52 protein-coding genes and 1 riboswitch (1 of these 53 cut by a window edge) are annotated in these 56,785 nt (G+C 68.5%); of the genes, 22 read left to right on the top strand and 30 right to left on the bottom strand.

Annotated elements, in window-relative coordinates; genetic code table 11:
* Positions 1-217 carry the 3' end of a molybdenum cofactor biosynthesis protein B gene (gene moaB / locus GC203_RS08890; RefSeq protein WP_293453439.1) on the top strand. Its footprint begins 347 nt before the window's first position, so 217 of the gene's 564 nt are visible here — the last part of the coding sequence; its start codon lies beyond the left edge, outside the window; the stop codon is at positions 215-217.
* 112 nt (positions 218-329) lie between these two features.
* Here moaB and GC203_RS08885 read toward each other — a convergent pair whose 3' ends face one another.
* The gene (locus GC203_RS08885) at positions 330-878 is read right to left on the bottom strand and encodes a hemerythrin domain-containing protein (protein ID WP_293453437.1); all 549 of its coding nucleotides are present in this window, start codon (positions 876-878) and stop codon (positions 330-332) included.
* A 74-nt stretch (positions 879-952) separates the two neighbouring features.
* Here GC203_RS08885 and GC203_RS08880 point away from each other — a divergent pair, with 74 nt between their 5' ends.
* The 3 genes from GC203_RS08880 (at position 953) to moaA (ending at position 5,644) form a co-directional block, all read left to right on the top strand.
* The gene (locus GC203_RS08880; protein WP_293453435.1) at positions 953-3,256 is read left to right on the top strand and encodes an adenosylcobalamin-dependent ribonucleoside-diphosphate reductase; all 2,304 of its coding nucleotides are present in this window, start codon (positions 953-955) and stop codon (positions 3,254-3,256) included.
* A 55-nt stretch (positions 3,257-3,311) separates the two neighbouring features.
* Positions 3,312-4,481 carry an NnrS family protein gene (locus tag GC203_RS08875; protein ID WP_293453433.1) on the top strand — a complete coding sequence of 390 codons (1,170 nt, stop codon included), beginning with the start codon at positions 3,312-3,314 and terminating at the stop codon, positions 4,479-4,481.
* Between the two features lie 58 nt (positions 4,482-4,539).
* A riboswitch (molybdenum cofactor riboswitch) is annotated at positions 4,540-4,677 on the top strand.
* The gene (moaA, locus tag GC203_RS08870; protein WP_293453431.1) at positions 4,667-5,644 is read left to right on the top strand and encodes a GTP 3',8-cyclase MoaA; all 978 of its coding nucleotides are present in this window, start codon (positions 4,667-4,669) and stop codon (positions 5,642-5,644) included. It overlaps the preceding riboswitch by 11 nt.
* 10 nt (positions 5,645-5,654) lie before the next feature.
* On the opposite strand, the gene GC203_RS08865 is transcribed toward moaA, so the two are convergent.
* Positions 5,655-6,425 (bottom strand): cyclic nucleotide-binding domain-containing protein, encoded by a 771-nt coding sequence (locus GC203_RS08865; RefSeq protein ID WP_293453429.1) that lies wholly within the window; start codon positions 6,423-6,425, stop codon positions 5,655-5,657.
* 313 nt (positions 6,426-6,738) lie between these two features.
* Here GC203_RS08865 and GC203_RS08860 point away from each other — a divergent pair, with 313 nt between their 5' ends.
* The 9 genes from GC203_RS08860 (at position 6,739) to GC203_RS08820 (ending at position 18,401) form a co-directional block, all read left to right on the top strand.
* Positions 6,739-8,088 (top strand): nitrate/nitrite transporter, encoded by a 1,350-nt coding sequence (locus GC203_RS08860; RefSeq protein WP_293453427.1) that lies wholly within the window; start codon positions 6,739-6,741, stop codon positions 8,086-8,088.
* Between the two features lie 96 nt (positions 8,089-8,184).
* Positions 8,185-11,916 carry a nitrate reductase subunit alpha gene (locus GC203_RS08855; protein WP_293453425.1) on the top strand — a complete coding sequence of 1,244 codons (3,732 nt, stop codon included), beginning with the start codon at positions 8,185-8,187 and terminating at the stop codon, positions 11,914-11,916.
* On the top strand, positions 11,913-13,439 hold the full coding sequence (gene narH / locus GC203_RS08850; RefSeq protein ID WP_293453423.1) for a nitrate reductase subunit beta: 1,527 nt from the start codon (positions 11,913-11,915) through the stop codon (positions 13,437-13,439). The genes GC203_RS08855 and narH overlap by 4 nt, the downstream gene beginning before the upstream one ends.
* The gene (gene narJ / locus GC203_RS08845; protein ID WP_293453421.1) at positions 13,440-14,141 is read left to right on the top strand and encodes a nitrate reductase molybdenum cofactor assembly chaperone; all 702 of its coding nucleotides are present in this window, start codon (positions 13,440-13,442) and stop codon (positions 14,139-14,141) included.
* Between the two features lie 10 nt (positions 14,142-14,151).
* Positions 14,152-14,925: a respiratory nitrate reductase subunit gamma gene (gene narI, locus GC203_RS08840; RefSeq protein WP_293453419.1), complete on the top strand. Its 774-nt coding sequence runs from the start codon at positions 14,152-14,154 to the stop codon at positions 14,923-14,925.
* Positions 14,922-16,040: a peptidylprolyl isomerase gene (locus GC203_RS08835; RefSeq protein WP_293453417.1), complete on the top strand. Its 1,119-nt coding sequence runs from the start codon at positions 14,922-14,924 to the stop codon at positions 16,038-16,040. Before narI ends, GC203_RS08835 begins: the two co-directional genes overlap by 4 nt.
* Positions 16,037-17,239 carry a hypothetical protein gene (locus tag GC203_RS08830; protein WP_293453415.1) on the top strand — a complete coding sequence of 401 codons (1,203 nt, stop codon included), beginning with the start codon at positions 16,037-16,039 and terminating at the stop codon, positions 17,237-17,239. Before GC203_RS08835 ends, GC203_RS08830 begins: the two co-directional genes overlap by 4 nt.
* 23 nt (positions 17,240-17,262) lie before the next feature.
* Positions 17,263-17,817, top strand: coding sequence for a hemerythrin domain-containing protein (locus tag GC203_RS08825; RefSeq protein ID WP_293453413.1), 555 nt, complete (start codon positions 17,263-17,265; stop codon positions 17,815-17,817).
* The gene (locus GC203_RS08820) at positions 17,817-18,401 is read left to right on the top strand and encodes a molybdenum cofactor guanylyltransferase (RefSeq protein ID WP_293453411.1); all 585 of its coding nucleotides are present in this window, start codon (positions 17,817-17,819) and stop codon (positions 18,399-18,401) included. Before GC203_RS08825 ends, GC203_RS08820 begins: the two co-directional genes overlap by 1 nt.
* A gap of 102 nt (positions 18,402-18,503) precedes the next feature.
* Here the strand turns inward: GC203_RS08820 and GC203_RS08815 are convergent, their stop codons facing one another.
* On the bottom strand, positions 18,504-19,775 hold the full coding sequence (locus GC203_RS08815) for an acyl-CoA dehydrogenase family protein (RefSeq protein WP_293453409.1): 1,272 nt from the start codon (positions 19,773-19,775) through the stop codon (positions 18,504-18,506).
* A gap of 160 nt (positions 19,776-19,935) precedes the next feature.
* Positions 19,936-20,196: a DUF465 domain-containing protein gene (locus GC203_RS08810; protein WP_293453407.1), complete on the bottom strand. Its 261-nt coding sequence runs from the start codon at positions 20,194-20,196 to the stop codon at positions 19,936-19,938.
* A 108-nt stretch (positions 20,197-20,304) separates the two neighbouring features.
* Here GC203_RS08810 and GC203_RS08805 point away from each other — a divergent pair, with 108 nt between their 5' ends.
* Entirely contained in the window at positions 20,305-21,489 is a 1,185-nt protein-coding gene (locus GC203_RS08805; protein WP_293453405.1) for a molybdopterin molybdotransferase MoeA, read from the top strand.
* Positions 21,490-21,594: 105 nt separating this feature from the next.
* Here the strand turns inward: GC203_RS08805 and GC203_RS08800 are convergent, their stop codons facing one another.
* The 5 genes from GC203_RS08800 to GC203_RS08785 all read right to left on the bottom strand — a co-directional run bounded on the left by GC203_RS08800 (position 21,595) and on the right by GC203_RS08785 (position 29,208).
* Positions 21,595-23,529: an ATP-binding protein gene (locus GC203_RS08800; RefSeq protein WP_293453605.1), complete on the bottom strand. Its 1,935-nt coding sequence runs from the start codon at positions 23,527-23,529 to the stop codon at positions 21,595-21,597.
* A gap of 590 nt (positions 23,530-24,119) precedes the next feature.
* Complete coding sequence (locus GC203_RS08795; protein ID WP_293453403.1) at positions 24,120-25,427, bottom strand: DcaP family trimeric outer membrane transporter; 1,308 nt, start codon at positions 25,425-25,427, stop codon at positions 24,120-24,122.
* A 25-nt stretch (positions 25,428-25,452) separates the two neighbouring features.
* The gene (locus GC203_RS08790) at positions 25,453-27,267 is read right to left on the bottom strand and encodes a methyl-accepting chemotaxis protein (protein WP_293453401.1); all 1,815 of its coding nucleotides are present in this window, start codon (positions 27,265-27,267) and stop codon (positions 25,453-25,455) included.
* Between the two features lie 1,147 nt (positions 27,268-28,414).
* Positions 28,415-28,813 carry an AlpA family phage regulatory protein gene (locus GC203_RS23930; protein ID WP_366501607.1) on the bottom strand — a complete coding sequence of 133 codons (399 nt, stop codon included), beginning with the start codon at positions 28,811-28,813 and terminating at the stop codon, positions 28,415-28,417.
* Positions 28,810-29,208 carry a TrbC/VirB2 family protein gene (locus tag GC203_RS08785; RefSeq protein WP_366501605.1) on the bottom strand — a complete coding sequence of 133 codons (399 nt, stop codon included), beginning with the start codon at positions 29,206-29,208 and terminating at the stop codon, positions 28,810-28,812. Before GC203_RS08785 ends, GC203_RS23930 begins: the two co-directional genes overlap by 4 nt.
* Before the next feature lie 647 nt (positions 29,209-29,855).
* Here GC203_RS08785 and GC203_RS08780 point away from each other — a divergent pair.
* Positions 29,856-31,460: a Fic family protein gene (locus tag GC203_RS08780; RefSeq protein WP_293453399.1), complete on the top strand. Its 1,605-nt coding sequence runs from the start codon at positions 29,856-29,858 to the stop codon at positions 31,458-31,460.
* Positions 31,461-31,665: 205 nt separating this feature from the next.
* Here GC203_RS08780 and trbB read toward each other — a convergent pair whose 3' ends face one another.
* From trbB to GC203_RS08750, 6 genes are all read right to left on the bottom strand, one after another.
* A complete protein-coding gene (gene trbB / locus GC203_RS08775) occupies positions 31,666-32,619 on the bottom strand; it encodes a P-type conjugative transfer ATPase TrbB (RefSeq protein WP_293453397.1) in 954 nt (317 codons plus the stop codon).
* Positions 32,616-33,101: a hypothetical protein gene (locus tag GC203_RS08770; RefSeq protein WP_293453395.1), complete on the bottom strand. Its 486-nt coding sequence runs from the start codon at positions 33,099-33,101 to the stop codon at positions 32,616-32,618. Before GC203_RS08770 ends, trbB begins: the two co-directional genes overlap by 4 nt.
* Positions 33,085-34,482 (bottom strand): TonB-dependent receptor plug domain-containing protein, encoded by a 1,398-nt coding sequence (locus GC203_RS08765; RefSeq protein WP_293453393.1) that lies wholly within the window; start codon positions 34,480-34,482, stop codon positions 33,085-33,087. The genes GC203_RS08770 and GC203_RS08765 overlap by 17 nt, the downstream gene beginning before the upstream one ends.
* A 119-nt stretch (positions 34,483-34,601) precedes the next feature.
* The gene (locus GC203_RS08760; RefSeq protein ID WP_293453391.1) at positions 34,602-35,603 is read right to left on the bottom strand and encodes a FecR family protein; all 1,002 of its coding nucleotides are present in this window, start codon (positions 35,601-35,603) and stop codon (positions 34,602-34,604) included.
* Positions 35,600-36,145, bottom strand: a complete 546-nt coding sequence (locus GC203_RS08755) for a sigma-70 family RNA polymerase sigma factor (RefSeq protein WP_293453390.1) — start codon at positions 36,143-36,145, stop codon at positions 35,600-35,602. Before GC203_RS08755 ends, GC203_RS08760 begins: the two co-directional genes overlap by 4 nt.
* Before the next feature lie 388 nt (positions 36,146-36,533).
* Positions 36,534-37,442, bottom strand: coding sequence for a HEPN domain-containing protein (locus GC203_RS08750; protein ID WP_293453388.1), 909 nt, complete (start codon positions 37,440-37,442; stop codon positions 36,534-36,536).
* Between the two features lie 555 nt (positions 37,443-37,997).
* On the opposite strand from GC203_RS08750, the gene GC203_RS08745 reads away from it, so the two are divergent.
* A complete protein-coding gene (locus tag GC203_RS08745; RefSeq protein WP_293453386.1) occupies positions 37,998-38,417 on the top strand; it encodes a nuclease in 420 nt (139 codons plus the stop codon).
* A 234-nt stretch (positions 38,418-38,651) separates the two neighbouring features.
* The gene (locus tag GC203_RS08740; protein ID WP_293453384.1) at positions 38,652-38,930 is read left to right on the top strand and encodes a hypothetical protein; all 279 of its coding nucleotides are present in this window, start codon (positions 38,652-38,654) and stop codon (positions 38,928-38,930) included.
* A gap of 707 nt (positions 38,931-39,637) precedes the next feature.
* Here the strand turns inward: GC203_RS08740 and GC203_RS23925 are convergent.
* The 5 genes from GC203_RS23925 to GC203_RS08715 form a co-directional block, all read right to left on the bottom strand.
* Positions 39,638-40,216, bottom strand: a complete 579-nt coding sequence (locus tag GC203_RS23925; protein ID WP_366501602.1) for a GreA/GreB family elongation factor — start codon at positions 40,214-40,216, stop codon at positions 39,638-39,640.
* Positions 40,213-40,413 carry a hypothetical protein gene (locus tag GC203_RS08730; protein WP_293453382.1) on the bottom strand — a complete coding sequence of 67 codons (201 nt, stop codon included), beginning with the start codon at positions 40,411-40,413 and terminating at the stop codon, positions 40,213-40,215. Before GC203_RS08730 ends, GC203_RS23925 begins: the two co-directional genes overlap by 4 nt.
* A gap of 842 nt (positions 40,414-41,255) precedes the next feature.
* Positions 41,256-41,660 carry a hypothetical protein gene (locus tag GC203_RS08725; protein ID WP_293453380.1) on the bottom strand — a complete coding sequence of 135 codons (405 nt, stop codon included), beginning with the start codon at positions 41,658-41,660 and terminating at the stop codon, positions 41,256-41,258.
* Positions 41,661-41,663: 3 nt separating this feature from the next.
* Positions 41,664-42,356 carry a hypothetical protein gene (locus tag GC203_RS08720; protein WP_293453379.1) on the bottom strand — a complete coding sequence of 231 codons (693 nt, stop codon included), beginning with the start codon at positions 42,354-42,356 and terminating at the stop codon, positions 41,664-41,666.
* Entirely contained in the window at positions 42,343-42,729 is a 387-nt protein-coding gene (locus GC203_RS08715) for a GreA/GreB family elongation factor (protein WP_293453378.1), read from the bottom strand. Before GC203_RS08715 ends, GC203_RS08720 begins: the two co-directional genes overlap by 14 nt.
* Before the next feature lie 861 nt (positions 42,730-43,590).
* Here GC203_RS08715 and GC203_RS08710 point away from each other — a divergent pair.
* Positions 43,591-43,797: a hypothetical protein gene (locus GC203_RS08710; RefSeq protein ID WP_293453376.1), complete on the top strand. Its 207-nt coding sequence runs from the start codon at positions 43,591-43,593 to the stop codon at positions 43,795-43,797.
* A gap of 225 nt (positions 43,798-44,022) precedes the next feature.
* Complete coding sequence (locus GC203_RS08705; protein WP_293453375.1) at positions 44,023-44,697, top strand: NifU family protein; 675 nt, start codon at positions 44,023-44,025, stop codon at positions 44,695-44,697.
* Positions 44,698-45,703: 1,006 nt separating this feature from the next.
* Here GC203_RS08705 and GC203_RS08700 read toward each other — a convergent pair.
* The 5 genes from GC203_RS08700 to GC203_RS08680 are packed head-to-tail and all read right to left on the bottom strand — an operon-like array spanning position 45,704 to position 49,466.
* Positions 45,704-46,453 carry a Bax inhibitor-1 family protein gene (locus GC203_RS08700; RefSeq protein ID WP_293453373.1) on the bottom strand — a complete coding sequence of 250 codons (750 nt, stop codon included), beginning with the start codon at positions 46,451-46,453 and terminating at the stop codon, positions 45,704-45,706.
* Complete coding sequence (locus tag GC203_RS08695) at positions 46,450-46,992, bottom strand: DUF6306 domain-containing protein (protein ID WP_293453372.1); 543 nt, start codon at positions 46,990-46,992, stop codon at positions 46,450-46,452. Before GC203_RS08695 ends, GC203_RS08700 begins: the two co-directional genes overlap by 4 nt.
* Positions 46,989-47,621, bottom strand: a complete 633-nt coding sequence (locus tag GC203_RS08690; RefSeq protein ID WP_293453371.1) for a superoxide dismutase — start codon at positions 47,619-47,621, stop codon at positions 46,989-46,991. The genes GC203_RS08695 and GC203_RS08690 overlap by 4 nt, the downstream gene beginning before the upstream one ends.
* A gap of 13 nt (positions 47,622-47,634) precedes the next feature.
* Entirely contained in the window at positions 47,635-48,840 is a 1,206-nt protein-coding gene (gene metB, locus GC203_RS08685; RefSeq protein WP_293453370.1) for a cystathionine gamma-synthase, read from the bottom strand.
* Positions 48,837-49,466, bottom strand: a complete 630-nt coding sequence (locus GC203_RS08680; protein ID WP_293453368.1) for a peroxiredoxin — start codon at positions 49,464-49,466, stop codon at positions 48,837-48,839. The genes metB and GC203_RS08680 overlap by 4 nt, the downstream gene beginning before the upstream one ends.
* Positions 49,467-49,866: 400 nt before the next feature.
* Here GC203_RS08680 and GC203_RS08675 point away from each other — a divergent pair, with 400 nt between their 5' ends.
* Complete coding sequence (locus tag GC203_RS08675) at positions 49,867-50,721, top strand: LysR family transcriptional regulator (protein WP_293453367.1); 855 nt, start codon at positions 49,867-49,869, stop codon at positions 50,719-50,721.
* A gap of 88 nt (positions 50,722-50,809) precedes the next feature.
* Here GC203_RS08675 and GC203_RS08670 read toward each other — a convergent pair whose 3' ends face one another.
* Positions 50,810-51,616, bottom strand: a complete 807-nt coding sequence (locus GC203_RS08670) for a universal stress protein (RefSeq protein ID WP_293453365.1) — start codon at positions 51,614-51,616, stop codon at positions 50,810-50,812.
* Positions 51,613-52,986 carry a preprotein translocase subunit SecY gene (secY, locus tag GC203_RS08665; RefSeq protein WP_293453363.1) on the bottom strand — a complete coding sequence of 458 codons (1,374 nt, stop codon included), beginning with the start codon at positions 52,984-52,986 and terminating at the stop codon, positions 51,613-51,615. The genes GC203_RS08670 and secY overlap by 4 nt, the downstream gene beginning before the upstream one ends.
* A 516-nt stretch (positions 52,987-53,502) precedes the next feature.
* On the opposite strand from secY, the gene GC203_RS08660 reads away from it, so the two are divergent.
* On the top strand, positions 53,503-54,033 hold the full coding sequence (locus GC203_RS08660) for a DUF4142 domain-containing protein (RefSeq protein ID WP_293453362.1): 531 nt from the start codon (positions 53,503-53,505) through the stop codon (positions 54,031-54,033).
* 10 nt (positions 54,034-54,043) lie between these two features.
* The gene (locus tag GC203_RS08655) at positions 54,044-54,370 is read left to right on the top strand and encodes a plasmid stabilization protein (RefSeq protein WP_293453360.1); all 327 of its coding nucleotides are present in this window, start codon (positions 54,044-54,046) and stop codon (positions 54,368-54,370) included.
* Here GC203_RS08655 and GC203_RS08650 read toward each other — a convergent pair.
* From GC203_RS08650 to GC203_RS08640, 3 genes are all read right to left on the bottom strand, one after another.
* Complete coding sequence (locus GC203_RS08650; protein ID WP_293453603.1) at positions 54,367-55,098, bottom strand: RNA polymerase sigma factor; 732 nt, start codon at positions 55,096-55,098, stop codon at positions 54,367-54,369. The two genes, GC203_RS08655 and GC203_RS08650, sit on opposite strands and share 4 nt — an antisense overlap.
* Positions 55,099-55,100: 2 nt before the next feature.
* Entirely contained in the window at positions 55,101-55,715 is a 615-nt protein-coding gene (gene folE / locus GC203_RS08645; RefSeq protein ID WP_293453358.1) for a GTP cyclohydrolase I, read from the bottom strand.
* A 416-nt stretch (positions 55,716-56,131) separates the two neighbouring features.
* Positions 56,132-56,620, bottom strand: coding sequence for a YcnI family protein (locus GC203_RS08640; RefSeq protein ID WP_293453356.1), 489 nt, complete (start codon positions 56,618-56,620; stop codon positions 56,132-56,134).
* Positions 56,621-56,785: the final 165 nt, after the last annotated feature.

Genomic DNA, 56,785 nt, shown 5'->3' with positions numbered 1-56,785 from the left:
CTTCCATCAGGCCAGCTACGGAACCGTGGGAGTCTCGACCCTGCAGTCGCGCGCGCTCGCCGGCCAAATCGACGACACCTTCGTGTTCTGCGTGCCCGGATCCACCGGCGCGTGCCGCGACGCCTGGGACCTGGTGCTGGCGCAGGAATTCGACAGCCGCTTCAAGCCCTGCTCGCTGGTGGGCCAGGTTCCACGTTACCGCGGCGTCTGCGCCTGAACGCGAAACGGCGGCGGGCCGGAGACGCCCGCCGCCGCCCGCGACGTCCGCGCTGTTCGCTGTGTGGCCGTCGGCGAGGTGAGTGTGCGCCTGCGGCCGACTCCCCCGGACGTCAGGTCAGGAACGGCTCGAAGAGCACCTCGTTCTCGAGCCGCATGTGTTCCCGCAAGTCGAAGTCCAGCTTGCGGCAGGCGATCACCAGGGCCCGCCAGGTCGCGCAGGCGCCGGGCGGCGCGCTATGGTCGTGCGTCAGCGCGCGCAGACGCACCAGCTGTTCCTCGACGTCAGCGTGCTCGGCCATCATCCGGCCGATCGGAAAGCGGATCATCGGGCTGCCGCCGCCCAGGATCATCGGGAATAACACCTGCTCTTCCCGTTGCTGATGGCTCTCCAGGTCATCGGCCATGAAGGCGAGATGATCGGCCAGGCCGCGCGGGCATTCGGCGTCGCCGGCGTGCACCGCCTCGACCTTGCGCGCCATTGCGATGGCCTGCGGCAACTCGCGCCGATGCGTGTCGTGGTAGCGCGTCAGGATGAGGTCAATCAGCCCCTTCACGTCCGCCGGGGCGTCGTTGGCGGGGGGCGGCGGGAAGAACGCACAGCGGATCGCCGCGCCACCCACGGCGGGATTCGGAATGGGAGCAGACGTCTCTTCGTACATGTGTGAACTCCTCCGGGCTCTCTGATAGCGCGGGCCGAAGCCCCGCGCCTTGAAGCGTGGCGATCTCGCGCTTGATGTCCGGCAAGCCCCGAGCCGACTGCGGCCAAGGCGTCCGACCGACCGAATCGCCGAGCCTGTTCCGCCTGTTCGAGGAGGCGATGATGGCGTTCGACAGCCCGCTGGCCGGAGATATCTGGAGCAGCAAGTACCGGTTCGTTCCGCCCGATGGCGAAGGCGATGGATCGATCGAAGCCACCTGGGATCGCGTCGCGGCCGCGCTCGCCCATGCCGAATCCTCAGAGTTGCGTCGCGCCGTCCAGGCCCGGTTCCGTGCAGCGCTGGAGGATTTCCGCTTCCTCCCCGCGGGCCGGATCCTGGCCGGAGCCGGCACGGCCCGCGCGGTGACGCTGTTCAACTGCTTCGTCATGGGCGCGATCCCCGACGACCTCGGCGCGATCTTCGATCACCTGCGGCAAGCGGCGGTCACCATGCAGCAGGGCGGCGGAGTCGGCATGGACTTCTCCTCCATCCGCCCCGCCGGGGCCCCCGTCCGAGGTGTCGGCGCCGACGCCTCCGGGCCCTTGAGCTTCATGGAAGTGTGGGACGCCATGTGCCGCACCATCCTGTCGGCCGGCCAGCGGCGCGGGGCGATGATGGGCTGCCTGCGCGTCGATCATCCCGACATCGAAGCGTTCATCGACGCCAAGCGCGACCCGATCCGCTTTCGCAATTTCAACCTGTCGGTGCTCGTGAGCGACGCGTTCATGGCCGCGCTCGAAGCTGACGCCGAGTGGCCGCTGACATTCAGCGGCGAAACCCACCGAACCGTGCGCGCGAGCGACCTTTGGAGCCGGCTGATGCAGGCGACCTACGATGCCGCCGAGCCGGGCGTCATCTTCATCGACCGTGTCAACGCGCAGAACAACCTGGGCTACTGCGAGACGATCCTGGCCAGCAACCCGTGCGGCGAGCAGATGCTGCCGCCCTACGGCGCCTGCCTCCTCGGTTCGATCAACCTCGCCCGGCTCGTTCGCGCCCCCTTCGCGGCCGACGCCGACGTCGATGAAACCCAACTCGCCGAGCTGACCCGCACCGCCGTGCGGATGCTGGACGACGTCATCGACGTGTCGCGCTTCCCGCTCGAAGCCCAGGCGGCGGAGGCCATTTCCAAGCGGCGGATCGGCCTGGGCGTCACCGGGCTGGCGGACACGCTGGTGTTCTGCGGCGCCGCCTACGGATCGGATCAGGCGGTCGCCCTCACGCGGCGTTGGCTGGGCGCGATCAAGCGCGAAGCCTATCGGGCCTCGGCGGAGCTGGCGGCGGAGAAGGGCCCCTTCCCGCTCTACGATGCCGCGATCCTGGACCGCCCCAACCTGCTCGCACTCGACGCCGAAACCCGCGCCCTCATCGCGCGGCACGGCCTGCGCAATGGTTGCCTCACCTCGATCGCACCGACCGGCACCACCTCGCTGCTGGCCGGCAACGTCTCGTCGGGCATCGAGCCGGTGTTCGCCTACGCCTATACGCGCAAGGTGCGCCAGCCGGACGGACAGATCCGCGAGGAGTGCGTCGAGGACTACGCGCTCGCCGTCTGGAAGCGCCTGAACGGCGACGCGCCGCCGCCGGCCGAGGTGTTCGTGAGCGCCCAGACGCTCGCGCCGGATGCGCATGTGCGCATGCAGGCGGCCGCCCAGGCCGAGATCGACAGCTCGATCTCGAAGACGGTGAACTGCCCGACCGACATCGGCTTCGAAGCCTTCGCCGACATCTACCGCCTCGGCTACCGAACGGGCTGCAAGGGCCTGACCACCTACCGGCCGAACGCCATCACGGGATCTGTGCTGTCGGCAGAGCCCACCGTGGTTGAGGCGGCGCCGGTCCAGAAGGCGCCGACGCTCACCCCGCGGCCGGAAGCCTTGTTGGGCGCGACCTACAAGCTCTCGTGGCCGGAGAGCGCGCATGCGGTCTACGTGACCCTGAACGACATCGTGGACGTCGAGGGTCGCAGGCCCTTCGAGATCTTCATCAACTCCAAGAATATGGAGCACTACGCCTGGACGCTGGGCCTGACGCGGATGATCTCGGCCGTCTTCCGGCGCGGCGGCGACGTCGGCTTCGTGGCCGAGGAACTGAAGGCGGTGTTCGATCCGCGCGGCGGCGCCTGGGTCGGGGGACGCTATGTGCCCTCGCTGCTCGCCGCGATCGGCGGGGTTATCGAGCGGCATCTTGGCGCATCGGCCGAAGACACGGCGATCGCCGATCCGCCGCCCGCCTGGCCCTTCGCGGCGGCCGCGTGCCCGCGCTGCGGCGGCTTCGGACTCGTCCGAAAGGAAGGCTGCGACACCTGCCTCGGCTGCGGCTACTCGAAATGCGGCTAGCGAACGCTTGACCCCCATCAAGGCGCATCTGCCGTCCCGGTGGTAGGGGAATGCCATGTCCACCGCCGCCGCGCGCCGCGCCTACACGGGCCCGACCGTTTTCAGCTTCGGCTTCCGCCCCTTCTTCCTGATGGGCGCGGCGTGGGCCGCCCTGGCCGTGCCGCTGTGGATCTGGAGCCTACAGTCGAGCCTCGCGGCGGGCGTGCACCGCGACTGGCACGTGCACGAGATGCTGTTCGGCTTCCTGGCGGCGGTCGTGGCGGGCTTTCTCACCACCGCGATCCCGAACTGGACCGGCCGAATGCCGGTGATCGGGGGACCACTGGCCGGGCTCGCCGGCCTCTGGCTCGCCGGACGCCTCGCCATGCTGTTCGCCTATCTGATCGGACCGATCGCGGCTGTGATCGACGCGGCGTTCCTGGTCGTCTTCGCCGGCGTGGTCTGGCGCGAGGTGCTGGCCGGCCGCAACTGGCGCAACCTGCCGGTTGCGGGGCTCGTCTCGCTGATGGCGTTGGGCAACATCGCCTTCCACATCGACAGCCGTCTGTGGAGCTCGGGCCTGGGCGAGCGGCTCGCCCTCGGCGCAGCGGCGGTCCTGATCGCGCTCATCGGCGGGCGCATCACGCCCAGCTTCACCCGCAACTGGATGCGCGCCCGCCGGCTGACGCCGGAACCGGCAACCGCGGGACGGCTGGACCAGGCCGCGCTCGGCCTCACAGGGCTCGCCGCCCTGCTCTGGGCGATGACGCCGGAAGTCCCGGCGACGGGCGCCGCGCTCCTCCTGGCGGGTTTGGCCAATGTCGCCCGTCTGGCGTCCTGGCGCGGCTGGGCGGCCCGGTCGGAGCCGCTCGTGTGGGTGCTTCACCTGGGCTACGCTTGGCTCGCCGTCGGCCTTGGGTTGCTCGGCGCGTCACGCCTCTGGTCCGAGATTCCGCGAACCGCGGGCGTGCACGCGCTGACGGCCGGCGCGGTCGGCGTGATGACGCTCGCGGTCATGACCCGCGCAACGCGCGGCCACACCGGACGCGTGCTGGCGGCGGGGGTCGGGACCACAGCCATCTACGTTCTGATCAACCTGGCGGCGCTCGTCCGCGTCGCCGCGCCGTTCGCCGGGACCTTCCAACCGGGCCTGCTGATCGTCTCCGCCGTCCTATGGTCGTCGGCCTTCGGCGGCTTCGTGATCGCCTATGCCCCGATGCTGACCCGGCCGCGCGCAACCGCTTGATCGCCGTCAAGGCCGGACCGCCGTCGTTGGTCTAGAAGCGCAAATGTGCGGACGTCTGGGCCGCACGTCGCTCCGAGCGTCAGGGCCTACCGCGCATCCGCGCCACGGCCGGGACGCCGCGCCGGACATCCGGCAAGGGCGCCGGGGGAAACGCCGCCGCCTCCCGTGCTTGGAAAGGAGCCAGCTTGGGCGTTCTCGTCGACGGCTTCGGCCGCCGTTTCCGCTATTTGCGCCTCTCGATCACCGAGGTGTGCAATTTCCGTTGCACCTATTGCCTGCCCGACGGCTATCGCAAGACCGGCGCGGAGAGCTTCCTGCCCCCGGACCAATGCGAACGGGTCGTGCGGGCCTTCGCCAGCCTCGGTGTCGGCAAGGTGCGTCTGACCGGCGGCGAGCCGAGCGTGCGTCGCGATCTTCCCGAGATCATCGCCCGGACCGCGGGCGTCCCAGGGGTCGAGAAGATCTGTCTGACGACCAACGGCTGGAACCTGGAGCGGCAGGCGGCTGCGTGGCGCGCAGCCGGGCTGACAAACCTCAACGTCAGCATCGACTCCCTCGACCCGGAGGGCTTCCGCCGGATCACCGGTCACGACCGGCTGGCGTCGATCGTCCGCGGGCTCGACGCGGCCGTCGCGCTGGGCGTGCCGAGCGTCAAGGTGAACGGCGTCCTCTTGCGCGGTGGCGTGGGCCGAGGCTTCGACGCCTTCGCCGAGTTCGTCCGCGATCGCCCGGTGGCGGTGCGCTTCATCGAACTGATGCGCACCAACGACACCACCGCCTTTTTCGCCGATCAGCACGTGCCGGGCTCGGTGCTCACGGCGTGGTTCGCGGAGCGGGGGTGGACGGCCCGGCCACGCGGCCTGGACGACGGGCCGGCCCAGGAGTTTAGCCATCCGGACTACGTGGGACGGATCGGCCTCATCGCCCCCTACGCGCCGGGCTTCTGCGATGGCTGCAATCGCCTGCGCGTCACCGCGCGCGGCCAGCTGCGGCTCTGCCTGTTCGGGGAGTTGGGCGTCGATCTACGCGACCTCCTGGAGGCGGACGAACCGGACGCCCTGCAGGCGCGCATCGTTCGGGCGCTCATCGGAAAGCCGGCCGGCCACCGTCTGCATGAGGCCAACAGCGGCGACACGCGGCAGCTGGCGCAGTTCGGCGGCTAGACAGAGCTGGTCAGGCCGCCTGCGTCCGGTCGCCGGCGACAGGCCAGCGCTCGCGCTGCGCCTTGCCCGTGGGGCCGCCCTTCACCGGCTGGTGATTGTCGATCATGGGCGTTGGTTTCGCGAGCCGCTCCAGCACCGCAGGACGACCGATTGTGACCTCCGCGCCTTTGGTCTCGACGCCATAGTCGGTAAGGGTCGCGAAGGCCCGCGACAGGTTCTCAGGCGTCATGCCGAGCAGCGAGGCCAGCACGCGCTTCTCGTGCGGGAGGGTGAAGGTGGGCTCGCCGCCCAACCGGACCTTCTGGGTGATCAGGTAGTTCGCGAGGCGCTCGATGCCGCCGCGCAGCTTCTGGTTCTTCAGCGTGCGGACCAGACCCCGGTAACAGCCGGACAACTCCTCGGCGACCGCGCAGGCGAAGCCCGCGTCGGCCTTCATGGCCCGCCGGATCGCTTCGCCCGACAGCATCAGGATGTCGGATCGCTCGAGCGTTCGCGCGGTCATCAGGCCGTCGGCGTCCAGGACGACGGCCGCCAGGATGAACGTGGAGACCGGCTTCAGGATCGACAGGGTGGTCTCCTTGTCGTTCCACGTCCCTTCAAGTTCGACGATGCCGTCGAGCAGAACGTAGAGGAAGTCGACCTGGTCGCCTTCGAGCAGCAGGGTGGTGCCGGGAGGAAAGCGCTGAAGGAAGGCGCCGGCAGTGACGTCTCGGAAGGTCGCGTCAGAACAATCCGAGAAGAGCGGCAGGGCTCTTACGCGGTCCAGATCCGCCGGTCGCATCGGCACGGTCGCAGGCCCTCCCACAGAATGTCCCGTGCAACAGGCGCCAAGTGACGGTCAGCTGCCTTGATCTTCGTCAATCCCGCCGCCACCGCGAGGGTTCGACGCTTGATGAACATCAAGCCATCAGTTGATGTAGGTTTAGATTTCAGTATTTCGCGTCCGCTGCGCTGGTTCGTCGCGCCAAAATCAGAAGCAGATCTAGCGAGTTCGCTTTTGCTTGATGTTGGTCAAGGCCAACTCAGCGCTGTTGCGGCACATCTTCGGGCCAATAGGGAGGCAAGCGGCCTCCCGCAATCGCTCGAGGGGCGCTGTGACCGACACCACCGTATCAGGCCAGCCTGGCGCCCGGGTGGCGCTCGGCATGAGCACGCTGCACTTCACAGCCTGCTTTGCCGTTTGGACGATATTTTCGATCATCGGCCTCCGCATCAAGACCGACCTCGGACTCACGGACGCCGAATTCGGCCTGCTGGCCGGCACCCCCATATTGACCGGCTCGCTCGCGCGCCTGCCGCTGGGAGTCTGGGCTGACCAGTTCGGCGGGCGCCGGGTCAATCTCGCGGCGACTCTCGTCGCCGCCGGTTCGGCCTTCCTGCTCTCGTACGGCCACAGCTATCTGCAGTTCCTTCTGGCGGCTTTGGGTCTCGGGCTGGCGGGCGCGACCTTCTCGGTCGGGGTCGGCTATGTCTCGAAGTTCTATCCGCCGAAACAACAGGGCACGGCGCTCGGCGTCTTCGGCGCCGGCAACCTCGGCGCTGCGCTGACCAACCTCGCGGCGCCGCTCGTCTTGCTGGCGATGGGATGGCAGGCCGTCGCCCAGATCTGGGCGGCGACGCTCGCCATCGTGGCCGTGCTAGTCTTTTTCGTCACCAGGGACGAGCCGGAACTGGCGCGCCGCCGAGCGCTCAAGCAGAAGCCGCGCTCGATGCTGGAACAGCTCGCGCCCCTGCGCAGGCTGCAGGTCTGGCGCTTCGCCCTCTATTACTTCTTCGTCTTTGGCGCGTCGGTGGCGCTGGCCCTGTGGCTGCCGCGCTACCTGATCGGCGTCTACAAACTGGACATCCGGACCGCCGGCATGATGGCGGCCGCCTTTTCGACGCCGGCTGCCCTCTTCCGGATTTTCGGCGGCTGGCTGTCCGACCGCATCGGGGCGCGCACGGTCATGTACCTGACCTTCGGCGTGAGCTTGGCCGCCGCCTTCGTGCTCTCCTATCCGGCCACGACCTATGTCGTCGACGGCATCGACGGTCCAATCCAGTTTCGTGTCGCGACAGCCCTGCCCGTGTTCACGGTCCTCATCTTCACGCTCGGCTTCTTCATGGCGCTGGGCATGGCGGCGGTGTTCAAGCACATCCCGGTCTACTACCCCGAACACATCGGCGCCGTCGGCGGAGTGGTCGGCATGATCGGCGGCCTGGGCGGTTTCGTCCTGCCGATCGCGTTCGGCGCGCTCAACGACCTAACCCACGTGTGGACCAGCTGTTTCATGCTGCTGTTCATCCTGGTGGGAACGGCGCTCGCCTGGATGCATGTTGCGGTCCTGCGCATGGAACGCGAGCACGCCCCCACGCTCGCCGAATTGCCCCAGCTTCCGGAAATGGCGCAGCTCCACTTCGAGGATCCGCACCGCCCCGCCGGAGTGAAGGCGGCCGCCGAATGAGAGGCGGCGCCCACAAGACAACCAGCCGAGGCGCTTTCGTTGGCGACACCCGGCTCGCGCGCGCCCCGGCGCGCCTTTGATCAAGGTTCCCGCAGAATGAGCAACACCCTCGACCGCCTGGCGTTCTTCACGCGCAAGACTGAGCTTTTCTCCGACGGCCACGGCGTCATGAACGACGAGGACCGGGCCTGGGAGGAGGCGTACCGGTCGCGCTGGCGCCACGACAAGATCGTCCGTTCCACCCACGGCGTGAACTGCACGGGCTCGTGCTCCTGGAAGATCTACGTCAAGGGCGGGATCGTCACCTGGGAGACTCAGCAGACCGACTATCCGCGGACGCGTCCGGAGCTGCCCAATCACGAGCCGCGCGGCTGCGCGCGGGGCGCCAGCTACAGCTGGTATCTCTACTCGGCCAATCGGGTGAAGTATCCGCTGGTGCGCTCGCGGCTGCTCAAGCTGTGGCGCGAGGCGCGGGCGACGATGGCGCCGGTCGCCGCCTGGGCCTCGATCCAGAACAACTCCGCGAAGCGCAAGAGCTACACGTCCATGCGCGGATCCGGCGGCTTCGTGCGCGCCACCTGGGACGAGGTCACCGAGATCGTGGCCGCCGCCAACGCCCACACGGTCAAGCAGTGGGGCCCGGACCGGGTGTTCGGCTTCTCGCCGATCCCGGCCATGTCGATGGTCTCCTACGCGGCCGGGGCGCGCTATCTGCAGCTCCTGGGCGGCGTCTGCGGCTCGTTCTACGACTGGTATTGCGACCTGCCGCCGTCGTCCCCGCAGACCTGGGGCGAGCAGACCGACGTCGCCGAAAGCGCCGACTGGTACAACTCCGGCTTCCTGATGCTGTGGGGCTCGAACGTCCCGCAGACGCGGACGCCCGACGCGCACTTCTACACCGAGGCCCGCTACCGCGGCGCCAAGTCGGTGGTGATCTGCCCCGACTATTCCGAGGCCTCGAAGTTCTCCGACCTGTGGCTGCCGGTGAAGCAGGGCACGGACGCGGCGCTGGCCATGGCGTTCGGCCACGTGATCCTCAAGGAGTTCCACGTCGACCGGCAGGTCCCGTATTTCCGCGACTACATCCGCAGGTACTCCGACCTGCCCATGCTCGTGCGCCTGGTTCCCCAGGACGGCGGCTATGTGTCCGAGCGTCTGCTGCGCGCCGCCGACTTCGACGGCGCCCTCGACCAGACCAACAACCCGGAATGGAAGACCGTCGCCATCGACGAGGTCACTGGGCAGGTGGTGGTCCCCAACGGCTCGATCGGCTTCCGCTGGGGCGAGGATGGCAAGTGGAACCTCGAGGAGAAGGACGCCGGCGGCGCCGACACCGTGCTGCGGCTGGGCCTGAAAGGCGCTCATGACGAGGTGGTGGGCGTCCGCTTCCCCTACTTCGCCAACACGGCCTCCAACGGCTTCGCCTCCACCGAGCACCCCGACATCCTGGTTCGCAACGTGCCGGTGAAGCGGATGCAGCTGAAGGACGGCGAGGCGCTGGTCGCCAGCGTCTACGACCTGTTCCTCGCCAACTACGGGGTCGACCAGGGCTTCGGCGGCGAGCACATGCCGACGAGCTACGAAAGCCTGGAGCCCTACTCGCCCGGCTGGGCCGAGGCGATCACGACCGTCCCGGCCGAGCAGATCATCGCCGTGGCCCGCGGCTTCGCCACCAACGCCGAGAAGACCAACGGCAGGTCGATGGTGATCATCGGCGCGGCGATGAACCACTGGTTCCATATGGACATGAACTACCGCGGCGTCATCAACATGCTGGTGATGTGCGGTTGCGTGGGCCAGTCGGGCGGCGGCTGGAGCCACTACGTCGGCCAGGAGAAGCTGCGGCCGCAGACCGGCTGGGCGCCCCTGGCCTTCGCGACCGACTGGATCCGCCCGCCGCGGCAGCAGAATTCCACGTCGTTCTTCTACGCCCACACCGACCAGTACCGGTATGAGACCGTCAGCGCGTCCGAGATCCTGTCTCCGACGGCGCCGGACGGCCCCTGGAACGCCTCGCTGATCGACTTCAACGTCCGCGCCGAACGGATGGGCTGGCTGCCGTCGGCTCCCTCGCTCAAGACCAATCCGCTGGAGGTCGCCCGCGCCGCCGACGCGGCCGGGGTCGATCCCAAGGTCTACGCGGTGCGCGAGCTGAAGGCCCGCAACATCGAGCTTTCATGCCACGACCCCGACGACCCAGCCAACTGGCCGCGCAACATGTTCGTCTGGCGCTCGAACCTGCTGGGCTCGTCCGGCAAGGGCCATGAGTATTTCCTGAAGCACCTCCTGGGCGCAGCCCACGGCGTCCAGGGTAAGGACCTGGGCCAGACCGGCCGGCAGAAGCCGATGGACGTCGCCTGGCATGACGAGGCCCCCGAAGGGAAGCTCGACCTTCTGGTCACCCTCGACTTCCGGATGTCCACCACGGCCGTCTACTCGGACATCGTGCTTCCGACCGCCACCTGGTACGAGAAGAACGACCTCAACACCTCCGACATGCACCCCTTCATCCACCCGCTGAGCGCGGCCGTGGACCCGGCGTGGGAGTCGAAGTCGGACTGGGAGATCTTCAAGGCGATCGCCCGGAAGTTCTCCGAGGTCGCGCCCGAAGTCCTGGGCGTCGAGAAGGACGTCGTCCTCACCCCGATCCAGCACGACAGCGCCGCGGAGATGGCCCAGCCCTTCGACGTCAAGGACTGGTACCTCGGCGAATGCGAACCGATCCCCGGCAAGACCATGCCGCAGATCACCGTGGTCGAGCGCGACTACCCCAACCTCTACAAGCAGTTCACCTCTCTGGGCCCGCTGATGTCCAAGGCCGGCAACGGCGGCAAGGGCATGACGTGGAACACCGAGCATGAGGTCGGCCTGCTGGGCGAGCTCAACGGCCATGTCATGGAGGCCGGCGTCAGCGAGGGCCTGCCGCGCATCGAAAGCGACATCGACGCCTGCGAGACGATCCTCATGCTGGCGCCGGAGACCAACGGGGAGGTCGCCGTCAAGGCGTGGGAGGCGCTTGGCAAGCAGACCGGCCGCGAGCACGCGCACCTGGCGCTCCCGAAGGAAGACGAGAAGATCCGCTACCGCGACCTGGTCGCCCAGCCGCGCAAGATCATCTCCTCGCCGATCTGGTCAGGGCTGGAAAGCGAGAAGGTCTGCTACAACGCCGGCTACACGAACGTCCACGAGCTGATCCCGTGGCGGACTCTGACGGGCCGTCAGCAGCTCTACCAAGACCACCTGTGGATGCGGGCGTTCGGCGAGGCGCTGTGCGTGTACCGCCCGCCCGTCGACCTCAAGACCACCTGGGTGAAGGGCAAGACGCCAAACGGCGAGACCGAGATCGTCCTCAATTTCATCACCCCGCACCAGAAATGGGGCATCCACTCCACCTATTCCGACAACCTGCTGATGCTGACGCTGAACCGCGGCGGGCCGGTGGTCTGGATGTCGGAGGTGGACGCCCGCAACGCCGGGATCGAGGACAACGACTGGATCGAGGTCTTCAACGCCAACGGTGCGCTGACGGCGCGCGCGGTGGTCTCCCAGCGCATCCGTGAAGGCACGACCTTCATGTACCACGCGCAGGAGAAGATCATGAACACGCCGGGCTCGCAGGTCACCGGCCTGCGCGGCGGCATCCACAACTCCTGCACCCGCACCGTGCCCAAGCCGACCCACATGATCGGCGGCTACGCCCAGCTCGCCTACGGCTTCAACTACTACGGGACCGTGGGCGCGAACCGGGACGAGTTCGTCGTCGTCCGCAAGATGAACAAGGTCGATTGGCTGGAAGAGCCCAAGTCGGCCGTGGAGCCCCGCCAATGAAAGTCCGCGCCCAGATCGGCATGGTGCTGAACCTCGACAAGTGCATCGGGTGTCATACCTGCTCCGTCACCTGCAAGAACGTCTGGACCAACCGGCAAGGCGTCGAATACGCCTGGTTCAACAACGTCGAGACCAAGCCCGGCGTCGGCTATCCCAAGGACTGGGAGAACCAGAAGCGCTGGAACGGCGGCTGGATCCGCAAGGCCAACGGCCGGATCGAGCCGAAGATGGGAGCCAAGTGGCGGATTCTGGCGAAGATCTTCGCCAACCCCGACCTGCCCGAGATCGACGACTACTACGAACCCTTCGACTTCGACTACGGCCACCTGCAGACGGCGCCGGAGATGAAGGCGTTCCCGACCGCGCGGCCGCGTTCGAAGATCACCGGCGAGCGGATGGAGAAGATCGAATGGGGCCCCAACTGGGAGGAGATCCTGGGCGGTGAGTTCAAGAAGCGCTCGGCCGACTACAACTTCGAAGGGGTCGAGAAGGAGATCTACGGCCAGTTCGAACAGACCTTCATGATGTACCTGCCGAGGCTGTGCGAGCACTGCCTCAACCCCGCCTGCGTCGCCGCCTGCCCGTCGGGCGCGATCTACAAGCGCGAGGAGGACGGCATTGTCCTGATCGACCAGGACAAGTGCCGCGGCTGGCGGATGTGCGTCTCGGCCTGCCCGTACAAGAAAATCTACTACAACTGGGAGAGCGGTAAGTCCGAGAAGTGCACCTTCTGCTTCCCGCGCATCGAGGTGGGCCAGCCGACGGTCTGTTCCGAGACCTGCGTGGGCCGCATCCGCTATCTCGGCGTCCTGCTCTATGACGCCGACCGTATCGAGGCCGCCGCCGCCGAGCCGGACGAGAAGGACCTCTACCAGGCCCAGCTCGACGTCTTCCTGGATCCCGTCGACCCGAAGGTGATCGACCAGGCGCGCCGCGACGGGGTCCCGGAGGCCTGGCTGGAGGCCGCCCGCCGCAGCCCGGTCTACAAGATGGCCATCGACTGGAAGGTCGCCTTCCCGCTGCACCCGGAATACCGGACCCTGCCGATGGTCTGGTACGTCCCGCCACTGTCGCCGATCCAGTCGGCCGCTTCGGCCGGGGCGCTGGAGATGGACGGCGAGATGCCGGATGTGCGCAGCCTTCGCATCCCGGTCCGCTACCTCGCCAACCTGCTTACAGCGGGCAACGAGCCGCCCGTCGTCCAGGCGCTGGAGCGGATGCTGGCCATGCGCAGCTACATGCGCGCCAAGACCGTCGACGGCCGCATCGATCACGCCATCGCCGAGCGGGTCGGCCTGACCGCCGCCCACATCGACGAGATGTACCGCTACATGGCGATCGCCAATTACGAGGACCGCTTCGTCATCCCCACGACGCACCGCGAGGCGGTCGAGGACGCCTACGACCTGAAGGGCTCCTGCGGCTTCACCTTCGGCAACGGCTGCTCGGGCGGCCGCACGGAACTGGGCCTGTTCGGCCCCAAGAAGCGCTCGCGCGCGCCCACCACGGCGGAGGTCGAATAGATGTCCCTCACCTATCGGGCCCTGGCCCTCCTGCTCAGCTATCCGACGGAGGCCGGACGCGCCCTGCTCCCGGCCGCGTCGGAGGTCGTGTCCGCCGACCTGCGGATTCCCGGGCCGATCCGCCGCGCTCTGGTCCGCCTGTGTGCGGACCTCGCAGGCGCCGACCTCTACGAGGCCCAGGAGCGCTACGTCTGGCTCTTCGACCGGACGCGCTCGCTCTCGCTCAACCTCTATGAACACGTCCATGGCGAGAGCCGCGACCGCGGCCAGGCGATGGTGGCGCTGCTGGAGCTCTATCGCGCCAAGGGCCTCGAACTCTCGGCCAATGAGCTGCCGGATCACCTGCCGGTGTTCCTGGAGTTCCTCTCGACCCTCCCCGATGACGAGGCCGCCTCGCTGCTGGGCGAGGGCGCGCACGTCCTGCACGCCCTGGGGGAGCGGCTGCACAAGCGCCAGAGCCCCTATCGCGCGGTGTTCGGCGCCCTGGCCGCGCTCTCGGCCGACGGGGCCGACGCCGAGGCGCTGACGGCGTTGATGGCCGAACCCGACGACAATCCCGACGACCTCGAGGCCATGGACAAGCTCTGGGCCGAGACCGCCGTCACCTTCGGGCCTTCCGAGGTCGGCTGCCCCAAGGCCGACGCGCTTGTGAAGGCGATGCAGACCGCCCCCGCGCCCCGGCGCGTGCGCCCGGCGGCTTGAGGATACGCAAATGGACCTCAACCAGATCCTCTTCGGCGTCTATCCCTACATCGCGCTCTCCGTGCTGGTGATCGGCTCGATCGTGCGGTTCGACCGCGAGCCCTACACCTGGCGCACGGGCTCTTCGCAGCTCCTGAGGCGGCGCCAGCTGGTGACCGGCTCGGTGCTCTTCCACCTCGGCGTGCTGATGATCTTCGGCGGCCATTTCGTGGGCCTGCTCACCCCTGTCTGGATATGGGATACGCTCGGCGTCGCCCACTCGGCCAAGCAGATGCTGGCCATGGTCGCCGGCGGCGTCGCGGGCCTGATGGCGCTCGCCGGCGGCGGCCTGCTGCTGCACCGCCGCCTCTTCGACCCGCGGATCCGCAAGACGTCCAGCTTCGGCGACACCGCGATCCTCATCGTCCTGATGCTGCAGTTGCTCCTGGGTCTCTCCACCATTCCGGTCTCGTTCCAGCACCGCGACGGGAGCGAGATGCTGAAGTTCATGAGCTGGGCGCAGGGGGTCTTCACCTTCCGGCCCCACGTGGCCGACTTCGTCGCCGACGTCCAATGGGTGTTCAAGGCGCACCTGGCCCTGGGCATGACCATTCTCTTGGTCTTCCCGTTCACCCGCCTCGTGCACATGCTTTCGGCGCCGGTCTGGTACCTCAACCGCCGGGGCTGGCAGCTGGTGCGCACCAAACGCGCCCTTCCCCGCCGGCCCGAGGCCCTCGCGCCCACCTACGCCGAGCAGCAGGCCGCGATGCGCGCCGCCACACGCCAGGCGGAGGCCGCGGAATGAGCGCCCGCGCTATCGTCATCGACGGGGTCGAGATCCCCGAGACCCTGCTCGCGCAGGAGGTCCAGAACCACCCCGGCGCCTCGGCCGCCGAGGCGCGTCACGCTGCCGGCCATGCGCTGGCCATCCGCGCCCTGCTGCTCAACCGCGCCCTGGAGCTGGGCCTCGACGCACAGCCCGAGCGCGACGAGCAAGGCCGCGAGGAAACGCCTGAGGAAGCCCTGGTTCGCGCCGTCCTCGACCATGAGGTCGAGATCGCGCCGCCCACCCAGGCCGAATGCCTGCGGGTCTACGCCGCGAACCCGGCGCGCTTCCGGGCGCCCGCGCTCAAGGAAGCCGCGCACATCCTCATCGAGCCCGCCGACGCGACGTCCGCAGCCGACGCCGCGGCGCGCGAGCGGGCCGAGCGCGCCATCGCCGCGCTACAGGCCGGCGTCTGCACCTTCGCCGAGCTGGCGCGCGACCTCTCCGACTGCCCGTCAGCCGAAGTGGGCGGTTCCCTAGGCCAGCTTCGCCCCGGCGATCTCGTCCCCGAGGTGGAAGACGTGCTCGACGCCCTGCAGCCGGGAGATATCGCGATCGATCCGGTGCGCTCGCGCTTCGGCTGGCATGTGCTGAAGCTGGCGCGTCGCATCGACGGACAGGACCTGCCTTTCGAATTCGTCGAGGACCGGATCCGCCTGGGCCTCGAGGCCCGCGCATGGACGGCGGCGGCGACCCGCTATGTTGCGGACCTCGCCGCGGACGCCCGCAGCCGTGGCGTCGCGCTCAGCCTGACCGCCGATGGCGGCGTGCGCGACGGGTCTGCGACGCTTGGCGACTTCCTGGGCGACGGCCAGGCGGGCGAGCGTCTCCTGTCCTGGCTCCAAGCCACCGACGCCGACCTGGCGCGGCGGCTCTCCGAGGCGGCGGACGCCGTCGGCGACGCGCCGGCCGACTTCGCGCGCCAGGCGATGGCCGCGTTCGTCGCCGAAGCCGACGACGAGCGCTGGACCAACCTGATCTCGGCGGCGCGCGACGCGGCGGACCCGGCCGTGGCCTGCCTCGCCGCCGTGCTGCGCTCCAAGCTTGTCCCCGCCAAACAGACCTTCACGGTCATTCGTAGAGTCGCGTCGTGATCCGCTTCCGTTCATGCCTGGCCGCGAGCATCGGCCTCACCGCCCTAGCCGCGCCGGCCCTCGCGCTCGCCGATACCCCGCCCGGCAAGCTCATTCTCCACATGCGGCTGCGAAACGAAACGGTCGACCAGGACGGGTTCGGCAAGGACGCCGAGGCCCTGACCCTGCGCACCCGCTTCGGCTACGAGACGCCCGCCTGGAAAGGCTTCAAGGCCCTGGTCGAGGGTGAGAACGTCACCGCCCTGGCCGAAGACTACAACAGCACCACCAACGGCAAGACGCGCTATCCGGTGGTGAGCGATCCCGAAGGCACGGAGCTCAACCGCGCCCAGGTCTCGTGGAGCGGGGCGCAGGGCGACGCGGTGGTCGGCCGCCAGCGGCTGATCCTTGGCAACGCCCGCTTCGTCGGCAATGTCGGCTTCCGGCAGAACGAGCAGACCTTCGATGCGGCCAAGGCGTCCTTCAAGGCGACCAAGGATCTCACGTTCACCTACGCCTACATCGACAAGGCGCACCGCATTTTCGGCCGCCACAGCGCCCAGGGCGAGTGGAACAGCGACAGCCACATCCTGCAGGTCGACGCCAAGACCGCCTGGTGCCAGCTGACCGGCTACGGCTACCTGCTCGCCTTCAAGAACGCCGCCGCGCAATCGAACGCCACCTGGGGCGCTCGCTTCGCCGGCGCGCACCCGCTGCGCAACAAGCTGGCGCTGACATATGCGGCCGAGTTCGCGCACCAGACGGACTACAGGAACAGCCCGACCAGCTTCTCGCTCGACTATCTGGACCTCGGGCTGGGGGTGAGAGGACCGGCCGCCTGGGCCTCGGTCGGGCTGGAACGGCTCGACGGCGACGGGCGCCGTGGATTTGCAACACCGCTCGCTACCTTGCACGCGTTCCAGGGTTGGGCCGACGTCTTCCTCGTCACGCCACCAGCCGGAGTCCGGGACCTGAACCTGCGCGCCGGGGGCGTGGTCAAGGTGGGACCCAGGAACACCCCCGTCAAACTGCAGGCGGCCGCGCACGAGTTCACGGACGACGACGGATCGCGCCGCTACGGCCGCGAACTCGACCTCCTGGCCGGCGCTCCGATCACGTCGGAGCTCTCCGCTGAGGTGAAGGCGGCCATCTTCGACGGCGCGCAGCCTGGCTTCGCCGACCGCACGAAACTCTGGCTCACGCTCGAGTACCGGTACTAACCGCCGCCCGAAGGAGGCCGGTCATGGTCCTAGCCGACGAAATCGCCATCGAGCCCACGTCGCTCGAGCTGCTCGCCCGGCCGCTGGAGTGGTTCGCGGCCGAGCACCAGCGCCACCGTGAATTCTGCCGGCGGCTCGCCGAGGCCGCGGCGGCGACCATCTTCGATGGTCCGGAGATTGCCGCCTTGGCCGCCTTCGTCCGACACGACTTGGCCCGGCACGTCCTGGAAGAAGAGGAAGAGTTGTTTCCGCTGCTTCGCCGCCGCGCCCGTCCAGAGGACGTCATCACGGAGGCGCTCGACCGCCTCGCCGCGGAACATGGAGCGGACGCGGCGTCCGCGCAGGTCGTGCTGGCGCACCTGGACGCCAGCCTGGAGGCCCGCGCACCGCTCGGCGCCAGCGCCGGCGCGCGCCAAGCGCTGATGGGCTTCGCCAGCGAGGAACTGCGTCACCTGGCGCTGGAGAACGCCGTGGTCTTGCCGCTCGCGCGGCTGCGACTGTCCTCCGGCGACCTGCGCAAGCTGAGCCGCCGGCTTGCGGCGCGGCGCGGTGTCGAGCTAGCGCCGGCCGGAAGGTGATGGCGGCGCGGGTCGTCATCCTCGCCGGCGGCGAGGGCCGCCGCATGGGCGGCGACAAACCCGGACGGGCCTATGGGGCGACAACCCTGCTCGGCCGAGCTGTCGAACTCGCATGGACCTGGTCGTCCGATGTCGCCGTCGCGGTCCGCGCGCCGGCGCAGGCGCCCGCGGGGCTCGGGATTGAACTGCTCCTGGACCGGACGGACCTCGAAGGGCCGATCGCCGGCCTCGCGGCCGCCTTGGCGGACGCCCGCGACCGGCGCCATGGGCTGCTGCTGACCTTGCCCTGCGACGCGCCGCACCTTCCTTCGGATCTCTTCGAACGACTGCAAGAGTCGTTGCGGTCGGACCAGCTCTGCGCGGTCGCCGTCAGCGGCGGGCGACGCCACCCGACCTGCGCCCTCTGGCGGCCACATGCCCTGGACGTCCTGGCGGGCTATCTCGCGACCGGCCGGCGGTCGCTGAACGGCTTCGCCGACGCGTGCGCGGCGGCGGAAGTGGCCTGGCCCGTCGACCCCGCCGATCCCTTCGCCAACGCCAACACCCCGCAGGAGCTGGCGCGCCTGCAACCGCGCGCCGCATAAGAATCGGCCCCGCGACTGGGAGACCGCGGGGCCGAGGCGAAGGGGATACGCGTTTAGACCATTCAATTCGGAGCCATCACCTCCTTTCCATTCGGGGGTTGGTCATGCCGGCACGCCAGGTTGGCCAGCGCGCCAGGCGCGCAGGCGCTCTCCGTGCCGGCCGATTTCCAGCCGGGCGATCGCGCGCAGGTGCACTTCGTCGGGTCCGTCGGCGAGGCGCAGCGTGCGCATGCTCGCGTAGAGCCGGGCGAGGCCGAAGTCTTCGGATACGCCCGCGCCGCCGTGCGCCTGGATCGCGTCGTCGATCACCTTCAGCGCCGTCCGCGGCGCGGCCACCTTGATCATGGCGATCTCGAGCTGAGCGGCCTTGTTGCCCACGCGGTCCATCATGTCGGCGGCCTTCAGGCACAGGAGCCGGGTCATCTCGATGTCCATCCGGGCCTCGCCGATCCGCTGCTCCCAGACCGACTGGTCCGCCAGGCGTTTGCCGAAGGCGACGCGCGACAGGAGCCGGTCGACCATCTTCTCCAGGGCCACCTCGGCCGCGCCCAGGGTGCGCATGCAGTGGTGGATGCGCCCCGGTCCCAGGCGCCCCTGGGCGATCTCGAATCCACGACCCTCGCCGAGGATCAGGTTGGACGCCGGCACTCGCACATCGCGCAGCACCACTTCGGCGTGGCCGTGAGGCGCGTCGTCGTAGCCGAACACCGGCAGCATCCGCACCACCTCGATCCCGGGCGCGTCCATGGGCACCAACAGCTGCGACTGCTGGGCGTGTCGCGGCCCCTCGGGGTCGGTCTTGCCCATGACGATCGCCAGCTTGCAGCGCGGGTCGCCGACGCCCGACGACCACCACTTGCGGCCGTTGATGACGTAGTGGTCGCCATCGCGGCGGATCACCGTCTGGATATTTGTGGCGTCCGACGAGGCCACGTCCGGTTCGGTCATCAGGAAGGCGGAACGGATCTCGCCGTCCATCAGCGGCCGCAGCCACTGCGCCTTCTGCGCCGCCGTCCCGTAGCGGTGCAGGATCTCCATGTTGCCGGTGTCCGGCGCCGAGCAGTTGAAGACCTCCGAGGCGAAGCCTACGCGACCCATCTCTTCGGCGCAGAGCGCGTATTCGAGGTTGCTGAGGCCGGCCCCGCGGTAATCGTCCTCGTCGTGCTCGGACGGCGCCAGGAACAGGTTCCAGAGTCCCTCCGAATAGGCCCGCGCCTTCAGCTCCTCGACGATCGGGATCACGGCCCAGCGCGCCGCGCCCTCGCGCTGCGTCTGCGCCTGGTAGGCGGGGATCGCCGGGTAGACATGCGCGGCCATGAAGGCGGCGACCTTGTCGCGCCATGCCGTCTGCCGGGGGCTGAGGTCGAATTCCATGGAAGCGCTCCTTGGCTTTGACGGGACCGATCGTCCCCCACGCCGGGATCGAGGAGAATGACGTGGGGCGCTGTCGGCCTTGACCCGCGTCAAGCGCGCGTCGCGATCGGCTGAAAATCGCGACGCGCAGCCGGGCGCGACCAGGCGCATCCCCCTCGACCTAGGCGGTCAGGCCCGCTTCCAGGCGCGCGATCTCGTCACGCGTGGCGAGCTTGCTCCGCTTCAGGGCGCTCACCTTCAGGTTGTCCGCGGAAAGCCGCGCCGCTTCAGACCGGACCTCTCGGTCGAGCGCCCCGTGCCGGGCGCGCAGGGAGATCAGACGTGCGTTCATCAACGCCTCCTCTTGGTTGGCGCCGCAAGCTCGCACGGCCGGCGCCAGCGGCCTTTGCCGGCCGGCAAGCCGCGTCTTGATCTGCGACAAACCCCTGTCGCCACCTTCGCGCTAGACTGAAATCTGCGGCGGCTGACCCGCGAGAACGCCGTCCAGGCTCGCCGCGCGGCCTGCGTCGCATCCCCACGGAGCCCGGCATTGATCGATTTCGAAGACGCCTGTCGCCGGACGGCGGATCTCGCCCGTCCCCTGCCCGGCGAGGTCCTTCCCCTCGCGGACGCGGCGGGCCGGGTGCTGGCCGCGCCCGTCGTCGCGCGCCGCACGGCGCCCGCCCACGACACCTCGGCCATGGACGGCTACGCGGTGCGGAGCGCCGATGTCGAAACCGGATCCGCGCGGCTACGGATCATCGCCGAAGCGTTCGCCGGGGACGCCCTAAGGCCCGCGCCGCTGGCTTCTGGCGACTGCGTCCGAATCTTCACAGGCGCGCCTGTCCCCCCCGGCACGGATCGTGTGGTGATCCAGGAGATCGTCCGCCGCGAAGGCGACATCGCCGTCCTCGAACGGCCCCTCGGCGGGGCGCTCCATATCCGCCAAGCTGGCAGTGACTTCCGCCTCGGCGACGTGTTGCTCGAGGCGGGCGCCGTGCTGACGCCCCAGGCGATCGTCGCCGCGGCCGCGGCGGATCTCGACCGCGTCGAGGTCGTCGCCCGGCCGCGGGTGTCGATCCTCAGCACCGGCGACGAACTCGCCGAGCCCGGCCAAGCCGCCGCTCGTCCCGGCGCCATCCCGGACAGCGTCTCGCTGGGCGTCGCGGCCATCGCGGCCGCCTGGGGCGCGACGGTTAGCGCCCGACGTCGTGTCGCCGACGACGTCAAGCAGCTAGAGGTCGCGGCCCGGGCGGCCCTGGAGGAGGCTGACGTCGTGGTGATCACGGGCGGCGCATCGGTGGGCGAGCGTGACTTTGCGAAATCGGCCTTCGAGCCTCTCGGTCTCGAAATGGTGTTCGCGAAGGTCGCGATCAAACCCGGCAAGCCGGTGTGGCTGGGCCGCGTCGGCGACAAGATCGTCTTGGGTCTTCCGGGAAATCCAACGGCCGCATTGGTGACCGCACGGCTGTTCCTGGCCCCGCTCTTGGCAGGCCTCGGCGGCCGCCGCCCGGACGCCGCCCTGGAATGGCGCTGCGACCAGCTGACGGCACCCATCCAGGCATGTGCTGACCGCGAGACGTTCTGTCGAGGAAGCGCGTCGCCCGATGGCGTCACGCCACTGGACAACCAAGACTCGGCCTCGCAGAGGACATTGGCGTGGGCCAACGTGCTGATCCGTCAGAGGCCAGGCGTCTCGCGCTCCGGCGTACAGGTCGCGACCTTGCTCTTCTAAAATTGAGCGGTCGGCGCTTCAGTGCCCCGGGCAGGACTCGGGAGGGACGAATGAAGTAAGGCGACGGCCAGGCCCGAAGTCCTGCATCCAAGCAGATCCTGTGGTTCAAGCCGCGCAGTCGGAGACTGGTTCCCCGCCCGTTGTCTGCTGGATCATGACTTGGACCAGCTCGGCCACGTTGATCGGCTTAACGAGACAGGCGTCCATGCCGCCCGCCAGATAAGCCGCCACTTCACGGGGCATCGCATTGGCGGTCAAAGCGACGATGGGCGTGCGCGACCTCTGCGAGGCAACTTCTCTCAGCCGAATTTCGTGCGTGGCCTGCAGACCGTCCATCTCCGGCATCTGGATGTCCATGAGAATTAGATCGAAGACGTCTTCCGTCCAGGCTTCCACGGCTTGGAGGCCGTCGGGCACGACGACGAGATCGATGTCGAGTTGCGCCAGGAGCGTGCGCAGCACCAATTGATTCGTGGGATTGTCCTCGGCCGCCAGCACCCGCAACCGACGCGGCGGGGACAGTTCCTCGGCAGCCATCGCTGCTGTCTCGTCGGGTTCAGGCTGGACCCACTCCAGCGGTGCGTCGAACACGAACCGGCTGCCGCGTCCGATACGGGTTTCGACCTTCAGTGTTCCGCCCATCAATTGCGCCAGACGCCGGGAAGTTGCGAGCCCGACGCCGACGCCTCCGAAGCGGCGGGTTGTGGAGGAGTCTGCCTGGTGGAAGGGCCGGAAGAGGGCTGCCTGTTGCGCCTTTGTCATTCCAATTCCGGTGTCGGACACCGAAATGCGCACGCCATGCGCCATCCGCTCGGCCGCCACCGAGACGACGCCCTCATAGGTGAATTTCACGGCATTTGACACCAAGTTGTAGGCGATCTGGCGCACCCGCGTCGGGTCGCCTCGCCATCGACCTCGCGATCGTTCGACATCGACCTGGATCTCTAGAGCCTTGGCGCTCGCCTGAGGATTGAAGGCCGCAGCGACACTGCCCAGGAGGTCGGCCAAGTCGAACTCGACAAACTCGAGCTGGACACGCCCAGCTTCGATCTCGGCGAGGTCAAGAATCCCGTTCAGGATCATCAGCAGCGACTGCCCGCAGGCATTGGCCACGTCGACCTGGTCGCGCTGCTCCGCGCTCAGAGGACCCTTCAGAACGGCCTGCAGCATTCCGAGCACCCCATTGAGGGGCGTCCGGGTCTCGTGGCTCATGGTCGCGAGAAAGCGGCTCTTGGCAATGCTGGCGGCTTCAGCGGCAGCGAGCGCCTGCTCCAATTCGATCCGCGCCTGGACCCGCGCAGTCACATTCTGCAACGCCCCGGTTATGCGGAACGGCCTTCCCGCCTCATCCTTGAGGAGCTCCGCGGAAAGGAGCACCCAGACCTCGAGGCCGTCGCCCCTTGCCAGGCGGCATTCCACCCGGAAGGGACGCCCGGAGGATTTGTGACGTCGCCACGCTCGACGGACACCTTTGCGGTCCGCCGCATGGATGAGAGCAAACGGGTCTGTGGTGAAGGACTGGAACGTGGGGGGTTCGTCGAACAGGGCCTCGGCCGCCCCTGTCTCGATGAAGGTTTGCTCCTCGAAGTCGCACTCAAACACGCGCAGATTCGCCGTCCTGATCGCGATGGCGGACCTTCTCTCGGATGCTTGCAGTCGGGCTTCCGCCAGATACCGCTCCGAGACGTCGCGAAGCATCACCACGTATATGAACCGGCCGCTCCGAAACCGTTTGGAGAGTGAAGCTTCGACGGGAAATTCCGACCCATCGCGGCGGCGAGCGAAAATTGCTCTCTTCTGATGCATCCAAAGGTTCTTTTCGGGGCGGGCTTGGAAAGCCGCCACGTGGCCGACATGCGCGGCGTGGTAGCGCGCCGGGATCAAGATTTCGACGTGAACCCCGATCAGATCGCCGGGGTCATAGCCGAACATTTGCTCCACACCGACGCTCACGGCCAACACCGTCAGGTCTTCGTCAGCAATGAGGATGCCTTCGAGGGAGATTTCGAGAATTCCCGAGAGCAGATCGGCCGGATCCACCAGCAATGACCCCGCCGCCATTCAGAGCCGTCCCCGTGTCGCGCACGGTATCGCGAGGGCCTGACGAAAGAGGCCACTGAACCACCGACCGACTCCGCTCTGACGTGCGCCATCGCCCGCACGTCGCGTGCTCCAACCCCCGCGCCACCTGCGACAGGTCCGTTTCATCGCAGCCTCCCCAAATCCCTCTTTGCGGCGGTTCCCCTTCGAACCTCGAAGGCCGTCATCACCTCGTGGACATTATCGGGTCGGACACTCCACCCGAAGACCTTGCAACTATTAAATTAACCAGCTAAGTTGCGAGTATTATGGGACTTAAGTTCCTTGCATTGATTTTGCTCAATACAGACACAATATCTCAGAAATCGAGACGTAATGTCTTCGTTGCGGCGGCTTACTTCGCATGGAATGCAGGAGGCGCGCGTTTCACCGTGACCGGCCGTGTCACATGCCGCGACGAAGCTTCCTGCGCCTAGATGGTCGCAGTGTCGCCAACGGCTGGGCCCTCGGTCGCTGTTCGACCACATCGGATGGCTTGTTCGAACAGCCGCCAACGCCGCGGTGAAGCAGCGACACAAGTCGACGAGTGATCAGAACGCATATTTCGCGAAGGCCTGAAGCCGGTCCAAACGGCCGCTGGACCCGCCCTCCAGCTTACGCTCACCGATCATGTATTCCGCGCCGAGATCGAGGTCCCTGGTCGGCGACCAGACAAGGTTCGTGCGCACGCTCTGGGCGGATCGGTTGACCGCGCCGCCCGTCATCAGCCGCGGATTGTCGACACGCTGCGCAGAATAGATCACCGACGAACGAAGGCCCGGCCTCCAGACGTGACGATACGCCGCGAATCCGGCGGCAAGGGGGATGGCCTCGAGTTCGCCAGCCGCGTCGACCACCGCATCGTTCGAGAAATTCAGCCCGACGTAGCGGCCGATGCCGTCCCCGCCGGTCAGCATGAAGCGCACATCATCGCGCTCCCCGACCGCGACGCGCCCCGAAACCGAGACGCCCCAGCCCATGGTCGAACTGTCCAGACCGCCTTGCCTTATGGAGAGCCGCCGGCCGACGCCTGCCACCGAGAGTTCTCCAAACGATCGCCGCAGGGTGAAGCGCGCCGTGACGTCGGGGACTGCGCTGTCGTCGGGCATCAGGCGCGGGCCTCCGCCGTTGGGCGTCACAGTGGTCTCCGGGTTTTCAAGCGCGAGGGAGAACGGCCCGCGCGTATAGCGGATCTGCGCCTGGCGCGAGAAAACCGTGCCCTCGGTCGGTCCGACATAGTCGGCCGTCTCCGGCAGCGCGCCGACGTTTTGAAAGTTCGACCATTCCTGTCCGAAAAGCCAGTTGTCGAAGGTGACATAGGCGCGCCGCAGGGCGAAATCCGACGGGTTGGTCGTTCGGCCGTCGCCGTTGCCGGGCAGGGCCTGGAAGTCGCCCTCGATGCGGGCGGTCGCCTTGTGGCCGTCCAGGTCGAGCGAGCCGCTGATCCACAACCGGGTTTGGCGCGCGTTGAAATCCATCTTGCGGCCTTCGCCCGCGCCCACGATCGGGATGGTGCCGGGCAGGTAGAAGTCGCGGCCAAGGTCGCCGTAGGCAGGGTCGGCGTGCTGGAAGTTTGAGATGGCGGCGTCGAGCTTCACATAGCCGCCGAAGGTCAGGCGCGGCCGTTCGGGCGGAAGGCCGGCGGCCGCAGGACCCGCCGGCGGTGCGATCCGCTCGATCGCAGGCCCGGAACCATCCGTCCTGGCGGCCAGCTCGGCTTTCACGCCGGCAAGCGCCGCTTCCAGTTCCTTGACGCGAGCCTCGAGCTTCGCGCTCGTCGTTTCAGCGGAAGCCGCGGCTGGCCAGCCAAGGAGAAGGGCGGCGCCGGCCGCCGCGGCGACGCGGGTTGTCATCGTCATGGGTCTCTTCGGTGTTTGAGGTGGATCAGCTCGCCGAGCGCACGAGACGCGGGCGTCCGGCGCGCGCGGCGACATCCTCGCCGAGCTCGAACCGGTCCATCAGGCGCGCGAGTTCGTTGGTCTCATTGCGGAGGGAGTGGACGGCCGCAGTGGACTGCTCGACCATCGCGGCGTTCTGCTGCGTGGACTGGTCGATTTGCACCATCGCGATGTTGACCTGGCTCAGCCCCTGAGACTGTTCCTCGGCCAGGGTGGTGATCCCACCGACCAGGCCGTCGACCTCGCTCACCTTGCCGACGATGTCCCTGAGCGCCTCGCCCATGGCGTGCACTAGGTCGACGCCCTGGCCGACCTGTTCGGTGGATGCCGTGATCAGGCTCTTGATCTCCTTGGCGGCTTCCGCGGAGCGTTGGGCCAGGGCCCGCACTTCCGAGGCCACGACCGCGAAGCCCTTGCCGGCGTCGCCGGCGCGGGCGGCTTCCACGCCGGCGTTCAGGGCCAGCAGGTTGGTCTGGAAGGCGATCTCGTCGATCACCCCGATGATCTGTTCGACCTGCTTGGAGGAGCTCTCGATCTGGTTCATCGAGCCGACGGCGCGTTCAGCCACTTCGCCGCTGTATTGCGCCTGCTCCTGCGCCACCGTTACGGCGGCGCGCGCCTGACGCGCCCCGTCGGCGGAGCGGCGCACGGCATCGGTGAGCTCGTTCAGGGCCGCGGTCGTTTCTTCCAGCGCCGCCGCCTGCTGCTCTGTCCGACGCGACAGATCGTCGGCGGCCGCGGCGATTTCGTCGGCGCCCGCACGGATGCCGCTCGAGCCGCTCCGCACCACCCTCATCGCCTCACCCAGCTTGGCCAGCGCCGCATTCAGATTGTCGCGTAGGGCGGCGTAGTCGCTAGGGAAACCGTCACCCAGGCGGATCGTCAGGTCGCCCGCCGCGAGCCGCTCGGCGACCGCGGTGACGTCATTCACTACCCGCTCCTGCACGAGCGCGGCGGCGCGAGCTTCGGCTTCACGTTGCTGGCGGGCGGCATCGGCCGCCGCGCGCTGGGCCGCGGCCTCGCCTTGGAGGCGCTCACGATCGAGGGCGGCGTCGCGGAACACTAGTAGGGCGCGCGCCATCTGGCCGACCTCGTTGCGCAGATCGACGAAGGCGACGGGCGTGTCGTTGTCTCCGCCGGCCAGCGCCGTCATGCGTTCCGTCAGAGCGCGGATGGGACGCACGATCGTGCTGCCCATGGCGGCGGCGGCTGCGGCCACGGCCAGCAACATCAGCAGCCCGAGTCCGGCCAATCGAAAGGCGGCGGCGCGGACCGCCGCATTGATGTCGTCGACATAGACGCCCGAGCCGATGACCCAGCCCCACGCGGGCAGCGCTTTTACGTAGGAGACTTTGGGCTGCGGCTCGGCGCGTCCCTGCTTAGGCCATTCGTAGTTCACGAATCCCGCGCCGTGGGCCGTCGCGACCTTGGTCATCTCCGCAAACAGGGCCGTGCCCTTCGGATCGCGAAGATTGGAGACATCGGTGCCGTCCAGCTCGGGCTTGAACGGGTGCAGCACCATGCGTGTGTGCAAGTCGGTGATCCAGAAGTATTCCCGGCCCTCGTAGCGCATGGACTTCAGGACCCGGATCGCGGCGGACTTTGCGTCGGCCTCGCTCATCCGGCCGGCCTTGGCCTCGTCGGCGTAGTGGGCGGCTACGGATACGGCGGTCTCGACCTGGCTTTGCGTCTTGCGGGCGATGTCCTCATGCATGGTGGCCGAGAGGTTCATCACGGCCAGGCCGACCGCCAGGGCCAGTCCGAGGCCCGCAAGCAGGACCACCAGGCTAAGGCGGATCATGATCGAAAGATGTCGCAAAGCGCATGGTCCAGGGTCGGCGAGCCGAACCATTCCCGCCCTGTGCCGCTTGGCGAAGAATTGCGGCCAAGCCGGGCCTGCGAACTTGATCTATCGCAAGAACCGACCTCACATGCGGCGAAATGTACCTAAGATGGCACTCAAACTGGGGCTATCGTGGTATTTTTTACCCCAGGTTAACCATTCCTGGCACAGTCACTGCAGTATGCAGGCGCCAGTCTTGGCCCCCATCACGCCAGCGGCGCCAATTGGATCGCCCAAATCACGGCTCGCGCTCGTAGCGTAGCTGGCGTCGAATCGTGCGCTGAGTCCGCAGAAGGGGCAGCATCGCGAGCGCATCCCAGCGCAGGCCGGGGTAATCTGGCGCAGCCTGGTCGGGGCGCCTGAGCGGTCAGTCTCCGGCCGCCGACCACTCCGTCCCTCTGTCAAGACAATCGGCTGCCGGGCCCCCATGGCAGCGCCCTCGGAACGAAAGGCGGTACGGACGTGGGGGTCGAGTCGCCGGCAGGATTCACATCACCGAGCTGATTTGAGCCTTGGCCCGCAAAAATACCATCAACGCTCCCAATTTGGGCGCAAGCCGACTGCAAGGTGACGAAGTTCAACACTCCGATCTCGCGGCCGACACCTCACCGAGTTTCAGCCGACCCCATATCGGTTGGACCGGGTCGGCTATGATGTTGCGTGGCGACCCACCAGCTTGCAGCTGTTTGCATCCCGTCCCGTCACAGCCCGATGCTGAGATGGAAGGCGCAGTGGATCGATAGCAGGCAGCCGACACTTCCAACATGCGGAGGAGGGGCGTCGCGGGGGCCTCAACCGAGCTTCAATTCGAAGCTGGGGGCGTCCAGGGGTCATGTTTCGCGCCAAGGCCCTTCGACGCGGATCAGATCGTGCGGGCTTTGGACTAGGCCGCGCCCTGCTTGCCGACCCGCTAGGTCGGCCGGGATGCAAGCGCGGCGATAGGCACAGAGCCTTCCACGGTCGGCTTCGCCCCCTGCACCTGCCGAACGCATTGCGAAGCGGTGCCCCTGTCGCGGCCTGGGCCGCGATTACCGTCACGCGGAATTCCCGTTCGAGGACCTCCCGCCCGCGGTGGGCCGAATGAGAGTCTCCGAAGTCGGGCACCTCAGAAATTGAAGTCCAGTTGCCCGGGCGCTCGCGAATTCGAACGCCGCTTGTGCGCCTGACGCCGGGGGACAGGCGGCGCAACGCGTCTGGGCTCCGAAGGCCTCTGCGCCGCCGCGGCCGCCGACGGCGGCTCGATCGGACGAGGCCGAGGCGGGGGGACGCTTGGCGTTGGCGGCTGCGCCGCACACGGGCTCCGACGCGCGCGCGAGGCGGCCCAGGCCGCAACCTCTCCCTCGCGCCAGCCGACCCGGCCGGGCGAGATGACGACCGGCGCCGGGAAGTCCCCGACCTTCTGGAGCCGCCAGGCCGTCGTGCGGCTCAGACCAGTGATGTCCTTCACCTGCCTCCATGCCAGCAGCCGCTCTTGGGCCCCGGCCGCTGTCGACGCCTGCGTCATGTCCGGCCTCCTTCCGCCTTCGAGCCGGCGGCCTCGCGCGCGGACCGGCGCAGGCCGGTCGTCTGCTGTTCCGCCCAGGCCCGAAGGACCGACCGGGGGTAGCCGAAGAAATCGAGGAAGAAGGTGGACGCGGCGAAGGCGATGGACAGGCCGAACAGGATGCCCAGGCCCCGGCGCATCCCCGAGCCGCTCTCGCTCATGGCGATGCCGGCGCCGAAGATCACCACGGCGATCACGGCGGCCGCCTGGGCCACCGGGCCGGTGACGGATTCCACGATCTGCTGCAGCGGCCCTTCCCAGGGCATGCCGGCGCCGCCGGCGAAGGCGGGGCTGGCCGCAAGCAGGCCGCAAAGGGCCGATGCGCCCGAAAGGGCGCGCAAGGATGTCCTGCGCATGGTTGCAATCCCTCAGCGCCTCACGCGCTGTGGTTGCAATGCAAGCGCGCCTGAGTCGCGGTTGTCAACAGGCTAGCGTATTGTTTTTATTGTGAGTTGTCGCCGACTTGCGCATGGGTCGCGGACGACGTGGCGGCGACCTTTAGCCACGTCTCACGTGCGTCGGGCGTGAGTTGCGGCTCCGGGTGTGGAGCCGGACGCCAGGCGATCGCCGCCCGGCGGAAACAGGAGACGTGGCCGCGAGGGGGAGGGTTATCAGGACACGCTCACGAACAAAGAAAATCGGGATATCTTTGGGTCCCGGTCGGCCGCCAACACCTGGTCGAGAAAGTCGGCCGGCGTCCACACGGCGTGCGGCGCGCGGCCTCGATCCTGGCCGGCGCACGGCCCCCAAGCTCTGTCGGCGCTTCCATGTCCGAAATTTGGCTACGTAGTTCGGACACGAGGCCGGGACGATCGGCCTCCCCATCGCTCACGGCCGGAGCCGCTGCGGCGCGCAAGACGCCCCGCCGCGGGGCCGTGGACGATAACCACCTTGTCCCGGAAGGTCCTCTCGGCCTCCACGGCAACGCCTGCGCCAACGGCAGATCGGCCCCGGGCATGTCAGGCTCGACGCCAGGCCGGATGATGGACGGGCTGTGCGGGCCGTGTCGCTGTCGCGCGTTCCGAACGTGTGGATTGGAGGCTTAAACCCCAAAAGTTTGCAAACTGGGGCGGTTAAACCCCATTTCTTTGCTATGAACCGATCTGGAGCCCGCCAAATGCCCAGAAATTCGCTCGATGCGCTGCCTGAGGTCTTCGTTTCGACGACGGACCTTTCAGGCTTGGTGTCCCGCGGCGTGCGTCAGGGGCAACTGCGGCAGATCGGATCGAAACTCTACACCAAAAACCTCGACGACGCGCCGGAGCAGATCGTGCGCCGCCAACTTTGGCCCTTGGTCGCCGCCTACGTGCCGGGCGCGGTCATCGCCGATCGAACGGCCATCGAGAACGCGCCTGCCGCCGACGGGTCGATCTTCGTCATCGCCGACCGCAAGCGCGACATCGAGCTCCCCGGCATCACCATCCGACCCCGCAGAGGACCTGGGCCGACGGACGACGACAAGCCGTTCATCGGAGACCTGTTCCTCTCGTCGACTGCGCGCGCCTACCTCGACAACATGGCCGTCTCCCGCCGTCGCGGGGGTGAGGTCAGCCGCACCCTCTCGCGAGAGGAGGTCGAGACGCGCCTCGACGACCTCATCCGGCGCAACGGCGACGAAGCCGCCAACCGCCTGCGGGATGAGGCGCGACGCATCGCGCCGGCCATCGGGCGAGAGGCGGAGTTCGCCGCGCTCGACAAGCTGATCGGGGCCCTGCTCGGCACCCGGGAGGAGCCGCTGCAGACCGACCGCGCGCAGGCGCGCCATGCCGGCGCGCCCTACGACCCGGGTCGCCTCGACCTCTTCGACCGTCTGCGCCGCGAATTGCGGGACACGGCCCCGGTCACGCGGCTGGCGCGCGAGCGGGACACAGAAGGCCGCACCACGCTGGCGTTCTTCGAGGCCTACTTCTCGAACTTCATCGAAGGCACCGAGTTCGAGGTCAGCGAGGCGGCCGACATCGTCTTCGACAACGTGATCCCGCGCGACCGGCCCGCGGATGCGCATGACATCCTGGGCACCTGGCGACTGGTTTCCGACCGGACGGAGTTGAGCAGGACGCCGCGTGACGCCGGCCAGCTGTCTGATCTGCTGAAGCGCCGACACGCCACCCTGATGGCCGGCCGGCCGGACAAGGACCCTGGAACGTTCAAACGCGCGGCCAATCGGGCCGGCCAGACCGTGTTCGTTGATCCCGCCCACGTCGAGGGCACGCTTGCGCGCGGCTTCGACCTCTACCGAAGCCTTGAGACGCCCTTCGCTCGAGCGGTGTTCATGATGTTCATGATCTCCGAAACGCACCCTTTCGCCGACGGCAACGGCCGGATCGCGCGGATCATGATGAACGCGGAACTCCTGGCGGCCGGCGAAGAGCGGGTCATCATCCCGACGATCTACCGGAGCAACTATCTCAGCGCTCTGAAGGCCCTTTCCAACGTCCAGAACCCGACACCGCTCGTCCGCACCCTCGACTTTGCGCAGCGATGGGTGGCCGCCGTGCCCTGGGGCGAACTCAACGCCACCCGAACCCTGCTGACGGCCACCCACGCGTTCATGGACCCTGCCGAAGCCGACGACCAAGGCATCCGCCTGAAACTGCCTGAGGCGTAGCCGTGTCTGCCGCGATCCGCGGCGCGCTCGGACTCCTGCAAAACGCCGCAGACCCGGGTCGCTTCAAGCGAGGCTGGACGTCCTTTGGGAAATGAAATCGAGCGAACGCCATGGGAAGCGAACGCGAAGCCGGGGTCGCCGCCGCCCGCGCGTCGGCGTCCGCCGCATCGCGGGCGCGCGGCGTTGTCCGTCGGCCGGCCGGCGCTCAGCTCGTCCGCAGCCGATAACCGCCGTCGCCGGCCAGACCGTCCGGCGTGACGAGCGACCTGAGACGGCGACCGACCGCCTCGCGGCGAATGTCGGCCACGAGGCCGATCGCCTGGGCGATCGTGCGGCGCGCCGGCCGCGCCGTCACCTCCAGCAGCAGGTCTTCGAGACGGGCGAAGGCCTCCTCCGCGGAGTTGGCGTGCAGTGTCGTCACCCCCCCGGGGTGGCCGGTGTTCCAGGCCTTCAGGGTCTCCAGGGCCGCGGCCCCGTCGCGCAGCTCGCCCACCACGATGCGGTCCGGGCGCATGCGCAAGGCGTCGCGCACGAGGTCGCCGACGCCGATCGGCCGCGGATGGCGGCGGGTGAGCGCCGAGACCAGATCCCAGGCCGAACACTGCAGTTCGGGGGTGTCCTCGATCAGGAACACCCGGTCGTTTGAGAATTCAGGTTCGGCCAGAATGGCGTTGGCGAGCGTCGTCTTGCCCGAGCCGGCGCCGCCGCAGATCAGGATGTTGCGGCGCTGCGCGACGGCGTCGCGAAGGACTTCCGCCTGCGCCGGGGTCATCACGCCCTGGGCGACGTAGTCCGCGAGCGTCCAGATCACCGCCGGGCGTTTGCGGATCGAGAACGCCGGCTGCGCGCACACCGGCGGCAGGAAACCCTGGAACCGCTCGCCCGTGGGCAGCACGCCGGACAGGCGCGGATCCTCCGGCGTGACCGGCGTCCCAACAAAGTCCGCCACCAGCCGGATCACCCGCTCGCGGCCCGCCGCTTCGAGCCGGACCGCGGCCTCACGGCGGCCCTCTCCCAGCCGGTCGATGACGACGCGCCCGTCCGGGTTGGCGAGCACTTCGACGACCTCGGGCTGCGCAAGCGCGGCCAGGATGGCGGGCCCGAGCGCGTGGTCGAGCGCTTCGCGCTTGCGGGCGCGGGCCTGGTCGTGCGGCGTCATCGGCCGCGCGACGCGAAGGCCCGCAGCTCCGGCCCGAGCCTCGCTTCAGCCTGGGGGTCGCGGCGAGGCACGTCGTCGAAGACCGCCGGCGTCCCGCCCGCGGCGATGCGCGCCGCCGTGGCGTCCAGCAGGCGCTCGAGGCGGGCCTCGATCGCCGCGGCCAGCAGGGGATCGTCGTCGGCGGGGCTGTCGGGCAGCCGCGAGAAGAACGCGCGGGCGAACTCCATCAGCAGCTCCTGGACGATCGTCATGTCGCGGGCCATCGCGCGCATGTGGTCGCGCAGGCCCCGCTCCAGGTTCAGGAGACGGTCGTCGGGATCCGCCTGCGGACGCTTGTGCAGCCCGCGGGCGATCGCCTGCTCGGCCGCCCGGCTGAGGGTGAGCCGGCCCGCCCGCGCCTCGCGGCGCAGCGCCAGTTCCACCTTCGGGTTCTCGAAATAGACCTGCACGCGCGGCGTCGGCCGTTCAGCGGGCCGGGGCATGGCCGCCTCCCTGCAGCTGGTCCAGGATCGCCTCCTGCGCGGCGATCCCTTCGGCGGACTGCTGATAGATCTGCGCCACCCGGGCGGCGGCCTTCTTGTCGTCGATCATCGCGGCGGCCTCCTTGAAGAGCGGCAGCTGGGCGCGCGGGTTCTCGCCGAGCGCGCGGCGGCCGGCCCAGGGGTGCGGCGGGATGGCCGGCGTATCCGGCGCGGCGCCCGGGTCCGGCGGCGGCGCGGCGGCGCGGGCGCGGAACGGGGCGCGGCGGTCGTAGCGGACCTTGCGCGTGCGCAGCGGCCGCTGGCCGGCCACGAAGACGAGCTGCGCGTCATCGGGCAGGCTGCGGATCTCGCCGGGCTCCAGCAGGGGCCGCTCGACCTCGCTGAGCGAGATGCTGCTGCGGCCGGCGGACAGGCCGGCGGGGCGGCTTCGGCCGAGGCGGATCTCGGACACCAGGCCGGTGAGCTTCGAGACCTTGTCCTGGGTGAGCGGGTCTAGGGCGCTGAAGGCGGTATAGACGTGGCAGTTGTCGAGGATGGTGTTGTTGAGGCCGTAGACGGCCGATGCGCCGTCCAGAAGGATCTCCACCCGTTCGACGGCCGTGGTCGGGATCATCGAGACGTCGACGAAATCCGCGAACGAGCCGGATCCCGCCACGCGGCGGCCGTTGAGCAGCACCAGGGTCGCGTTGTTGCCCAGCCCCCGCAGGTTCAGCGCGCTGCCGTAGGTGATATTGCGGCTGAGACCATCGCCGCCGGCGAGGCTGTTGCCTTCGCTGGCGCCGCCCGCGAAGTTCTCCGGAAGCGCGCGCAGGGCGTCCACCAGCGTGGCCTGGCCGGAGTCCTGCAGCTGCGACTGGGTGAAGGTCCGCAGCGGCGCGGCCGGCGGGGCGCCGCGGATGTTCGAGCCCGTGACGGTCACCTCGCCGAGGGTGGTCGGCGGGGCCGCCGCAATAGGATCCGCCGTCGCGACGGCGACCGCGGCGTCATCGCCGAAAGGGCGGCTCGCCGCCGATCCTTCGGCCGGTTGCCGCCTCGCGGGCGGGGCGCTCTGCAGGACCAGCACATCGGGCCCGGTCCGCCGCGCGACGATCCCACTGCCCGCGAGCAGCCGGCTCAGCGCTTCGTCGGGCGTGTAGGCGCCCTTGAGCGCCGGCGCCGTCCGGTCGGCGACGAGATCGGCCGTGTACAGGACCTGCTGGCGGGTCTGGGTGGCCAGGGCGGTGAGCGAGGCGTCCAGGGGACCGGCGGGCAGGTCCACCGCGATCGCCTCGGCGACCGCGTCAGACGCGGCGGCGGCCGGCAAGGCGGACAGGGCGGCGACGACCCAGACGGTGCTGGCCAGTAGGCGGCGTCTCAGACGGGCGCGGGCGGCTCGATGCATTTCACTCCCCCGACGCCGCGTTGTCGGCCTGCCGGGGCGGCGGGCGCTTCATGATCGTTCGGCGTCACACGGGTGACGCGCCAGGGGCTGGGTTTGCGAACTCGGCACGCGCAAGAAATTCAGTCCGCGGATGATCCGGCGCGGCGGCGCAGCACGACGCCCTCCGAGGTCTTCACCGCCTCGAGCCCGAACAGCGTGGTGACCGCCGACAGGAAGGCCTGGGTGTTGCCGGTCTCGAAGATTCCGTTGACCCGCACGTCGGCGAGGCGATCGGCGTCGAGGACGATTGGCGTGCGGCTGTAGCGGTTCACCTCGGCCACCGCCGCGGCGAGCGGCGTCTCATGGAAGCGGATGCGGCCGGACGTCCAGCTGCTGGCGGCCGCGGCGTCCGCGGCCTGCGGCGGCGTCACCGTCCCGTCGAGGGTGATCTGCTGGTTGGGCCGCAGCGTCCAGGCTCCGGGCCGGCGCGCGCGGGTCACCTGAACCCGGCCTTCCAGCAGGGTCACCTGCGTGGCGGCCGGGAAGCGGCGGACGTCGAACTTCGTGCCGAGCGCGCGCACCCGGGCCGCGCCCGCCTCGACCACGAACGGCCGGCCCGGATCGTGGGCCACCTCGAAGAACCCCTCGCCGCGCAGGAGGCGTACGGTGCGCTGCGTCCGTCCGAAACGGACCGCGACCTTGCTGTCGGTGTTCAGCCGCAGGACCGAACCGTCGTCGAGACGGACGATCTGCTGGGCGCCTACGTCGGTTTCGTAGGTCTTCGGGCCGAACTGCGCGATGACCAGGACGAGCAGTCCCCCAAGCGCCATTGCGGCCAGGCCCAGGGGCGGCAGCAAGCGGGGAAGTCGCCGCTTCCACCTGTTCCAGAAGGTTTCCCTGCGCAAGGCCGCTTCGGTCAGGGCCACCAGCTCCGGATCGTTGCGGACCCGGTCCGCCTGGCGCCAGCGCGCCTCGACCTCGGCATAGGCGTCCGCATTCGCCGGCTGGCTCCGCCACGCAAAGAACGATTCGATCGTCGCCTCGCTCACCCTGGGCTGCTTGAGCCGGGTGAACCAGGCCGCCGCCTCCTCGAGGACGCGACGATCGTCTCCGTGGCGGTTGCCCATCGTCCGAAGCCTCAATCGCGAAGTCGAGCCACGAAGAGCGTCATCGCCTTCTGCAACCTCTTGTCGATGGCGCGCACCGACAAACCGCAGCGTTGCGCGATCTCGCGGTTCGTCAAGCCCCCGATCTTGCTGAGCAGGAAGGTGTCACGCAGGTCCGGCGGCAGCGAAAGGATCGCCTCGCGGACCAGCAGGTCGTCTTCCGCGGTCCGCTCCGCGCCCTCGCCCGCCAGCGTCTCGGCGGCGGCCAGATGCTCGGCGCGGACGCGCCGGCGTCGGAAGGCGTCGCGGGCCAGGTTGGCGGCGACCGTCATCAGCAGGCCGCGCAGGTTCTCCACGGGCTCCGCCGTGGACCGCTGCACGACGCGCAGGCAGGTCTCCTGCGCGATGTCGTCGGCGAGATCGGCTCCGAAGCGGCGGCCGATGGCGGCGCGGAGCCAGACCAGATGGGCGCGCCAGGACGGGTCGCGCAATGGGAGAGCCGCCGGCGCCTCCGCCGGCAACGGATCCTCACAGCCCGGGCGCACGCGCGCCGAGCTGCTCGGTTGGGGGCGGGACATGGCGTCCCCTCGCAGAGACACCGCGCGTCGTGGCGGCCGGGCGTCTCAAACGCGGAGGATCAATGTCCCCGCGCCCCGCGCTTTTCCGTGCCTTGGGCACGGTCTTCCATGACGCGGGCGCCCGACGGCGGCGGATCGGCCGTCGCGGTGGCGCGAAGGATGTGCCATCCGCGCCGGCAGTGAGTCTGTCACAGGGTGGTGCGGTCGCCTAGAGTCCTCGGCGCCCACTGGTTGGCTGTCCATGATCGAATGTCACTTCGCCCTCCAAGGCGCTCTTCGGGCATGAGCCGATTGGCTCAAAGTGGCGCACAATCGTCCCATGCCCCGCCGCAGACGGCTGGTCGGAGCGCGGCGAGATGCGTGCCTCGGCCAACATCGATGCGGATCGTCAGGCCTTGGGTGCGATCGTGGACAGATATGCGCGGCAGCTTGTGTCGACCCGCTGCTGCAGGACGGTTACGTGTTCGACCAGCCATCCGAGCTGCTCGGCCGTGATCTCGTACTGGTCCGAGAAGCGAGCCTCGACGTAGGCGCGCCGGAGGAGTTCCCAGCAGCGCTTCTCAAACCGGTTGGCGCGGGGCCAGGTCGGGATCAGCTCGGGCGCGACGCGCTCGGCCTGGCCGCGCAGGAAGTTCAGGTTGTGCGATTTTGTGGAGTGGAGCGTCTGGGTCAGCAGGACGCAGTGGTAGAACCGCTCGGTCGCTTGGTGGAGCTCAAACGCCCCCTTGTTTAGCCATCCACGGCGAAGCGCATCTTCGCCATGGATCAAAAACTCACCGGCGCTCGGAAACCACTTGTCGAAGTTCGCTTGCGCTTCGCGGTAGGCATCGTCGGGTGAGAGCTTGGCGGGCCGAGCGAACGGGTGGTCCCGCGTCTCGAACAGGACGACGCCGACATCGGTGATGTGGGTGAAGAACGGACGACCGCGTGAGAGCTGACGGTTCATGTCGGCCATCGAGTGGACGATGAAGTGCGCCGGCGCCGATAGGGTGTGGGCGATGTCGAAGGCCTGCTCGAGGTGGGCCTCCGCGTCCATCCAGTAGTCGGTGACCTCGGTGAATTCGTCATGATTGACGACGATCAGCAGGTCGTAGTCGGACTTGTAACCGCCGATCGGGTCGTCGACCCAGTCGCCGCGGGCGTAGCTGCCGAATAGGATCACCTTGAGGATCCGGCCCTGTCCGCGCGGCGAGGCCTTGCGTTTGGTGGCCTCCTCGAACTCGCGGAACAGCACCTCGAGCACCCATTGGAGCTCGCGGCGCTTGTTCTCCGGCAAATGGTCGAGCGAGGTCTTCATGAAAGGCGTGCACGGCGCGGAAGTCTGATTCGGCAGTGTACCCGATTAGGGCCTTCACCCACGACCTGAGCGCGCAGCGGCCGCCCTTCGCCGCACGGGCGCCCAGCCCGCCCTGCATTCCGGGCCGCGGCCACGGCGCCAACTTGGACACGCCAGTTGTGGGCTTCTCCATTTTGTGCGGCGGCATTCACTCCAGCGCGCGCACCAGGTCGTCGAACTTCTGGACGCCGATCCATGGGGGCCTGGGAGCCCTGGAGATCCGCTCGCCGGTGTTCGCGCTGCGCACCGTCGACGTCATGCTGACGACTGTGTTCTGTCTGCAGCCGCAGGCGTTCGACGGCCGATCGGGCACGCCATCGCCCGGCTCGGTTCGAACGCCCTGCTGGAGGCCTTTTCGGGGAATGTTGGGGAAGCTCGGGGACGAGGCGCGGCGGCGGGAGCTGGCGGGTCGCCGGCCGGCAGGAGCCGTTAGGTGACGGCACCGGTGGACGTCGACGCTGTGGCGCGGCTTCGGACCGAACGACCAGGCAAGGACGTTGGGCTAGGCTCTGTCGCATGCGGAAGCTGTCGTTCCTGATCGCCGGCCTCGGTCTGCTCGCGGCCACATCCGCCGCGGCGGATCCCTGCAAGGCGGTGCCCGACCATGGCGCGGCGCCGGCGGACCTGCTTCGCCGCCCGTTCACGGGCCGGGTGACCTACGTCGGAGACGGCGACGGCCTGTGCGTGGCCCTCGGACCCGGTCCCTCGGCGTGGGTGGAAGTGCGGCTGGCCGACTTCTACGCGCCCGAGCTCAGCGAGCCCGGCGGCCCGGAAGCCAAGGCCGCCTTGGCCGGCCTCGCTATGGACCGAACCGTGACCTGTCGGCCGGTCAAGCAGTCCTACGACCGCATCGTCGCCCGCTGCGAGCTGGCGGGCCGATCGCTTGGCGATCTCATGCGCGCCCACGGCGTGCGGGAGGGCGGACGCGGCCGGTGAGACGGCGCCCGCACCACGAACTGGACGCAGGGCGCGCCCTGGCCCGGGGCTTTCTCGATGTCCCGCTGGCTTCGCCGCCGCGCCGGCGTCAGCTTCCGCGGCGACAGGCAGACGGCCGACGCGCAGGCTTGGGTTGCGGCAGGCGCCGGCGTTTGCCTCTGGGCGGAAGGGCGAGTTGAGTAGGGCTGCAAGGGCGGCCTCGCCATGGGGCGCTCAGGCTGGTTTGATGGCCGCATGGAGGACAACCGCAGCTCTCGGACACCCACCGACGAAGATCTGCTGGAGGAGCTGCGCCAACTGCTCGCAGCACGCGGCAAGCTCAGCTTGAGCCTCATCGAAGCGTCCCACCTCACGCGAGCCCCGAACACCTATATCCGCCGCTTCGGCAGCTTGATCGCCGCTTACGCGCGGGTCGGCTATGATCCGAATCCGCGCCAGCGGTCGACATCGCTGAGGTTTCGGAGGCCGGGCGCGCCGGGCGACGACATGGCGCCGCAAAGCCCTGGCGATTGATCCTGTTGTGCGCGCTGCGCGAACGCTCCGGTTCGGTCGCATGGCTGACGTTCAGACCCGCGCGACGAACCCGCGCCTCGACGCGCAGATCGTCGGCTACGCCCGGCCGCCGCTGTCGCCAGTCGCGGGCCCCGGCGCCGGTTCGGGGCCGTCATCGCCGTCTTCCCTCGCGTGGCCGGCGATGGGTTCGGCGCGGGCGGCGATGGTGCCGGCGAACCGCTCGACCGCGGCCCCGCCGGCCGGCATCGCCGCCACTGCCGCCGAGGCTGCGGCAGCTCGGCCACCTGGATCATGCCACGAAGGGTGGGTGGCGCGGCCAAGCCGCCCGCCGGTGCCATTCGCCGCCAGTTGCGGGGGAAGATGTGAGGTCCGCGTTCCTGGCCGCCGCCCTCCTGGGCGCGGGTCCGGGTGATGTTGGGCTAGGCCGGACATCAGATCGTAGAGCGGCGCCAGCCCCGGACGGCCGGGGCTCGCATGACCGCCCAGGTCTTGGCCCGTGAACCGACGTTGCCGATGGCGATGTTGAAGAAAACCGGCTGTGCGCCCGCCTCATCTGCGGGAGTCGCGAGAATCCTTTCTTTGACACCGCCAACGACCGCCCCATCATTCAGCCTCGCGTGCTCACGCCGGCCGATGGTGCGTCGCGCATTCCGGCATCCCCTCACATCTATATCGCTGCACGATGTATCAAGCCCGCACGCGCGGTATCACGCGAGGGAGAGGAGGTCGGCGATCTTCCGGCGCAGATCAGCCATACGCGCGTCGCGGCGGCGCGCGGCCCCATCGGGATCGGGCGCCACCTCGTCCACGCGTAGGGCCCGCCCTCGTCCCCGAGCCGTGCGCCATTTGAAGGTGTCCCCGGCGTGCAGGCCAACGAGCGCGGCGCCGACGGGCGTCAGGACCGAGATCCGTGGTCGGCCTCCGCCCTGCCCCGGTCCGACAAGCTGCGCCACGTGAGGCCTCGCCCGGTCGAGGTCGGTGAAGGTCACGATGGACTGCAACTGCACGAGATCGGCGGTGGCCTGTTCGGGCGGGATGATCGCGGCTCGCTCGATTTCCCGCCACAGGAGCCTGACGCCGGCCGTCGTCCGCGGCGCGGCGCAGATCAGGTCGAGAAGCCGCTCACGGTCGTCCGGGAGCAGGGAAACGTCGGGCAGTTGGTCCGAATTCTTAAGGACAGCGCTGGCGCGCCTCTCGCCTAAGGATGATGCAATCCCCTCTCCTCCAATCCCGACCGGCTGCCGACATGCGGAGGCCGCCGGTCGGGCGGCGTCGCCCGGCCTCATCGCCGATACGCCGCCAGGACGCGGTTCCCTTCCAGGAGTTCGGCGGCTCCGCGTGCGCCACGCGCCCGCAGCTTCCGACCCACCGCGGCGAGCAGAGCACGCGTCTCGGGGTGGAGCGACAGCTCTTCCACCAGCGCGCAGAGGATGGCCTCCAGGTCGTGGAGGCGTTGGTCGTGGTCGAACATGGTCATGGCCATCGAATGCTCCTGGATCTGCGGCAAAAGGCTCGGACGGCGCGCAGGGGCGCGCCGCGAGGTCGAAGTCTGTGTTCTGGCGACGTCATCCGGCGGACGACGAGCCCGGGCGACCGCGGCGATGAGCGGGCCCTCGGGCCGCCAGCGTGCGGGGCGGCGGCCGATGGCCATCGGCCGCAGAGATGGACAAGCGGCCTCGGCCGTCCGCCCACCGCGCCGACGATGTCCTGACGCGCGGACGATCGCGACATGAGCCCTCCCGCAGCGCGAGCTGTGACCGGACGTCCGATCCCCACCCCGTCTCGGGACGAGGTGGTCCCCCCTGCTGGACGCAGGAGGGACCGGACGGCCCCGTGGGGTGGGGCCTAGCTCGCGCCTGGGGGATGGACGCGAGATTTCACGAGGTCGCTGACCGACCGCGCCGCCGAGGCGACGGCCTGGGGTTTGCTTCGATTTGCGGGGTTCTCGGTTCCCGCGCTTGTTCGTCTTGGCCATGATCAGCTTCACGTTGGCCCGCGACCGCGCGCAATCGCGCTGTTGGGGCGCGAACCGCCAGTCGGCCGCAGCTTGGAAGGGAATCGCCGGCCGAAGACCCGTGGTCTTGCCCGCCAGCGCGGAGGAGATCGCCCTGACCCGCCCGGACGGTCAGGCGGATCAGGGCCGATGGCCCGGGATGAGGCAGACCGGGCGCCGGTCAGCGCCGGCGCGAGGTGGTTCGCAGGCGTCGGGGGCCCCCGGCGCCCCGGCGGGTCGGCGAGCGCGCCCGCCCGCTGGCCACGGATCACCGGCGCGGATCGGCCTGCGGCCGTCGCGCGACGGTCCCCTGACGATCTGCCGAACGGCGCTCATCGCTGCGCCCTCCACGTCCGCACCACCGTGATGACGCGATCTCCGCCGCGGCGATCGGGCCAAGAAATGGATTGGCCCTCGCGCAGCCCCACCAACGCCGCGCCCTCCGTCGTCAGGATCGAAAGTTCGCGGGGGTCCGTGTCCGGCGTGGGGGCCGGGACCAGGCGCGCTTCCCGGAGACCGCCCGCGAGGCTGTCGGTGAATTCGACCCACGACCCCAGTCGCACAGCGTCAGGGCGCAGGTCCGGATCGGCGACGACAGCGGCGCGATCGACCTCCTCGAGGAGAGCGCCAGCCACCCGCGGCGCGCGGAGGAGCGCCCCGAGGGCGGCCTTCTCGATGGCGTCGTAGTCTGAAAGGCAGAGGACGATCGGAGGCCGGTGGGCTTGTGCTTCGGACATGCGTCAGCCCTCCGCGATCGGTTCGGCCGCCGCGGCGCGACGGGCGAACCGGGGATCAGCGGCCAGCTCGCGACGGCCCCGCCAATGGCTGGACGCCGCCCCCCTCGCGGCGTCGCTCGCGCGGTCGTCGACCGCTCGGAGCCGCGCCTGGGTCGGCCGGTTCGCCGCCAGGATGTTGGCGCGATCCAGCAGATGCGGGATGCCGGACAGCATCGTCAGCCGCACGTGATCTGCCGCCGGCAGCCTGGGATCGTCCCAAAGGCGCTCATGCAGGCCCGCCTCCGCCGTGAGCCGCGCCGACAGGTCCGCATGGGTTGCGGACGCCGGCCGATGGCGCCGCTCGAGGTCGTCGGCCGAACGCCGAACGTCCCACGTGGGAATGACGCCGGAACCCAGGACGCGCGCACGGACGGCCCGCCGTCCGTCATCACTTGGACCGGGGTCCGGCAGGACCGGCTGAAGCACCGCCGACGCGCGGCCTTGCTCCAGACTGTCGGCCGCCGCCGACAGGGCCAGGCTCGCGAGCGGGTCTCGGGCCACGGGCGAGCGGGCCATCTGCGCGGCCCTGGCGGGCAGGTGCTCGGCGGCCGTCTGAGCCGCCCGAGCCAGCGCCTCCCGGCTCAGCCGCCGCGCGTCGATGATCGCTCCCGCTTCCGTCGAGAACATGTTCGGCGTCGCACGGTCAGGCGGTTTCATGGTCGTACTCCACCGCGTCGACCCTGAGCACGTGGGTGCGGCCGTCGTCGGTGTTCAGGCCGATCGAGTCGCCGACCGCGAGGCCGATCAGGGCCGCGCCGACCGGCGTGATGACCGACAGCCGCTTCTGGTCGATGTCCGCGTCCTCGGGGGGCACGATCTGCACGCGGCGCGAGCGCCCCGTCATCATGTCCGTGTAGGCGACGACCGAGCGCAGGCGCACGAAGGCGCGGGGGAACTCGCCGTCCTTGAGGATGATGGCGCGGCCGAGTTCGTCGCCGAGGAGGGTCGCGCCACGCGTGGCGCGTGACTCGGCCAGGTCGGAGAGGACTTCGAACTCAGACTCCGTCACGTAGACGGCTGGCTTTCGCAATTGGTGGCTTCGAAGAGACATCGTCGGCATCCTTTCAGCGCCTTCACGCCGCGCTCGGCGGCGGAGGCGGAGCCTTGGTGGGATCGCGCGCGGGTTTCGGCCGGAAGGGGACGACATTCGTGTCCGAGGCCGCGCTGCGGCGCGCGTGTTCGTCTGGCCCCTGCCGAGCTGCCCCGGCCGGGGTCGAGGTCTGATCTGTATTGGGCAACGTCATTTCCTCGGCCAGAATTCAGATCTGGCCTGCTTGAAGTTCGATCAAAGCAAAACGAGGGGCTCCCCGAGCCGGAAGCTGAATTAGCTAATGAGGCTCGGGGCTAAAATCCTGCGACCAGACGCCCAGCGTGGTGGTGTCGGCGCGCGAATGCAGCGGACTTGCACATGACAACCTGGAAGATGGAGTGCGGCGGAGAGAAAGTCAAACCGGCGTCGCCCCCCTTGAGGGGCGGACGCGGGCGGGGGCGAGTCTGCCACCCGCTGCGCGATGCGGCGACCGCGCCGTTCCGCCCTTGCGCCCGTCGACCAGGAGCGTCGCGCAGGTGCCCTCGCGCTGGCTCAATCCGCTGAAGGACAACGAGTAGACCAAGCCCTCAAGTGTCGGCTTGCGCTGCGGACACGCCTTTCAGGGCCTCAACGAGTCCGCCTCGACCGGCGCCGAGCTCGTCGCGGCTCGCGCCGGCACGGCGGGCCACGCGTGGGCGCGCGACGACGACGCGCGACGACGAAAGGCCGATATTCCGCAGGACCATCGCCCGTCCCGGGCGAGGCCCGCGCTGGTGCGCTCCTTTGTCGCAACAGCGCGGGCGGCTGGCCGACTTGGGCTCTTCTACATACAGAGGCCGAGGCGGAAGGAAAAAGTTCGAAATGATGACGATCGTGAAGCGTCTGGCCTTCAGCCTCACGCTCGGCGCCCTGTTCGCGTGGTCCATGTCGACGAAATTCGACCCCGAGGTGTCTTGGGGCGGCGGCGCGGCGGCGTCGGCCTTCGCCTATGGCGGTTCGGCCTATGCGGCGCGCCTGGAACGGCGGGACGCGATGCGCCGTCAGGAGGACCGCGAAACCGAGGACTGAGCGCTTCTGGTTCTGGCAAAGCCGCGGCCGTCCTGCCTTTGCTGCGCGGCGTCGGCGAACGGTTCGTCGTCTCGTCGCGCTTCGAACTCTCCGTCCGGCCACCTGTCCGCGGATGGGATCATCCGCCATGGCCAGGCCGGCGGGTTAGTATTATATAAAATACTTGTTTATCGCATACGGCCGGGCGTCGAGCGCCGAGGTCGGCCGGAAGGGGACAAAGGGCCCGTGATCATCTTCACCGAGGCGACGCCAAACCCCGACGCCATGAAGTTCCGGCCGCACGTTCCGATCACGGACGGCCCGACGGGTTCCTTCGACCGAAAAGATTTTGACGCTTCGGCGTCGGCCCTGGCCGCGGCGCTGTTCGAGATCAAGGGTGTGCAGCGCATCTACATCTCGCCGGATTTCGTGACAGTCGTGAGAGCGCCGGGCGGCCCAGGCTGGGACGAAATCCGCTGCTCGGTGACTTTGAGCCTCGCAGAACACATCGCATCGGGCGTTGCGGCCCTCGAAGAGACGGCGACGGCCGACGCCAGCGGGGACAAGGTTGAAGAGGAAATACGCCAGGTGCTGGAACTGCACGTTCGTCCCGCCGTGGGGCGCGACGGCGGCGACGTCGTCTTCGACCGGTTCGAAGCCGCGACGGGGATTCTCTGGGTGAGCATGCAAGGCGCGTGCGGCGGTTGTCCTTCCGCGCGTCTGACCTTGAAGGCCGGCGTCGAGCGGATTGTTCGCCGCTACATCCCAGAAGTGCTGCGGGTGGAGGAACAGACGCCCGAGACGGCGCGCAGTGAGGTCGGGATCCGGTTGAAGCGCTGGGCGCAATCCCTGGGCGGCACGGCGGTCTCGGTCCGCCGCACCGTCTTCACACACAACGGACGAAACGCCGCGAGGCCTTGATCCGGGGAAATTGGATCTCGAGACCCGACTCTCCGCGCGGCCCCGACAGGATCCGCAATTTGACAGGCGGCAAGTGGGATGGCGACATGGCGCCATGCGCAAGTCTGCAGCTTTCGAGCGGTTTCGGATGCACGGCGGGAGCCTCCAGGCAGGCCGCTAGCCCCGGACGGGCATGCGCTGTCGGTCCGGGGTTCGGTCGCTCGTTCCCGCCTCGAGGTCAGCGCAGTCGGACAACCGCGCCGAGGCTTCCCTGGAGCCAGACATGCAGTTCTTGGACAGCCGATCGCCGCGCCCTGCGGACGCCCGCTGCGCATCAAGGGCCCATGCGCCGCCCGCACCGTCGCACGGAGGCGTGGACGCCGGATGGCCGCGAGGAGGCGGAACCAGCCGCCCGAAAACGCCCCCCTGCGACACCGACCTTGAGACCTCGACCTGGCGCAATGTGCTGGAGGCCGTGACTCATGCTGCGCGATGGGAAGTCCGCGATCTGCTCGCTCGCCGGGCGCATGAATGGGCGCCTGACCTCTTGCGGGGGCGCTCGGGTGAATTGGCCGTGTCCGAACATGGTGTCGATCAACTGCTGAGCGTAGCCCTGGACCGTGCGGCGGACGGCTTGGCCGCCGGATCGCCGGATCCGGCGATCGATCTGAGCGACTTTTTGCATGCGGAGCGATTGCCCGAGCCGTTGCGGGAACAGGTGCATGGCCTTGCGGCCGCACTCGAGGCCGATCCATCGAGCGGCTTGGGCCTTGGCGCCGCAGGTCGGACCGGGGAGGCGTGGCTCTTGGACGCCGGCGAAGCTGACGCCCGCCTGTGGGCTGACCCGCGCATTCCCGCAGATCTTGAACTGAGGGCCATCCTGCTGGCGCGCACGCGCGTTGCATGCGCCGTCGCAGGTCCTGCCCCCGCCAGACCGTGCGGCCTTCAAGGCTGGCGGGGCAGATTCATAAGACTGTTGAGCCGGTTCCGCCCCGGTTCCATCTTCGCTCGTTCCCGCCTGCGGCGTTCAGCGCCGTCCGCCCGTAAACGCGAGTAGGAACTGAAACAGGTTGGCGAAGTCCAGGAAGAGGCAGAGCGCACCGACATTGCTCGCGACGACAAGATCTGCATCCTCCGCGGCTGCGTGGCCATAGATCAATTTCAGCCTTTGCATGTCGTGAGCAATGAGGCCTGCAAAGACGAACACCCCAAGGGTGTTCACAGCAAACGTGACAGCCGGGCTCGCCAGGACAAGATTCAATCCGAGGGCGACGATGAGGCCGACCAATCCAGCGCTCAGAAAAGCGCCCGCCGGATCGAGATTGCGTCTCGTCGTGTAGCCGAACAGCGCCAGCGCGCCGAATCCAGCCGCCGCGCCCGCGAAGGTCGTCGCGATCGACACGCCCGTAAACGCCAGCAAGACCGCTCCAGAGGCGCCGCCCATGGTGGCCGCGACGCTCCAGAAGAGCAGAGCCGAGCGACGACGCGTCTGGGGGACACCGCCGAAGAGAGCAAGCGTGATCAGGGGCGAGATCGCGACCAGAAGTCCGGCGCCGGTGAGGCCGACCGGGTCATGAGCGCCCTCTGCCCGCATGTGAAACAACAGATCGCGCAGCGGTGTCGATGCGATCAGGTGACCCAGCCCGCCTGCCAGGACAAGACCGCCGGCGACCTTGGCGAACACCCCCTGCAGGAAGCGTTGAAGGCCGCGGTCAACGGTGTGGAGGTCGGCTGGCGCGCCGGACCGCGCGATCGGAGCCGGGTCCGTGTCGATCATGGTGCGCTCCTGTTCGCCAGCGCGGACCCCGAGCCCGGTGCGCCGCCCGCCCGCCGCAACGCCCGTTCGGCGAACGCAATGTTCTCGGCATGGCCGTCGAGCATCGCGCGAAGCTCCGAATGCAGACCCGCATCGGCCACCCTGGGCAGCAGCGCGCGCAGCTTGCGCACCACCCAACCTTGCCCACGGTTCACGAACGCCAGGCGGGCCTCGAAGCCGGGGATGGCCATCGCCTTGTGGTAGAAGTCGCCGACCTTGGCGGAGGGCTTTTCGCCCATGCGGATCAGCGCTTCCGAGAGGACGTGACACCAGTGCGCTTCGTCACGCCGCAACTGGAAGGCGGTCAGCTTCAGGTCCGGATTTGGAGCCTCGCCGACGAGCGCGGCGGCGACCCGAACGCCGGCGCGCTCGGCCTCGAGGAGCATATTGAGCTGCTCCACCAGCTCCGCAGGCGTGAGATTTCCCATGTCCCCGGGATCGACCTCGGCCGCATAGCGGGGGGACGCGGCGGGCGGGCGGATCCGGTCGTCCGCACTCACGCCACCGCCTCCGGATAGCGCCAGCCCGCTTCGTCCGCGATGGCGGCGTCGAGTTGTGCGCCGACGAACGACCAGTCGACGAGCTGATCCCACCAGGCGATCAGGAAGCCGGTCCGATCATTTCGATGGTCGAGGTAATAGGCGTGTTCCCAGAGATCGCAGACGAGGAGCGGCGTGAGACCCGGGTCGACAAGCGGCGAGCCCGCGTCGTGGGTGGACATCACCGACAGCACGGCGCCGCGGGCGACCAGCCAAAGCCAGCCCGACCCGAAATGCGCGGCGCCCTCTGCAAGAAACTCCGATCGCAGACCCGCCTGGTCGCCAAACGCGAGCGCGACGGCCGCAGCGAGGACGTCCGGAACGGGCGCGCCGCCGGGCCGCATGCAACGCCAGAAGAAGGCGTGGTTCCAGGCCTGAGCGGCGTTGTTGAACAGACTGGTGTCGCCGCGAGCGGCCCGACGCACGACGTCTTCCAACGTCGCCCGGGAAGCTTCGCCGTTGGCGAGAAGCGCATTGGTCGACTCGACATATCGCGCGTGGTGCTTTCCGTGGTGCGTCAGCAGCGTAGCTTCCGAGATCACCGGCGCGAGCGCACCGGAAGCGTAGGGCAGGTCTGGAAGGATGAACATGTCTGTGGATCTCCTAGCGAACCGCGCCCGACGTTGAGCGACGAACGGCGTGGGCGGCGCTCAGACCCGCTTCGACATCTGAAACCAGCTCGGCTTCGGCTTCGAGACCGACGGACAAGCGCAGCAAACCGCCGTGGATGCCGGCGGACGCACGGGCGGCCGGGTCCATGCCCGCGTGCGTCATGGTCTCGGGATGCGCCACGAGGCTTTCGACGCCCCCGAGAGATTCGGCCAAGGTGAACACGCGGAGCGTCTCGACGAAGGCCCGGGCCGCCGCGAACCCGCCATGGAGTTCGAAGCTGAGCATGGCCCCGAAGCCGCGTTGCTGTCGCCCGGCGACGAGGTGGCCCGGATCGGCGCGCAGGCCCGGGTAGTGGACCGCGCTCACGGCCGGATGACCGGCGAGCAGGTCCGCGAGGGCTGCGGCCGAGCGTTGTTGACGCTCCATGCGGACGAACAGGGTGCGTAGCCCGCGAAGCGTCAGATAGGCGTCGAACGGAGCGCCGATCGCACCTGTCGTCGCGCCCCATTCCGCCAGCGCTTCGGCCTCGTCTGGCGCGGCGGCGACCACAGCGCCGCCAACCACGTCCGAGTGGCCATTCAGGTATTTCGTCGTCGAGTGGACGACGAAATCGGCCCCGAGTGCGATCGGTTGCTGCAGCGCGGGAGATAGGAAGGTGTTGTCGACAACGACCTTGGTCCCGGCGGTCTTCGCACGAGCCGCCAGAGCGGCGATATCGTACACCCGCATTAGCGGATTGCTGGGAGTCTCGATGAGCAGGAGGGCGGGACGACGTTCGAGGGCGGCGCCCAGGGCGTGCTCATCGGCCTCGTCGACGAACGCGACCGAGAACTGCCGCTTGGCGGCGCGCGCGCCGAGCAGCCGCTGCGTGCCCCAGTAGCCGTCGTGAGGCGCGACCACCAGATCGTCGGGGCCCAGGCGGCCGAGGAGGAGATCGATCGCCGCCATCCCACTGCCGGTGATCACTGCGCCTGCGCCGCCTTCGAGCAAGGCCAGGGTCTCCGACAAGAGGTCTCGGCTGGGATTTGCGGCGCGGCTGTAGGCATAGGGGCCTTCCCGACCGAGACCTTTGAAGGCGTAGGTGCTGGTCAGATGAAGCGCGCCGACGATGTCGCCATAGGCGTCGCGCGCCACGCCGTTCGCCGCAGCGATCGTTTCGGCCGCCTGCGGCCGCGCCCAAGCGCTCCGGGGCCTCACGGCAGCCGCACGATGCGCAGATACGGCCTTAGCGCTGTCCAACCTTGCGGAAAGCGCGCCCGGGCTTCGATGTCCGTCACGCTTGGGGCGATGATGACCGCCTCGCCGTTGCGCCAGTTGACGGGCGTCGCCACGGCTTCGCGGTCGGTTAGCTGCAGACTGTCGATGGCGCGCAGGATCTCGGGGAAGTTGCGGCCGGTGCTCGGCGGATAGGTCAGCACCAGCCGGATTCGCTTGGCGGGATCGACTACGTAGACGGCCCGCACCGTCTGGCTCGGATCACTCCGCGGATGGATCATCCCGTAGAGCCCCGAGACGGTCCGATCCGCATCGGCCAGGATCGGAAAGTCGATGGCCGCGCCTTGAGTTTCCGCGATGTCGTCGCTCCAGGCCTCGTGAGCGTCCAGAGGGTCGACTGAGACCGCGATCGGCTTGACGCCGCGCCGGTTCCACTCCGGGCGCAGGCGCGCCACCTCGCCGAGCTCGGTCGTGCAGACGGGTGTGAAGTCCTTCGGATGACTGAACAGCACGCCCCACGCGTCGCCCAGCCAGGCATGAAAGTGGATCCGGCCGGCCGTGCTGTCCTGCTCGAAGTCCGGAGCGATCTCACCCAGTTGAAGCGTCATGTCTCGCCTCCTTCGGGCTGGGGCGCCAGATCGCGGGACCCCCGCTCGCGCTGCAAACGGCCGCCGCCACGGGCCCGGACCGCAGAGGGTCGCCCGGCCGGGGGCGCGGCGACGGCCGCCCTCCCCACGCCGGGCCCAATGTCCGGCGTGCCTCTCGCCCCCCCTGACGCGCCGACGCGCTGAGACCGCGCCGCCGTCAGGGGGGCCCGCAACGAAGGCGGCTCGCGATTTGCAGCCGCGCCCGCACCTTGTGCGCCTTCTCCGCCGCTCGATCTCACACGCCGCATCCTGATTTCACCGGGCCGGCCACGAGACCGGTCGAGTGCAGTGTGCGACCGAGCTCAACAACAAACAAACGAATGCTATTGCGATTTAACTCCAATTATGTTGGAGTAATCCCATGGATATCGGCCTCGCCAAGACCTTTCTCGAGATCGTGGCGACGGGAAGCTTTGTCGGCGCGGCCGAGCGATTGCATCTGACCCAGACGGCGATCAGCGCACGTGTCCGGCTCCTTGAGGAGCAGGTCGGCCGACGGCTGTTCGTCCGCAATCGCGCGGGCGCACGCCTGACGCCGGCCGGCGAGCGGTTCCAGCACTATGCAAGGACTCTGGTGCAGGTCTGGGAACGGGCGCGCCAACAGATCGCACTGCCTCCGGGACGGGCGAACCTCGTCAGCGTCGGCGGGGAACTCAGTCTCTGGAGTCCGCTCCTCGTCGACTGGATGCTGTGGATGCGAGACCGTCAGCCCGATGTTGCGGTGCGCGCTGAGGTGGGCGCGGCTCCGCGCCTCCTGGATCGCGTCCAGGAGGGCTCGCTGGACGTCGCCGTCCTCTACAGTCCGCCGCCTCGACCGGAACTGGTCCTCGAACTCCTCGCCGAGGAAAAACTCGTCCTCGTCACCACGGAGGACAACGACCGCATTCGGCCGGAAGACTATGTTCTCGTGGACTGGGGCGAACCCTTCACCACCAGCCACGCGACGGCGTTTCCCGAGTTGGCCAATGCGGCGGTCTCGATTTCACTGGGCCCTATGGCCTTGACCTATATGCTTGCCGTCGGCGGCGCAGGCTATTTCCGCTCCACCGTGGTGCAGCCCTACCTTGAGAAACGCCAGCTTCGCCGGGTGTCGCGGGCGCCGGAGTTCTCCTATTCGATCTATGCCGTCTATTCGACGCGCAGCGCAGCGGAGATCATCGAACCCGTACGGGAGGGCCTCCGAATTTGCGCGGGGGGACGCGCCGCACCGCCGTGACCCTCCGGACTGGGGCTGGCTCGGGCGGCCATCGGGTTCCGCCATGATCGCCGGACCTGAGGCCCGTGGCGCCCCTGGGAAATTGGCGTCAGTGCGACAGGAAGAGAGCCAGGTCCGCCGCCCCCTCGAGCAGGCCTTGCGTCACGCCGCCGAACATGAAGCGTCGTAGGGTCGTTTGGCCGAAGGCCCCTGCCACGAGGCCGCTGGCGCCGAGCTGGCGGGAGGTCTCGAGGATCGCGCGCCCCACGTCGCCGCGGGCGTGAACGGCGAGTGGCCGGGCAACGACCGAATGGTCAGCCAGGAACGAGAGCAGTCGCCCGGCGGCGCAGGGGTTTGCGTGTGGCACGGTCAGGACCACCACGCTATCCGCCTGCTGCAGCCAGGGAAGGACCTGGCGTACGGTCCTGGCGGCAGCGGCGCCGCCATCCCATGCGATCACCACGAGACCGCCTGAGCGCGGCGGACGGTCGGCCACCACGACGGGCCGGGCCTCGTCCACCAGCACCTGACGGAAGGCCGACGCGAATGCGCCGCAACCGCGCGCAGGCGCCCGCCCCCACACCACCAGGTCGGCAAACCGCGCGGCCACGCGCAGCCCGCTCCAGTCCCGAGACGCGAGGTTCTCAAACCCCACTCGCGAATAGTCGAGACCTGCCAGATGTTGGCGAGCCGACGCTTCGCCGCAGCTGAAGCTGCGAGCAAGCTCCCCGATCGCGAGATCCGAGGCTCCCAGCCCCGCCTCGCTGGCCCATGCGAAAAGGCGGTCCGGCGGCAGCGGGCAGTACCCGGCGTGCACCGTGGCTCCAAAGGGTTCTGCCAGCGCGCACGCCGCAGCAAGGGTCGGCGCGTCGCTCTGGCCGCCAAGGAGCGGCGCAAGGATGCAGGTCCAGGTCATGGGACCGCCCGCGTCGCGGCGGTTGACGAATTGTCTCGCGCCGGACGCCTCCGAAGCCCGGTGCGTCGGATCAGCACCGCATACTGATGGGCCGAGAGGTGCGACTGCACTTGGCTCAGGAGGTCGATCGTGACGACGACGACGATCAGGAGCGAAGAGCCGCCTAGGTAAAATGGAAGACCGTAGGCGCTGATCAGGATCTCGGGCAGCAGGCAGACGAATGCGATGTAGCCTGCGCCGATGACCGTGATGCGCATCAGGACATGTTCGAGGCGATCAGCCGTGGCGCGGCCGGGCCGCACCCCGGCTAGGAAGCCGCCATGCTTGCGCAGATTGTCCGCTGTGTCCTGCGGGTTGAACACAATCGGCGTGTAGAAGAACGTGAAGTAGACAATCAGCACACCATATATCGACACGAACAGCGGGCGGCCGTGTTGGAGTTGCGCCAGGGTGGCCCTGAGCCAGTCGGGCGTGTCCTGGCCGACGACTCCGAGCGCGGTGGCGGGCAGGAGCAGGAGGGAGGACGCGAAGATCGGCGGAATGACGCCGGATGGGTTGATCTTCAGCGGCAGAAACGATCGATCCCCGCCGGTGGCGCGCCGACCGCCGTCCCGCCGGGGATAGTGTACGGCCAGCCGGCGCTGCGAAAGCTCGACGAAGACGATCCCGGCGCAGAACGCGGCCCCGCCGACCACCACGACCAGCATGGTCGCGTTCGACATTGCGCCCGTACGAACAAGGTCCCATGTCTGGATCGCTCCCTGCGGAAGTCCGGCGACGATACCCGCGAGGATCAGGAGCGAGATGCCGTTGCCAACACCTCGAGCGGTGATTTGCTCGCCGATCCACATCAGCAACATCGCGCCGCCCGTCAGGGTCGCCACGGTGGATGCAATGAAGAAGACGCCGGGGCGCGCCACGAGCCCCGGGGACGCCTGAAGTCCCAACGCGATGCCCAGCGCCTGGAAGGCCGCCAACCCGACAGTGAGGTAACGGGTATACTGGTTCAGCTGACGGCGCCCCGCCTCCCCGTCTTCTTTCTTCAGCTTCTCCCACGCCGGATAGAAGGGGGTCACGAGCTGCACGATGATCGAGGCTGAAATATAGGGCATCACATTGAGCGCGAAGATCGCCATGCGTTCGACCGCGCCGCCTGAGAACGTATTGAACAGCCCCAGCAGCCCGCCCGACTGCGTTCGAAAAGACGCGGCAAAGGCCACCGCGTCGATGCCGGGGATCGGAATGAAGGTGCCCAGTCGATAGACGACCAGGGCCACAAGGGTGAATCCGAGACGGCGCCGCAAATCCTTTGCTTGCAGAAGGACCGATACATTCAGGTGCGCGCGAAGCTGCTCGAACGCCGATGCCACGGGACGGCCCCAACATCAAATAACGCACCGCCGCATGCCGCGTCAGCGCTAGTCCATAATTGATGCAATACTGAGACGACTACAGCGACACTCAAGCTTATATTATTGGCAATTGTCTGCAAATACATTGCAGCATCGAATTCCTGGCTTGACGCCGCGGAGCAAGGTCATCCGGCCGGTTGCGGCGGTCGGCGCCATCGCTTAGGGCCGACGCAGTCTCAGAGGCGTCGGTACGACGGCGTTTGAGATCGACCCGCCGCCAAACTCGAAGAAGTCCCCCTGATCCCGCAGGGGCAAGGAACCTGACGCCCTCGCCCACGCGACAGCACCGTCCACGGGAGCGATTGGGCGCGTGCTGCGGCCGGCTCGCTGACCTCCCAGCGGCCAGCGAAGCGGCGCGTCGGCAGCTTCGGGAACTCCCGCGTCTCATGCGGCATCCAATTGCAACTCGGCGATGGTCGCCGAACCGGGTCGCTGACTCGCACTTGCGCCGCTTCGCGCGGCTGGAGGTATGGAATGCAACCAAGGACTTTTGCAGGCGCGCTCGCCGTCGCCGTGTTCTCGGTGTCGATGGCGCCGGTGCAGGCTCAGACCCAGGCGCCTACGGATCCACAGATCGCCCACATCGCCTATACGGCCGGCGCCATCGACGTTGCGGCCGCGAGGCAGGCGCTGTCCAAGTCGGCCGAGCCGGAGATACGCGCGTTTGCAGAAACCATGGCGAGAGACCATGCGGCCGTGAACGACCAGGCACTGGCCCTGGCGAAGCGCCTGGGCATCACACCAGAAGAAAATCCGACCAGCGAGGCCCTCGAACGGCAGGCGTCGGAAACAGCCGCGCGGCTGGCTGAACTCAATGGCGCCGCCTTCGACAAGGCGTACATCGCCAACGAGATCGCCTTTCATCAGGCGGTCAACAGCGCGCTGAGCGAGATGCTGATCCCAAACGCGCGAAATCCTGAGCTCAAGTCATTGCTCGAGACTGGGCTGAAGCTCTTCCGCGCACACGAACAGCACGCCGAACAGATCGGCCAAGATCGAGATTGAGCTGCTCGAAATGGACTGGAACCGCCGCGCCTTCTTCTTCGCCGCGCCCTTCAGCTTCTCAGGCGCCAACCTGGCACGCGCCAAGCCTAAGGCCCACTTCTTGCGCATCTCGGCGATGGCGTTCGAACCACCGCCTGCGGGACTGAGGGTGGGCGACGAGATCGAGTGGATCAATTCGGACGGATTCCGCCACACCGCAACGGCGCGGAACGGCGACTTCGACCTCGACCTCATGCCGGGCCGTCGCGGCCGTACGGTTCTGCACAGGCCAGGAGCGATCGACTTCTACTGTCGATATCATCCGTCGATGCGCGGACGTCTAGACGTGCGCGGCTAGCCCCCATGGCGCGGCTGGACATCCAGCCGCGCCAGTACTGCGCGGGTCATGCGTTCACAGCGCTCGCCTTGAAATGGAAAGACATCGTTCAAGCCGCCTGCAAGGCTCGAGCAGAGGCTTCGCCTCAGTCGTCGCCGGGCTCTGAACAGGCGTGTCTTGACGGTGTCCGGCGCGATGCCGAGCAGCGCGGCCGTTTCCCCGATTGTGAATTGCTCCACCTCGCGGAGAAAGAACACCATCCTGAACGGAAGTGGCAGCTCATCGATCGCGATTTCGATCAACCGCCGCGCCTGGCTTCTTGCCGCGGCTTCCTCCGGCGTTTCGCCGTCCGACGCGTCGAGATTCGCGGGCGAGGACGGGGCGTCGCCCGGATGGTCGTGAGTCGATCCGCCGGACACCCGCGCGCGTTTCCGGCGAAGTCGGCCGTTTGCTTCGTTGATTACGATGCGCGTGAGCCAGGTGGTGAGGCCGCTGTCTCCACGAAACCGGTCCAATGCGGCAAATGCACGAAGATAAGCCTCCTGGACGACATCTTCGGCCTCGCCTTCGTCCCGCATGATGCTGCGCGCAACGCGAAACAGGCGCGGGTTGGCGCGCAACATGATCTCACGGAACGCCAGCGGGTCGCCGCCGACCGCCAAGCCAGTCAGCTGAGCTTCGGGGAACTGGGAATAGCCGTCATAGGATTGCGAGGGAGCAGGATCACCTGCGCGAGCCACACTTTCCATGCTCACAGGCCGGACCTGTGCAGGAATTCACTACGATGCGGCTCATGCTCCAAGGCGCCAGTAAAGTTCCGCGTCACCGTCGCGACGCCGATCCGGTTCACGCCCCTCGACGACATGCAGTCATGCGTCGCCCGGATCACGACACCGACACCGAGAGGCGCCAGCCCGGCCTGCAACGCATCGGCGATTTCAGCCGTCAGACGCTCCTGGACTTGCAGGCGACGACCGAGAGTTTCGACCAACCGCGCCAATTTGGAGAGGCCCACCACGCGGTCCCTGGGCAGGTAGGCGACGTGGGCGACCCCCCGAATTGACGCCATGTGATGTTCGCACCATGAAACGACAGGTATGTCGCTCAGCACAACGAGCCCTCCGTAGCTCCCGATTTCGGAGAAGGTTCGGTCCAGAAGGGCGATTGGGTCCTGGCGGTAGCCACTGAACCATTCTTCATACGCCCTTGCGACCCGCCCTGGCGTCGCGCGCAGACCTTCCCGGTTCGGATCGTCGCCAGCCCATCGAATAAGCACGCGGACCGCCTCTTCAGCCTCTCGTCGTGACGCCTGCCGCGTGATCGGAAGTTCGGACGGCGCAAGCGCTTGCTCAGTCTGTTCAAACATATCAGCGAAATCCCAGAAACGCGGTTTTGGCCATTGGATGCATCGTGGGCCTCCGGGGTTCCCGGGACTGGACGGCCACAGACTGCGGCGGCGGCGGACGGTCTGGTAGGGGAAGAGGGTTCCCGGAGCCCGCGAAACGTTGACGGAGTCCGGGGCCCAGCCGGCGGCGTGTGCGCGGGTCGGCTCGCCCTCGATACGGCCTTGTCGGCGACCTCACCGACATGGGCGGTGTTGAGGTGGGCAGATCGCTTCGCCACAGCGACAGCTGTGACCAAGCTCTTCAACTCGCACGGCCGAACTCTATTGCGCCCCGCAGCCTGGCGCCGTCGAGTTCCCGGCGCACCCGAAATGCTCGCAGGTTTCAGGGCGAGGTCGGCAATACGGGCGCGAAGGTGCAATCGGCGAACCGTTCGGATTCAGTGCGCTGGAAGGGCCGAGGCTCGAGACTCGAGCTTGACGGTGGGCGCCGCGTGCGCCGGCCGCGGCCCACCCGGTTGCGGGGCCTCGACCCAGCGGTTCTGGAGCTCGCCGCACGCCTGGATGGCCGGGAAGGCCAGTGGCCCGGCGTCGGACGGCAGGTGGACGAGGATCAGGAACTCGTCGAACTGGTTGGCCGGCAGTTCGCCGGTCCAGGTGATCGACACGGCTCGGTCAGGCTCGCCCGGCGGGCGCTCGACGCTCAGCGTCCAGCCCGGCTTGGGCTGGGGCCGGGCGGCGAGCACGCCCGTCGGGATCTCGATCTTCAGCGCCGTGGTGGCCTGCCCCTCGCAGCCGTGGCCTAGGCCGAAACGCAGCACCTGGTACGAGCCGGCCGCGGCCTGCGTCGGCGTGACGCTCACGTGCGCCGTCGCAGTTCCGGCGGCCGACAGGGCGCCCGCCACGACGAGGGATCTCAGTAGGACCATGTGAGGCCTCCGAAGACGCTGCGGCCGTCGCCGGGCCAGTAGGCGGCGCTGGCGGCGGTCGCCTGGATCTGCGCCTGGACGTTGGAGATGTAGGCCTTGTCGGTCAGGTTCCGCGCGTCGAGGAACAGGCTCACCCGCTCGTTGACCGCCCAGCCGATGTCGAGG

Source organism: Phenylobacterium sp. (assembly GCF_016124325.1).
Taxonomy (GTDB): domain Bacteria; phylum Pseudomonadota; class Alphaproteobacteria; order Caulobacterales; family Caulobacteraceae; genus Phenylobacterium.
Note: the sequence above shows the minus strand (reverse complement) of the source record. Positions and strands in the feature narration are given on the sequence as shown.

Bases quoted from the DNA above. Each gene is read 5' to 3' on its own strand.
- GC203_RS08770 (WP_293453395.1), bottom strand. From the start codon at position 33,101: ATGCCCCGGCCCGCTGAACGGCCGACGCCGCGCGTGCAGGTCTATTTC.
- GC203_RS08690 (WP_293453371.1), bottom strand. From the start codon at position 47,621: ATGTTCATCCTTCCAGACCTGCCCTACGCTTCCGGTGCGCTCGCGCCG.
- GC203_RS08875 (WP_293453433.1), top strand. From the start codon at position 3,312: ATGTCCACCGCCGCCGCGCGCCGCGCCTACACGGGCCCGACCGTTTTC.
- GC203_RS08835 (WP_293453417.1), top strand. From the start codon at position 14,922: ATGAGCGCCCGCGCTATCGTCATCGACGGGGTCGAGATCCCCGAGACC.
- GC203_RS08815 (WP_293453409.1), bottom strand. From the start codon at position 19,775: ATGGAATTCGACCTCAGCCCCCGGCAGACGGCATGGCGCGACAAGGTC.
- narH (WP_293453423.1), top strand. From the start codon at position 11,913: ATGAAAGTCCGCGCCCAGATCGGCATGGTGCTGAACCTCGACAAGTGC.
- GC203_RS23925 (WP_366501602.1), bottom strand. From the start codon at position 40,216: ATGAGGCCGGGCGACGCCGCCCGACCGGCGGCCTCCGCATGTCGGCAG.
- GC203_RS08865 (WP_293453429.1), bottom strand. From the start codon at position 6,425: ATGCGACCGGCGGATCTGGACCGCGTAAGAGCCCTGCCGCTCTTCTCG.
- GC203_RS08750 (WP_293453388.1), bottom strand. From the start codon at position 37,442: ATGAAGACCTCGCTCGACCATTTGCCGGAGAACAAGCGCCGCGAGCTC.
- GC203_RS08680 (WP_293453368.1), bottom strand. From the start codon at position 49,466: ATGACGCTTCAACTGGGTGAGATCGCTCCGGACTTCGAGCAGGACAGC.
- narJ (WP_293453421.1), top strand. From the start codon at position 13,440: ATGTCCCTCACCTATCGGGCCCTGGCCCTCCTGCTCAGCTATCCGACG.
- GC203_RS08880 (WP_293453435.1), top strand. From the start codon at position 953: ATGTCCGGCAAGCCCCGAGCCGACTGCGGCCAAGGCGTCCGACCGACC.
- GC203_RS08755 (WP_293453390.1), bottom strand. From the start codon at position 36,145: ATGTCCCGCCCCCAACCGAGCAGCTCGGCGCGCGTGCGCCCGGGCTGT.
- GC203_RS08650 (WP_293453603.1), bottom strand. From the start codon at position 55,098: ATGGAAAGTGTGGCTCGCGCAGGTGATCCTGCTCCCTCGCAATCCTAT.
- GC203_RS08745 (WP_293453386.1), top strand. From the start codon at position 37,998: ATGCGGAAGCTGTCGTTCCTGATCGCCGGCCTCGGTCTGCTCGCGGCC.
- trbB (WP_293453397.1), bottom strand. From the start codon at position 32,619: ATGACGCCGCACGACCAGGCCCGCGCCCGCAAGCGCGAAGCGCTCGAC.
- GC203_RS08710 (WP_293453376.1), top strand. From the start codon at position 43,591: ATGATGACGATCGTGAAGCGTCTGGCCTTCAGCCTCACGCTCGGCGCC.
- GC203_RS08785 (WP_366501605.1), bottom strand. From the start codon at position 29,208: ATGCGCAGGACATCCTTGCGCGCCCTTTCGGGCGCATCGGCCCTTTGC.
- GC203_RS08675 (WP_293453367.1), top strand. From the start codon at position 49,867: ATGGATATCGGCCTCGCCAAGACCTTTCTCGAGATCGTGGCGACGGGA.
- GC203_RS08855 (WP_293453425.1), top strand. From the start codon at position 8,185: ATGAGCAACACCCTCGACCGCCTGGCGTTCTTCACGCGCAAGACTGAG.
- GC203_RS08885 (WP_293453437.1), bottom strand. From the start codon at position 878: ATGTACGAAGAGACGTCTGCTCCCATTCCGAATCCCGCCGTGGGTGGC.
- GC203_RS08795 (WP_293453403.1), bottom strand. From the start codon at position 25,427: ATGACGATGACAACCCGCGTCGCCGCGGCGGCCGGCGCCGCCCTTCTC.
- GC203_RS08790 (WP_293453401.1), bottom strand. From the start codon at position 27,267: ATGATCCGCCTTAGCCTGGTGGTCCTGCTTGCGGGCCTCGGACTGGCC.
- GC203_RS23930 (WP_366501607.1), bottom strand. From the start codon at position 28,813: ATGACGCAGGCGTCGACAGCGGCCGGGGCCCAAGAGCGGCTGCTGGCA.
- narI (WP_293453419.1), top strand. From the start codon at position 14,152: ATGGACCTCAACCAGATCCTCTTCGGCGTCTATCCCTACATCGCGCTC.
- GC203_RS08725 (WP_293453380.1), bottom strand. From the start codon at position 41,660: ATGTCCGAAGCACAAGCCCACCGGCCTCCGATCGTCCTCTGCCTTTCA.
- GC203_RS08700 (WP_293453373.1), bottom strand. From the start codon at position 46,453: ATGATCGACACGGACCCGGCTCCGATCGCGCGGTCCGGCGCGCCAGCC.
- GC203_RS08765 (WP_293453393.1), bottom strand. From the start codon at position 34,482: ATGCATCGAGCCGCCCGCGCCCGTCTGAGACGCCGCCTACTGGCCAGC.
- GC203_RS08660 (WP_293453362.1), top strand. From the start codon at position 53,503: ATGCAACCAAGGACTTTTGCAGGCGCGCTCGCCGTCGCCGTGTTCTCG.
- GC203_RS08720 (WP_293453379.1), bottom strand. From the start codon at position 42,356: ATGAAACCGCCTGACCGTGCGACGCCGAACATGTTCTCGACGGAAGCG.
- GC203_RS08640 (WP_293453356.1), bottom strand. From the start codon at position 56,620: ATGGTCCTACTGAGATCCCTCGTCGTGGCGGGCGCCCTGTCGGCCGCC.
- GC203_RS08655 (WP_293453360.1), top strand. From the start codon at position 54,044: ATGGACTGGAACCGCCGCGCCTTCTTCTTCGCCGCGCCCTTCAGCTTC.
- GC203_RS08730 (WP_293453382.1), bottom strand. From the start codon at position 40,413: ATGGCCATGACCATGTTCGACCACGACCAACGCCTCCACGACCTGGAG.
- GC203_RS08825 (WP_293453413.1), top strand. From the start codon at position 17,263: ATGGTCCTAGCCGACGAAATCGCCATCGAGCCCACGTCGCTCGAGCTG.
- GC203_RS08670 (WP_293453365.1), bottom strand. From the start codon at position 51,616: ATGACCTGGACCTGCATCCTTGCGCCGCTCCTTGGCGGCCAGAGCGAC.
- GC203_RS08820 (WP_293453411.1), top strand. From the start codon at position 17,817: ATGGCGGCGCGGGTCGTCATCCTCGCCGGCGGCGAGGGCCGCCGCATG.
- GC203_RS08740 (WP_293453384.1), top strand. From the start codon at position 38,652: ATGGAGGACAACCGCAGCTCTCGGACACCCACCGACGAAGATCTGCTG.
- folE (WP_293453358.1), bottom strand. From the start codon at position 55,715: ATGTTTGAACAGACTGAGCAAGCGCTTGCGCCGTCCGAACTTCCGATC.